Here is a 57,671-nt window from a genome sequence, read left to right as displayed (position 1 = left end):
TCCTGCTGGACAGCCGCCCCGACCCCAGCTGCAAAAAACAGAGCGGCGGTCCGGACCGGATGCTCCTCAATGTGGCCAACATCCTGGAATTCGCGGACACGGTGAAAATGGAGGATGTGGAGGAGCTCATCGGCCGCCAGATCGACTATAACACCGCCATCTCTGACGAGGGTCTCAAGGGCAACTACGGTGTGGAGACCGGCCGCATCCTTATGGAGAACGCGGGGAATGCCAGTGGGCTGAACCGTGTCCGCCTCCAGGCCCGGGCCGCCGCCGCCGCAGGCAGCGACGCCCGGATGAGCGGATGCTCCCTGCCGGTAGTCATCAACAGCGGCAGCGGCAACCAGGGCATCACTGTGACCATGCCCATCGTCATCTATGGGCGGGCCTGGCAGGCGGACCGGGAGCTGATCCTCCGCGCCCTGGTGCTGGCCAATCTGATCAGCGTGCATCAGAAGAAGTACATCGGCAGCCTCAGCGCCTACTGCGGCGCCACCAGCGCCGCCACCGGGGCCGCCTGCGGCGTGGCCTATATGATGCTCCGCCAGAAGGGGGAGCAGGAGCGGATCTATCAGATCCTCTGCGACACCATCACCAACAGCATCGAGACCCTGGGCGGCATGGTGTGCGACGGGGCCAAAGCCAGCTGTGCGGCCAAGATCGGCCTGGCGGTGGAGAACGCCCTGATGGCCCTGGAGCTGAGCCTGGCGGGCAACGTCTTCCAGCCCGGCGAGGGCATGACCATGGAGGACCCGGAGGACACCATCGCGGCAGTGGGCCGCATGGGCCGGGTGGGTATGAAGAGCACCGACGTAGAGATCCTGAACATCATGCTGGGGAACTGAAGCTGTCCCCAGACGATACGCGGCCGGACGGGAGCATCCTGTCCGGCCGCGGTCTTATTCTCCCCGCTTTCTCCCACCCCCACCTTAGCGGGGACTCTTTCAACAGCCTGAGGCCGGGCGGCTTTCGCCGTCCGGCCCTTTTCTCTCACCGGTACGATTTCTCTTGCCGGTGCGCCGGAAAATACCTATAATAGAACACAAACAAGACCACTCTATTGCTGGAGGAAGCCTATGAAACAGATTTCCTGGTACCGCAGCATCCGCTTCCGCATCCCTGCTGTCATCGCTCTCGTCCTTCTGGTCCCCATCGTGGTCTTCTGGCACTATTCCATGGAGCTGACCCGAAAAAATATGCTGAGTCAAACGTCAAATCTGATCTATACCAACCTCTATGGGGCCTCTCTCCTGATGGATGATGTGATGGAGCAGGTCAGTGATTTCAGCCGGGAGATCAGTCAGGACCCCGGCTTTCTCTCTCTGATCTCCCAATACCAGCAGGCCGATGCCGGTTCTGACCAGCGCCAAAAAGCACGCAGCCAGCTCTCCCTGGCTCTGAGCCAGTATGTGGGCCAGCTGCGCACCCTGGATTCCATCTATCTCATGTTTCCCGAGACAGAGACAGTGGTCACCATGCTGCCCGGGCAGAAGGAGCTCTCCTTTTCCCACCACTATGCTCAGCAGCTGTACCAGATGTACTACGATGTTTTTGAGTCCCCCATCGTCTGGCACCTGCTCCCCTCCGCCGGCGGAGGCAGCCGGATGCTCTCCCATATCCGGCCGGTCTCAGGTCCTGCCCAGCAAGAAAAGTGCATCCTGATCTGCAATCTGAAGGACTCCGCCTGGCAGACCGCTCTTTCCGCTCTGGAGCTGTACTCCGGTTCTGTCTGGATCAGCAATTATGCAGGACAGGTGCTCCTCTCCTATGGGAGCACGCTTTCCACGTCCCAGAACATTGGCCAAGACAGCCGCTTTTCCCAGGCTTTTGCGCAAAACCGCCAGTATGGGACTTACTCCTGCCAGGAGGATGGCACCGACTATCTGATCTCCTACTATAACGCCGTAGAGAGCGGATGGAAATATCTCTCCTGTGTCCCGGAAGATATCGTCCTCTCCGGCTCCGGCGGCGCTCGGGCCTTCTCTCTCCTTGCCCTGCTGTGCGGTGCCCTGGGCATCTCTCTGGGCAGTCTGATCCTGTACCGGTATGTGGTGAGGCCCATTTCCGCCCTTATGAGCCATCTGAGCGATATGGAGCAGGGCACACTCGCCCAGGCTCCAGTCCCGGTCCAGCGGGATGAGATCAGCCTGCTCTTCCACCGGTACAACCAAATGATCCAACGGCTGCAAAAGCTCATCGACGAGATCTATGTCCAGCAGCTGCTCCGAAAGCAGGCTGAGCTTTCGTTTCTCCAGTCCCAGATGGACGAGCACTTCCTGTACAATACTCTGAACACCATTTACAGCCAGGCCAGCCATGAACACGCGGACACCTCTGCCCGGATGATCCTGACCTTGTCCCGATATTTCCGGATCAGTCTCTCTCAGGGCAGCGACAAGCTCCCTCTGGACCAACTGGCCGACCTGCTCCGCAGCTATCTCCAGCTCCAGCAGATGCGCTTCGGCCGCTCGCTTGTCTTTCAGATCCAGCGTTTCCCGGAGATGGAGCAGTTTGTGGCACTCAAATATCTCTTTCAGCCCATTGTGGAAAATTCCATCGTCCACGGTTTTGAAAAACGCCCCGCGCAGCACCGGATCGAGATCACATTTCAAAAAGAAGGCGACATGCTTTTCTTTCAGGTGGCCGATGACGGCATCGGGATCTCGCCCCAGGATCTGGGGCCCCTGCTGCGTCAGATCAATGGTGAGGGGCCCATCCAGGGGCGGAGCTTCGCTCTGCGCAATATCCATGAGCAGCTCTGCATTGCCTATGGGCCCCGGGATATCCACATAGAGAGCCGCCCCGGTGCGGGCACACGTGTTTTCTTTCGCATTCCTCTGGAAAGGAGAGAGCCCCATGTCTAACTATTCTTTATTAGTCGCTGATGACGAGGAGATCCCCCGCCGGCACATCCTGGAAGATATCTCCTGGGACACGCTGAACATCCGTCCCCTCTATCAGGCCTCCACCGGCTGGGAGGCCCTGGCCCTGCTTTTGAAACATCAGCCCGATATTCTCATCTTAGATATCCGAATGCCCGGCCTCAGCGGGCTTCAGCTCCTGGACGAGCTGGTCCTCCGGCACAGCTCTACAAAGGTCATCACATTGAGCGGTTACAGTGACTTTGAAGCGGCCAGGAAAATGCTTTCCAGCGGGATGGTGGTGGAATACCTGCTCAAACCCGCCTCCGAAGACGAGCTCTTTGAAGCTGTTTTCAAATGCATCGAGCGCATCGATCAGACCCGCGGCCCTGACGACCCGGTCCCTCTGGAAGAGCCCGGACCGGAACCTCCTTCTTTTCACGAGAACGCCCAGCCCCGCGGGAGCAAGGTCCTGCTCATCCAGCAGGTCAAGGAGTATCTTCAGGAAAACTACACCCAGCGCATCACCCTGAATTCCGCTGCCGCCCTGGTGTATCTCACCCCCACCTATCTCTCCAAGCTGTTTGCCGAGGTGGAAGGGATGGGATTTTCCGAATATCTTTCCGCTCTCCGCATCCAGCATGCCAAGGAGGCCCTTCTGGACTACCACAGGCGCATCTATGAGATCGCCGCCCAGGTCGGATATCAGGATGTGAAGCATTTTATGAAGGTCTTTAAAAAGCAGGTGGGGATGACCCCGCGGGAATACCGGGAGAGCCATCTGTTCTGAGGGAAGGCATAAAATAACACACCAAAATGAAAGATTGCCCCATTTACCCTGAAAAAGTTTCTGATACAATGTTGGTAGAGAGAGAAAGCAAACTTTTAAAGGGGGCGAATGGCCATATTACCAGAAAGGACCTCTCTGCCATGAGACCGCTGACACCGCTTTTTCTCACCCTCGCTCTCCTGCTCTGCTCCTGCCGGACGTCCCTTCCCCCATCCTCCTCGCCCGCCTCTCAGGAGGCGGATCAGGGATCATACCGGATCGGCGTCAGTTTTCCCACCACCAGCCTGCTCTTCCGCAGCGCTATGTTTCAGCTTCTGGAGGAGTTCGATCTCTCCGAGGGATCTGTGGAGCTGATCCTGTGCGATGGGGAAAACAGCCAGGAGAAACAGAATCAGGACCTGGTAAATCTGATCGATGATCCTGTGGACGGGATCATCCTCATCCCCTATACCATGGAGGGCCCCCTTCCCGCGATCCAGTATGCCAACGACCGCGGCATCCCGGTCCTCACCTTGGACAACCGGGTAGAGTCCTCCTCCCTCTCCCGCACCATCGGATATGTGGGGGCTGAGCACGTCACCATGGGGGAACAGGCCGCCCGGCTGCTCATCTCCGCTCTGGAGGAGCATTTTCCTGACGCCGCCCAGTGGAACGTGATCTACCTCACCGGCATTCCCAACTCCTCCGGCGCCGTAGACCGGGACAAGGGGATCACCCAGGTGCTCTCTCAGGAGCCCCGCATCCGTCTCCTGGGCACCTATAACGGGGAGTTCTCCCGCCTCAACGCTGAGAGCATCCTGGATGACTGCCTCAATGTTTACCCTGATCTCCATGGGGTCATCTGCCAAAATGACCTCATGGCCGAGGGCTGCTACCAGGCTCTGGTCCGCCGGGGGCTGGCCGGAGAGGTGGCTCTGGTGGGCATCGACGGCCAGCGTTCTGTGGTGGAGGAGATCGCCGCTGGCGGCATAGACGGCACTGTCATTCAATATCCCGATATGGCGCTGGAGGCCGTAGAAGAGATCTGCCGCTACCTGGACGGCGAGCCTCTGTCCTTCTCCAATTATCAGCAAACCGATATCATCACGCGGGAAAACGCCCAGTGGTATCTGGACCAGGATCTTCCCTGGTAGAGCCATTTCAAGATGAAGTCCTTCCAGCGGGCCCCTGGAAGATTTCATATCACCTTCCGGACCAGATTGAAAGGAGAATTACGATGAAAAAACTGACTGCGATCCTTCTGACCGGCGCCATTGCGGCGTCCCTCTCCGCCTGTTCCACTCAAGCCGAAGAGCCAGCCTCCCTGGGCATGGACCTGAGCCAGTACACGGTGGTCGACATCTCTCATCTTCAAGAAGCCGATATGCCGGCGGACCCCTCTCTCCAGCTCCCCCAGTCTGACTTCTTCGGCCGTATCGGCGTAGACGGCGGACTGCACAACCTGGAGGTCCTCAGCTATTGCGTCCACACTGGCACCCACATGGATGCTCCCTATCATGTCATCGAGACTGGCGGTGGGATCGACACCGTGGACCCCCTCATTCTGATCGGCCCCGCTTGTGTAGTAAAGCTGGATGTGCCCGCCGGCTCCTACGGCATCACAGTAGACGATGTCAAAGCCTGGGAGGAGGAGAACGGAGAGATCCAGTCCGGTGAGGCTGTCCTCTTCCATACCGGCCATGACGCCCTCTGGGAGACTGATCCCGACGAGTATATCACCAACTACCCCTATCTTCTCCCCGAGACTGCCCAATATATGGTGGACAAGGGAGTGCGCTATATCGCCATGGAGTCTATCTCTCCCGACACCACCACCACCGAGAGCCACCAGATCCTCCTGGGCAACGGCGTCGGCGTGGTAGAGAACGTGTGCAACCTGGGGGACATCGAGGCCGACCGCTGCTATACCATCGGCACCTTCCCCAACTCCCAGGGTGCCACCGGCGTCTGGACCCGGATCTTGGCACTCTATCCGTAAAACTTTGCAGTACAAATGCCGAAGGGCCGCCCCAGATGGAGCGGCCCTTCGGCTGATATAGAGGATTGAAGACAGGTAGCAAACAGGATGTCCCGATCAGGCGTTGTGGGACTTGGAGTGGCTGGGGGCGACGTACTGGCCGTTCTCCTTCTTGACCAGCTTGCCCTCCTTGACCAGCTCGTTGGGGCTGTAAATGTCGTTGATGTTCCAGCAGCCGGGGGTGGGCACCACGATGTTCTCCATGGGGGCCTCCACCAGGAAGGGCTTGCCGGCCTTGTTGGCCTCGATGGCCTTCTCCAGGGCGGGCTTGAACTCGTCGGCGGAGGAGATGCAGATGGAGTCCACGCCGTAGGCCTTGGCCACGTCGGCCCAGCTGGGGGTGTAGCGCTCGCCGTTGGCGTCATAGAACACGGTGCCGAACTTGGTCTTGTAGTTGGCGTTCTCCAGGCCGGCGATGGTGCCGAAAGCGGCATTGTTCATGACCACCCAGGTGCAGGCGATGCCGTGCTCCACGGCGGCAGCCAGGCAGGAGGGGTTGATGCCGAAGCCGCCGTCGCCGGTGAGGTTCAGCACGATCTTATCGGGGGCAGCCAGCTTGCCGCCCAGGACGGCGGAGGGACCGAAGCCCATGGTGGCCAGGCCGGAGGAGTGGTGGATGGTGCCAGGCAGGGTGATATCGAACTCCTGGGCCACGCCGTTCTTGTTCCAGCCCACATCGGTGAAGATGATGGCGTCCTCGGGGATGACCTCCTTCACGTCCTTCAGGATGCGCTGGGGAGTCATGGGGAAGCGGCCGTCGCTGGAGATCGCCGCGTTGCTCTCCTTGAAGGCAGCCTTGGCCTTGGCGATCTGGGCCCGCAGCTCGGGGTTGCTCTTGCCCTTGGGGCAGATCTTCTTCACTTCCTCCAGGATCTGGGCCAGGCCGATCTTCAGGTCGCCGATGGCGCCGATCTCCACAGGGTAGTTGCGGCCGATCTCGTTGGGGTCGATGTCGATCTGCAGGAAGGTGGTCTTATCGGGATCGAAGGTGACGCCCTGATACCAGCTGGAGCTGTCGGCCTCGCCGAAGCGGGTGCCCAGGCCCAGGATCACGTCGGCATTGGCGGTCAGGGAGTGGGTGAACTCCAGGCCCCAGAAGCCGGTCTGGCCGATCATCAGGGGGTGCTGGTCGGACAGGCAGCCCTGGCCGGCCAGAGTGCGGGACACAGGGAGATCCAGGAACTCGGCCAGAGCGGCCAGCTCCTCGGAGGCCTGAGCCAGCAGGATGCCGCCGCCGGCGTGGAGGACGGGGTTCTTGGCCTCCACCAGCTTCTTGGCGATGGCCTTGGCGGCAGCGGGGTCCAGGGCGGGCTTCAGGGTCTCGTGGCTGTCCTTGTAGGTGCGGGCCCACAGCTCCTCGTCCATCTCACGGGAGAACATGTCCATGGGCACGTCCACCAGGACGGGGCCGGGACGGCCGGCCTCAGCCAGACGGAATGCCTTATCCAGGATGTAAGGCAGGGCCTCCACATCGTCCACGCGCCAGCTGCGCTTGCACACGGGCTTGAGCATGCTGTACTGGTCGCCGTCCTCATGCATCTGGACCTCCTGATGGGGGTGACGGCCGAAGTAATAGCTGGGCACATCGCCCACGATGACCACCATGGGGATGGAGTCCAGGGAGGCGTTGGCCACGCCGGTGATGACGTTGGTCAGGCCGGGGCCCAGGTGGCACATGACCACGGAGGCCTTGTGGGTGATGCGGGCGTAGCCGTCAGCCGCGGTGGAGGCAATGGCCTCATGCCGGGTGCCGATGTACTCGATCTTCTTGCTGCGGGAAAGGGCGTCCAGCATGCCGATGACGGTGTGGCCGCACAGTCCGAACAGCTTGGTGACGCCCCGGCGCTCCAGGTAGTCCACCAACAGGTCAGATACCAGTTTCTTGCTCATAGTTCGATTCCTCCGTTTTTTGATTGTCTCGGTCTTCCGAATTTCAGGGGGGATTTACTGCTTCTGCGCCGCGATCTCGTTGAGCTTGTCGGCGATGGCACCGTAGCCGGAGAAGAAGCTGCACAGCAGGGGGGTCTTCACGTCCTTCAGGTCGGGCAGCAGGGCGCGCATGGACACCTGGGCCATCACGATGGCGTCATAGCCCATTTTGTCCAGCTCCCGGATGCTCTCCATCAGGATGCGGTTGTGCTCCTCGGGGTGGCCGGCCTGAAGAGCATCCCAGGCAGGGTTCTGGAGGTACTGGGTGCACTCCATCTTCTTGCCCTGCTCCGCGCCCACCTTCTCGATCAGCCGCTGGCTGGGGCCCAGGGTGGTCTCCAGGGTGGCGATCAGGGCGATCTTGGTGCCCAGCCGAACGGCCTCCTGGGCCATGGGCAGGTCGATCTTCATCACGGGGACGTTGACCTCTTTGGCGTAGATGTCCGCCACCTCGCCCACAGTGGAGCAGGAGTTGACGATCAGGTCCGCACCGGAGATCTCCGCCGCCTTGGCGTACAGGGTCATCCGGTCGATGACCGCCTGGCTGGGGCCGCCATTGGCCCGGACATCAGTGAGCAGGGTGCTGTCGGTGATGAATTCCACCCGCACGCCGGGGACCTTCTCCTTCAGGAAGGCGACGGTGTCCTCCCGCTTGGCGAAGCTGGTCTGAAGAATACACACATGAGGTGCTGCCATAGTTGGGTTCATCCTTTCTCACATTTTTCTGCACTTCGGGCAGGGACAGCGCCCTGTCCGAAGTGCCTGTCTCTTTTAACCCTTCCGGGCCACCAGAGCCTTGGCCTTGGCCACGATGGAGTCCACGTCCATGCCGTGGTCCTTGTAGATCAGCTCCGGGTCGCCGGACTCACCAAAGCGGTCCTGGATGCCCACGATCTCCATGGGTACGGGGCAGTTGCCCACCACCACCTCAGCCACGGCGGAGCCCAGTCCGCCGAAGATGGAGTGGTCCTCGATGGTCATGATGGCCCCGGTCTCGCCGGCCGCCTTCAGCACGGCCTCCTTGTCCAGAGGCTTGATGGTGGCCATGTCCAGCACCCGGACGCCGATCCCCTGCTCCTTCAGGATGGCGGCCGCGTCCAGCGCCTTCTTCAGCAGGATGCCGGAGACGATCATAGTCATGTCGCTGCCGTTGTCCACCACGGTGTTGGCCTTGCCCCACTCGAACTTGTAGGTGGCGGGGTCATACAGGTCGGCAACCGGGTTGCGGTGCAGACGGACGTACAGGGGGCCGGTGAAATCCACCGCCGCATGGGCCAGGGCCCGGGCCGCCACGGCGTCGGCGGGCTGCACCACGGTCATATTGGGGAAGGAGCGCATGATGGACACGTCCTCAATGGCGGCGTGGGTGGCGCCGTCGCCGCCCACCTGGAGGCCGGCGTGGGTGCCGATGACGGTGACGTTCAGGTTGGGGTAGCAGACGAAGGTACGCACCTGCTCGCAGGCCCGCATGGAGGCGAACACCGCGAAGGTGGCCAGGAACACCTTGTTGCCGCAGGCGGCCATGCCGGCGGAGGCGGCCACCAGGTTCTGCTCGGCAATGCCGAAGGAGAACTCCCGCTCGGGGAAATACTTGCCGAACTTCTCCAGACCGCAGGTCTTGGTGTCGGCGTTACAAACCACAAAATTCTCGTTGGTCTTGGCGATCTCAATGATCTCCTGTCCAAAGGCCATACGGGTGGCAAGAGTCTTTGCCATTACACAACGCCCCCTTCCTTGATTTCCGCAATTGCTTTGACCATCTGCTCGTCGTCAGGCGCGGAGCCGTGCCAGACGGAGTCGTCCTCCATGAAGGAGACGCCCTTGCCCTTGACAGTGCGCATCAGGATGGCAGTGGGGTGGCGCATGGTCTTGGCGGTGTGCAGGGCGGTGAGCACGTCCTTCATGTTGTGGCCGTTGACCTCTACCACCTTCCAGCCGAAAGCGCGCCACTTGTCAGCCAGGGGTTCCACCGTCATGATGTCATTGACCCAGCCGTTGATCTGGACGCCGTTGCAGTCCACGATGGCCACCAGGTTCTTCAGGTCGTGGTGGCTGGCTGCCATGGCGGCCTCCCAGACCATGCCCTCCTGGATCTCACCGTCACCCAGCATGACGTAGGTCATGTAGTCCTGGTGATGCAGCTTGCCGGACAGGGCCATGCCCACGCCCACGGACAGGCCGTTGCCCAGGGAGCCGGCTGTCATGTCCACGCCGGGGGTCTTGTTCATGTCCGGATGGCCCTGGAGGATGGAGTGGTACTGACGCAGGGTGTTCAGCTCCTTGGGGTCGAAGTAGCCCCGGCGGGCCAGTGACGCATAGAGCACCGGGCAGGAGTGGCCTTTGGAGAGGATGAAGCGGTCCCGGTCAGCCCAGCGGGGGTTCTGGGGATCGATATTCAGCACGTGGAAGTACAGGGCGGTCACCATCTCCACCGCGGAGAGAGAGCCGCCGGGGTGTCCAGCCTTGGCGGCGTGGATCATGGAGATGATGTCCTGTCGGATCTGGACGGCCTGCTCTTCCAGCCGTTCCACATCCCGTTGGGTGAAGTAGTTGTGGTTCACCATCGTTCAATCCTTTCTACATCAGTTTTTGTTCTCCCTGGCTCCCAGCCTTTTGCCGGGGGCCTGTTTCCTTCTTCGCCCATAGACTACCTCCGCCGGCGAAAAAAGTCCAATTCTTGTTTGTGACAGCTGGTATCATTAAAAATGATATCGCAGCCCCAAACTTTCTTGACAAATCCGGGAAAATAGCGGATACTGAGCTTTGGCAGCCCTTCTCCACTCTGGAACGAGCCCCCGCTTTTCCTTTTGATTTGACATTTTGCACAAAACAGATGCTCTCTATTTTGTTGGTCTGAAAAAACGCTTTTGCCGCCCGCTCCGCCCGCCGCGGGGACTGGCGGCCATCCCATTGATCGGAGGCATGAAACCATATGGAACTTTACACGCTTCGCTATGTGCTTGCCGTGGCCGATTCGGGGAATTTTTCCCTGGCGGCCCAGGCCTGCCACGTGGGACAGCCCGCCCTGTCCCAGCAGATCGCCAAGCTGGAGAAGGAGCTGGGGGTGGCCCTCTTCGCCCGCAATCCTCGGGGTGCCACCCTGACGGAGGCGGGCAAGGATTTTGTTCTCCGGGCCAGGGAGATCCTTCAGCGTGCCCAGGCCCTTCAGGCTGAGATGTCCTTCTATGCCGGGCTGCGCAAGGGCTCCCTCAACCTGGGCATCATCACCAGCCTCCAGTGCATCAACTTCGGCGGCATGCTCTCCGCCTTCTGCGGCAGTTACCCCGACATCTCGGTGAACATCGTTCAGGAGGGGACCCACCGGCTGCTGGAGCTGCTGCTGGACCGGAAGGTGGACTTGGCCTTTCTCAACCGCCCCCTGTCCCAGCTGGCCTCCAGCCTGGAGTTCGTCAAGCTGGGGGAGGACCATTACTCCTTGGCGGTCCCCCGTGTCCACCCCCTGGCCGGTCGTGAGGAGGTCAGCCTGCGGGAGCTGCGGGGGGAGCACTTCATCTTCCACCAGACCGGCCAGGTGGCCGCGGAGCTGTGCCTCACCGCCTGCCGCCGGGCGGGCTTTGAGCCGGACATCGTCTGCCGCTCCAGCAGTCCCACCACCAGCCTCTACATGGTCCAGGGCGGGCTTGGGGTTGCCTTTCTGCCCTCGGAGGACTTCCGCTCCCATACCCTCTCCGGCGTCCGGGAGATCAAACTGGAGGAGCGGATCGTCAAGGAGGTGGGGGTGGCCTGGCGCCGGGACGCGGCCTCCCCCCTGGTGGACGCCGCAGTCCAGTTCGCCCGGGAGTGGGTCAAATGACCGCCCCCTTCTTTTCCTCTTTTCCCCCTGTCCCTCTTGTTGTATAATAGAGCCATTCCACTGAGGAGGTCTTTTCTATGATCACATTGGCACAGCGCATCGAAGCCCTGCGCACCGAACGGGGTCTCAGCCGCCCCGCCCTCTCCCAGGCCCTGGGCTTTCCCAAAAATGCGGCGGAAAAGTTCGAGACCGGCCGCCAGACCCCCACCCGGGAGCAGCAGGAGAAGATGGCCGCCTTTTTCGGGGTCTCCCTCTTCTATCTCCGGGGGGAGAGCAACGACCGCACCCGTCAGGAGACCTGGATGGACGGCGGCTTCCAGGATGAGGAGGAGCCCGCTCCCCCGCCCCGCCGCGCCGCCCGGCCCGTCCCCCAGAGCGGCCCCGCCGGCCAGGACCAGGGCACGGTGTTTGACGCCTTCCTCCACAGCAAGGCGTTTCAGGATATGATCCGCGCCGCGGTACAGGAGGCCCTGCGCTCCCCTGAGGGGCAGGATATCCTCACCCAGGCCGTCCGCAAGGAGCTGGCCCGGCAGCGGTGAGCACCGGACACAAAAATGTCCCGCGAGCAGAGCTCGCGGGACATTTTGTACGGCAGTTCAGGCCCAGAGGTCCTCATTTCCGTAATATGCATCCATTTCGCCGCTGAACCAGCGACCATTCAGGACAGTCCGGATCATCTCGGTCTTCTGGTCATCAGGAATGGAGTGGTCCGCCTCCATCCTCTCAATGATCTCGGCATAGGAGATGTGGTCGGTGGACATCTCGGCCCAAGCCCCATCGTCATTGGCGTCCACGATCAGCTGAGTGGTGCCGTCCAGACTGGTCCAGGCATCCCACTGGGGCAGTTCCCCACCATTTGGATTGCCGCTCCACAGGAAATTCTTATAATAAGTGTTGAGCATGGAGGAGACGGCCTGACAGCTGGGGGAGGCATAGAGCTCCGGATAGCTGGAAGAGGCATTGGTTAGCACATGGGTCATCAGCGGAGTGGTCATGCAATGATAAGATCCATAGATTGTAGCATACTCCTCTCCTACCACCGCCGGATCATCGCCCCAGCGGATGATACAGGTGTAGATTGGGGACTCATAGCCGCTGCCCAGCATCCGCTCGGCAGACTCCTCCCCGTTAAAGTATCCGTACATCAGGCTGCCGTACTTCTCGGCAAATCGATACTGGGGCAGCAGGACCTCATCTTTCATCAGCTCGGCCACGCTGGGGGTATTGAAGGGAGGAGAGCTCTTACAGAAGGTAGAGAATTCCCGGTCACCGTTGACCATGAGGACGGGCACGTCGTTGTAAACGGTGGTATCGAACCCCTCCTTAGGCAGCACCACGCCGTCGGCAAAGTGGTGGGGGAACGCGCTCATGCGGATGCCCGCGCCGCCGAAAGCGGCGGCCAGCTCCTCATCAGACAGACTGTACAGGAAGTCCCGCACTTCCTCTCCATCGGTGAGCAGCCACTGGGCGGCGGACTCCTCGTCAGACTGGACCCCCTTCTCCACCGCCAGCGGTGCCAGCGCTCTGGCCTCTACCCGCTGGCTGTCCTCCATATCGGCCACTGTCATGCCGCCGCTGTAAGAGATCGCCTTCTGGAATTTTCCCTCAAACACGGGGGAGATCAGCATGGCCATCACATTGCGGCCTCCCGCAGAGGAGCCGGTGACGGTGATGTTCCCGCTGTCTCCGCCGAAACTCTCAGCGTTCTCCGCCACCCAGTCCAGAGCGGCGGCCAGATCCAGCAGTCCAAAATTCCCCGAATTTTCTTCCTCCGTACCTGTCTGGATGGCGGGAAGCGCGTTGTACCCCAGCAGCCCCAGACGGTGGTTCACCGAGACTACCACACAGTTGACCTCCTGGGCGAATTGAGTCGCCGGGAAAGCCGCGCTTTTCCCAGTCTGGTTGTTGCCTCCATGGATATAAAAGAAGATGGGCAGGCCGGTCTCGTCCGTGTCCGGGCGGGTGATGTCCAGGGTGACCGCCCCCTCCTCACTGCCCAGCAGGGCGGTTGTGGCCTCCACTGTGCCGTTGCCCGCCTTGTCTTTGCTGGCCTGTACGCTTGCGGTCTGACTGGCGACCATGCTCTCAGTGGCGTCCAAAGTGCCCTCCCAGGGCTCCAGCGGCTGGGGCGCTTTCCACCGCAGTTCGTTCACCGGTGCCTGGGCATAGGGGACACCGAACCAGTGCAGCGCACCATCCTCAGAAAATCCTTCCAGAGTGCCATAGCGTGTGTTCTGCACCGTCCCCCGCTGATAGGCATAGCTGGGCGTCTCCGTCTGATGAGAGACTGAGGGGAGGGAGGAGGCAGGTGCAGAGGACGCGGCAGGTGCGGGGGCGGAGCTGCAGGCCAGCAGAGAGGCCGACAGTGCAGCCGCCATCAGCCCGCTGAGTACCTTGTGCTTGAGACTCATGTTCATTCATCCTTTCTTTCGTCAGCAGCGATCCTGCTGTTTCCCAAAGCATACCATACCTGTCCCTGCACATGTTCGCCTTCCCTCTTAAAATCCTATCATCGATCCGCTGTTTTCTCCCGTCTGTCTCCCCTCCTCCCGTTCCATTTGGAAAAATCCTATCATGTCGCAAATAATTCTGCCCTTTTTCTTGTATTTTCTCCGTCATATCCATTATAATTGGAACTCGTCAAAGGATGTGAGAGACCCATGTGGCTTTTTGAACGCACTTCTGAGGAACGAGATCCCCATCAGGGATTTCCTTTTTATCACGTCACACAGATCAGTTATCTCCCTGTTCCCGTTCCCTGGACTGTGTATCCGCATTTTCACGAGGCGGACTATGAGCTCGCCTTCATTACCAGGGGGCACTTCTCTTTAAACCTCCCCGGCTGTACTATCCCGCTGCAGGCCGGGAGCGTTGTCTCCATTCCGCCCAAGACTCCTCATTGTTTTCAGTGCGACGATGATAGGGACTCCACACATTATGCCATCCGGTTCACCGGTCCAGCGGAACGGCTGACCGCCTGGAACGACCTTCTGGCTCCGGGCCCCGCTTATTGCGCCCCCTTTGAAAAGATGTCCACAGTCCAGCGGCTTCTGGACATCATTCAGGAGCTGGCCGGTGAAAACGGCGGACAGATAGACCGCCCGGTCCAGGCCCTAGTCCTCTCTATTTTGGAGCTGGTCCTCCCGGAGCTCCGGGCCTCCGGTACGGTGGTCAGGACCTCTTTTCCGGAGTACGCCAACGATATCCTTACCTATCTTCAGACCCATATCCACGAAAAGGTGACCATGGAGACCCTCTCCCAGACCTTCCACCTCAGCGCCTCCCATATCTCCCGGGTGTTCTCCAACGCCTACCACACTTCCCCTATCAACTATCTGATCTACTGTCGGATGCGCACTGCCAGGACCTATCTTCTCCGGGATCATATGTCCACATCAGAGATCGCGAAACGGCTGGCCTACCACGATGTGTACCACTTTATCCGCTCCTTTGAGCAGTTCTTCGGCGTACACCCGGACCGCTATCTCCAAGCCCAATCCCCTCAGGACACTCTTATTCCTGTCCGCGCCCCCTTCTGACTGCAGATACAAAACGATCCATCTACAAAAGGAGTCTCTATGAACGAAAAGGAAATTTCCGAGATCCGCCGCCGGTTCCGGCCGGACAGGAGCGGCATCTCCCACATCCGCGGATGTTATGTCAACGAAAACCGGGAGATCGTCTCCCAGTTCGACCAGTCCCTGGGGCTGATGTCCCAGGAGGAGTCGGAAAAGCTGCTGGCCATCCTCCGGCGCACCCTGTCCGGCACCCTGGGCAAAAACCTGGCGGACATCACCTTCTCCACCCAGCAGGTGGTGGACAGCGAGGAGCACCGGCTCCTCATGGCCCTGCGGGGCTCCTCCCTGGCGGACGAAGAGGCCGTGCAGGCCCTGTTCCAGCGGGTCATCTCCTCCCTCACCCTGGAGGGGAACTATCTCATCCTCCTGGCCCACGACACCTATGACGTCCCCTACCGGGCCAAAGACGGGGAGCGGATGGACGACGCCTCCGACCAGGTGTTCTCCTACATCCTGTGCTCCATCTGCCCGGTAAAGCTGACCAAGCCCGCCCTGAGCTACTTTGTCTATGAAAATGCCTTCCACGACCTGAAGGCGGACTGGGTCGTCTCTCCGCCGGAGGCAGGCTTCCTCTTCCCCGCCTTTGACGAGCGCACCACCAACCTCTATAATGCCCTCTACTACTCCCGGGACATCGGGGAGAACCACCCGGAGCTCATTGACGCCCTGTTCCGCACCCCTCCTCCCATGCCTGCCGCCGTCCAGAAGGAGACCTTTGAGTCCCTCCTGGGGGAGACGCTGGCGGAGGATTGCAGCTATCATGTGGTCCAGGCCGTCCACAGCCAGCTGCGGGACATGATCGAAGAGCACAAGGCCAGCAAGGAGGAGCAGCCCCTCCTGCTCTCCAAGGGGGAGGTGCGGTCCGTCCTGTCCTCCTGCGGCGTGGCCGCCCCCCATGTGGATGCCTTTGAGGCCCAGTATGACCAGGCCTTCGGCCCGGAGGCCGGCCTGAGCCCCCGCAATCTGGTGGACCCCAAGCAGCTGGAGGTCCGCACTCCCGACGTCACCATCCACGTCAACCCGGAGCGCAGCGACCTGGTGGAGACCCGCATGATCGAGGGCACCCGGTACATCCTCATCCGGGCCAACGAGGGCGTGGAGGTCAACGGCGTCAGCATCCAGATCTCCTGAAACTGTCGAAAAAGGGAGAGCGGCCCCTCTGTTCCAGAGGGGCCGCTCCTTTTGCTTGTCCGTCTATTCGATATGCAGCTCCAGCACCTGCTCGGAGGAGAAGTCCTCGATCTGGAGGTAGTACTCCGCGCAGTCCAGCAGGGCCTTCATGGGGACAATGCCCACCACCTCGCTGCCCACCACCCGGACGCCATAGCGCCGGGCCTCCATCTTCACCATCTCAAAGACACTGTAAATGGAACTTTTGGTGTAGTCGGTCAGGTTCATGGTCACCTGAGCCAGGTTCCGCTCCTCCAGGGCGATGCCCATGGCCTTCACATAGTGCAGGCCGCCGCCGATGTTCCGCACCCGGCGGGCGATCTGCCGGGCGATCTCCACATTGGGGGTGTCCAGGTTGATGTTGAAGCAGATCAGAGGCATCCGGGCCCCGATGGCGGTGGCCCCGCCAGTGGGGTGGATGGTATCCGGCCCGAAGTCCGGCTTCCACAGGGGGTCCTTCATCTTCTCCGCCAGCCCCTCGAACTGTCCCTTGCGGATGTTGGCCAGGTCCACCCGGTGGGGGGCAGTGGCAGACTTCTCATAGAGGTAGAAGGGCTGTCCGTAGAGCAGAGCGGCTTCCTGTGCTATCTCCCGGGCCAGCTGGTCCGCCTCCTGGATGGTGCAGTCCCGCACCGGGATGAAGGGGATCACGTCCACGCAGCCGATGCGGGGGTGCTGCCCCTCGTGCCGGGTCATATCGATCAGCTCCACCGCCGTGCCGATGGCCTCCACCATGGCCCGCTTCAGGGGCTCCGGCTGGCCCAGCACCGTCACCACGCAGCGGTTGTGGTCCGGGTCTGTGGAGTAGTCCAGCAGCTTCACTCCCGGCTTGGCCCGGAAGGAGTCCACGATGCGCTCCACCTTCTTCAGGTCCCGCCCCTCGCTGAAATTGGGGACGGATTCGATCCATTTATCCAGCTTCATGTCTCTCTCCTCTCTCTGTCCTGGGCCCCGGGGACGCCCCCCTCTTTTACCTTTTTATATTATTATAGTGTTTTCCCCTCCCCCTGGCAAGGCAAAAACGCGCCCCCGGCAAATTTTTGCCCGGGAACAGTTGCACACCCGGCCCCAAATCCGATATACTGGACCCAGACCAAAGAGGGGGGCTTTCTGATGCTCAATGTGACCATGCTCCAGACCCCCAGCGTCACGCTGGACGGGGTCCCGGTCTCCTTTCCCTTCAAGCGGGCGGACGCCCTGCTGTACTACATGCTGGTGCGCCGCAGCGCCACCCGGCAGGAGCTCATCTCTCTGCTGTGGGAGAGCTGCGACGAGGCCACCGGCCTGAAAAATCTCCGCAACACCTTATATACGCTGAAAAAGACCCTGGGGGGCGACTTTCTCCTCTCCCCCCAGAAGTCCCTGGTGGTGGTGAACAGCGCCTGGGAGGTGGACTGCGACTACGACCGCTTCACCCAGCGGGGGGATTTCTCCGCCTACCGAGGCCCCTTCCTCCAGGGCTTCGCCGTCAAGCACGCCTTCTCCTTCGATGAGTGGCTGGACCGCACCCGGGAGAAGCTCCACGAGCAGTATCTGGGCCGGCTGGCCCAGCAGGCCCAGGCCGCCCTGGAGGCCGGCGACCCGGAGGAGGCTGCCCGCTTGGCCACCGAGTATCTGCGGGAGGACCCCTTTGACGAGTCCATGGCCGCCTTCCTCATGGAGCGCCTGCGGGCGGCCCGGAAGTACTCCCGGGCCGCCCAGGTGTACCAGCGGCTGAAGGAGCAGCTCTCCGAGGAGCTGGGTGTGGACCCCCTGGAGAGCACCACCATGCTCTATTACGAGATCATGAACCAGTGGAACGACACCACCCAGGCCCCCGGGGAGGCAGAGGCGCCCCAGGTCCCCGTGGGACGGGAGACCCTCTATGCCGCCCTGCGGGCGGCGGCGGGCTCCTTCGCCGAGGGGGCGGTGCGCCGCTGCTCCCAGCTGTTCATCGGGGAGGTGGGCTCCGGCAAGAGCGAGCTCATCAGCCACTTCCTCCGCTGGTCCGATCTGTCCGCCCTGCTAGTGCTGCGGTGCGGCTGCCTCCAGTCGGAGGAGGGCCTCCCTCTGGCCCCCTGGGACCGCATCCTGCTGTCCCTGCGGGAGTTCATCCAGGAGGAGCAGCTCTCCCTCCCGGTCCCGGTCCAGGTCCGATTAGGCCAGGCGTTCCCTCTCTTCCGCTCTGAGAACGCCTGGCCGGGCGGAGTCTCCGCCCGGGCGCTGCGCCAGTGGGACCAGGGGCTGGAGGACAGCCTCCTGCTCCTCTTCTCCGCTGTCACCCGCCGGAAAAAGGTGCTCCTGGTGCTGGAGGACCTGCAATGGGCTGACGAGGAGAGCCTGCGTCTGGGGGACGCCCTGCTCCGCCGCCTGGAGGGCAGGGGTCTGATGACCATCCTCACCGCCCGGGACGACCTCTCCCCCTCTGCCCTGGCCCGGCTGGAGTCGCTGGAGGCGGATGGCCTGCTCCGCCGCCATCGCCTGCCCCCTCTCACCCCGGAACAGACAGAGGAGCTGCTCCGCAGGGAGCTGGGCGGTGAGGCCGCCCGACGCATGGCTCCCCAGTTCCACCGGGAGACCGGAGGCAACCTCTATCTGCTCACCGAGCTGACCCAGGCCTACCGCCGCAGCGGCGATGTGGAGGCCACCCTCCAGACCCTGGGGGATATCCTGATGGACCGGCTCTCCGGCCTGTCCGGCGCGGCCCTCCAGGTGGCCGAGCTCATCTCCCTCTTCTCCGAGGAGGTGCCCAGCCGCCTGCTGCTGGAGCTGATGGACCAGAATGACCGCCTGCTCACCGCCGGTCTGGACGAGCTGCGGGGCCGGGGCATCATCCTGGAGCACCACACCGAGGGGGACCCCACCTACCGCTTTGCCCACCAGCGCATCCGGGAGCTGGTCTACGACCGGCTCTCCTACTCCCAGCGTCAGCCCCTCCACCTCCAGGCCGCNCCCTGCGGCGGGAGCTGAGGGCCCAGAAGGCCCGCCTGCTCACCGCCGGTCTGGACGAGCTGCGGGGCCGGGGCATCATCCTGGAGCACCACACCGAGGGGGACCCCACCTACCGCTTTGCCCACCAGCGCATCCGGGAGCTGGTCTACGACCGGCTCTCCTACTCCCAGCGTCAGCCCCTCCACCTCCAGGCCGCCGAGCTGCTCTCCCAGGGGGAGCAGCCCCAGGAGGGGGGCGCCTGCCGCCAGATCGCCCGCCACTTTCAGCTGGCCGGCAGCCGCCTGCGTGCTCTGGAGTACCGCATCCGGGCCTGTGATCTGGACAGCTCCCGGGCCTTCGAGCCCTTCTCCCCCCTGGGGGGAGACGCCCCTGCCCCCCGCTCCCCAGAGGAGCTGGAGGAGCAGACCCAGCAGTTCCTGCGGGAGCTGTCCGCCCTGCGCCGTGAGGGGGCGGACCCCGCAGTCCTGGGCCGTCTGGAGCTGGCCACCGCTCTAATCCAGGGGCGCATCGCCCTGTTCCAGGGGGACAGCGCCCGGGGCAGCGACATCCTGGGCGCCCTCAGCGGCGGCAGCATCCACCCCGACACGGGGGTGCTCATCCGGGCCTGCTACCTGCTGGCCTCCTCCGCCCTCTACCGCCAGGCCACTGAACAGGTGGAGCGCTACACCGCCACCGGCATGCGCCTGCTGGAGCGCACCCGGGACCCGGTCCAGCAGGCCCAGTTCCAGCGGCTTCGGGGCGGCCTGTTCTGTCTCCAGGGCGCCTATGACAAGAGCCGCTACTATCTGCTGGAGGCCATGGACGCTCTGCGGGGACAGCCCCGCTCCACCGCGGTCCGGCTCCAGCTGGCGGCCGTCTACTGTGACTACGGCCGGGTCTGCCGCCAGCGGCTGGAGTACGCCGACGCCTGCTCCTACTATAAGCGGGCCCTCTCCCTGCTGGAAGACCTGCCCTGGCCCGGCGGCGTCTGGGTCTATGTCCATTACGGGCGGGCCGCTTTCGCCCTGGAGGACCATCCCAGGGCCCGTGAGCTGTTTCAGCATGGGTATGACAACGCGAAAGTTTCCGGCGAGCTGTGGGGCCGGACAGCCGCCGCAGCCTACACCGCCTATTATCAGGCCATGGAGGGGGACTACGAGCGGGCGGCGGTCAGCTTGGCCGATGCCCAGTCCTGCCAGCAGCGGCTGAATTCCCCTCTGGAGGGGGTCATCCTCCACTTTGTCTCCATGCACATCCGCAGCCGGCTGGACCTGGAGCAGCGGACGGGCTCCCCCCTCGCCCCTCTGCTCACCTACTCCCCGGAGAGCTACGCCCGGCAGGGGGTCCGCCTGCTTTCCAGCGTCCCCAGCGTATTCGAGGCGGAGCAGCTCTCCCAGAGCCTGCGCAACGGCATCGCCACCCAGCAGCGGTACCGTGCCTCTGAGCTGTACAGCAAAAACAAGCATTTTATGGCGGAATGAGCTTCCGTCTCAACAGAGTTTCCTCCTATTTTTTAAAATTAGACGTTTCTTAGATGCTTCATGACTATAGTGGTACTTGTAATGTCCAATTCTGCTTTGGCGAAAGGAGGTCGGACGAGCCGGGGCAGTGTTTCGGTCCGTAAGGAGAGCGGTCCGAGGAAAAAAGAGAATCAATGGGAGGGTAACATTATGTCATTTGAAACTGTGGAAAACGTCCTCAACATTAACACCGACGCAATCATGACCCTGGCAATGGCTTCCATTCTTCTGCTGATCGGTTACGCGATCAAAAACAAGGTCAACTTCCTGGCCAAGTACTGTATCCCTGCTCCCGTCATTGGCGGCTTCATCTTTATGTTCATCACCTTCGCCGGCCACACCACCGGTACTTTTACCTTCAACTTCACCAACACCTTCCAGGACCCCTTCATGCTGGCCTTCTTCACCACCGTGGGTCTGGGCGCCAGCTTCTCCCTGCTGAAGAAGGGCGGCATCCTGCTGATCGTCTACTGGCTGTGCGCCGGTGTGGTCTCCATCTTCCAGAACATCATCGGCATCGCCGTGGGCACCGCGGTGGGCCTGGAGGCCCCCTACGCCCTGCTGTCCTCCGCCATCTCCATGGTCGGCGGCCACGGAGCAGCCGGCTCTTACGGCTCCACCTTTGAGAGCCTGGGCTACTCCGCCGCTATGGGCGTGGGCGCCGCCGCCGCCACCTTCGGCCTGATCTCCGGCGTGCTTGTGGGCGGACCTCTGGGCCGCCGCCTCATCGTCAAGTATGACCTGAAGCCCGAGGAGCATCAGGCCAACTACGATGATATCAAGAGCGTCAATGCCGCCGGCAAGGAGCCTCTCTCCGCTCTGGACGTCATCAAGAACGTGGTCGCTATCATCGTGTGCATGGCCCTGGGCACCATGGTGTCCGGATGGGTCAGCAAGCTGATCGGGATGTCCTTCCCCAACTATGTGGGCGCCATGTTCGTGGCTGTCATCGTCCGCAACCTCAACGACACCTTCCACTTCTACAAGTTCTCCTTCCCCCTGGTGGACGGCATCGGCGACGTGATGCTCAACCTGTACCTGGCTCTGGCCCTGATGACGCTGAAGCTGTGGGAGCTGGCCAGCCTGATGGGCGGCGTGCTTCTCATCGTCATCTGCCAGGTGGTGTTCATCGTTACGGTGTCCTACTTCGTGATCTTCCGCATCCTGGGCAAGAGCTATGACGCCGCCGTCATGTGCTCCGGCCTGTGCGGCCACGGCCTGGGTGCCACCCCCACCGCCATCGTTAACATGACCGCCGTCACTGAGCGGTACGGCATGTCCAGCCGGGCCTTCATGGTGGTCCCCATCGTAGGCGCCTTCCTGGTGGACATCATCTATCAGCCCCAGACCATCGCTTTCATCAAGTTCTTTGTCCCCGCCGCCTCTAATCTGGTGGGCTGATCCTTTCAAGCGCTACATCTCAAAACATTTTTGATACCGATATTTTAAGGAGGAATTTCTTATGTCCAAGCTTGTAGAATGCATCCCCAATTTCAGCTGCAGCAAGGAGAAGGACGAGGCCGCCTATAACGCCCTGGTGGAAGTGGCCAACAGCGTGCCCGGCTGCACCCTGTTCGACGCCCAGACCGACGGCAACCACAACCGCTGTGTGTTCACCATGATCGGCTCCCCCGAGGCCATCGAGGAGGTCGCCTTCCAGCTGACCAAGAAGGCTTCCGAGGTCATCGACATGACCAAGCATGTGGGCGAGCACTCCCGCATGGGCGCCACCGACGTCATCCCCTTCGTCCCCACCATGGGCGTCACCGTGGAGGAGTGCGTGGAGATGTCCAAGCGCCTGGGCCAGCGGATCTGGGACGAGCTGAAGATCCCCAGCTTCCTGTATGAGGACTCCGCCACCCGTCCCGAGCGCCGCAATCTGGCCACCTGCCGCAAGGGGCAGTTCGAGGGCATGCCCGAGAAGCTGCTCCAGCCCGAGTGGGCCCCCGACTTCGGCGAGCGGAAGATCCATCCCACCGCCGGCATCACCGCCATCGGCGCCCGCATGCCCCTGGTGGCCTTCAACGTGAACCTGGCCACCTCCGACGTGGAGATCGCCAAGAAGATCGCCAAGGTCATCCGCGGCTCCTCCGGCGGCTTCCGCAGCTGCAAGGCCATGGGCTTCATGCTGGAGGACCGGGGCATCGCTCAGGTCTCCATGAACATGGTCAACTATGAGGACACCCCTCTGTATGTGGTCTATGAGATGATCCGCTCCCTGGCCGAGCGCTACGGCACCTATATCGTGGACAGCGAGATCGTGGGCCTGACCCCCGCCAAGGCCATGATCGACTGCGCTGAGTTCTATCTGAAGGCCCGTGACTTCGACTGCCACAATCAGATCATGGAGTACCACCTGATCGGCATGGAATAAGCCGTTTTGACAAAAGGAGAATCGACTGTTATGAAGCTTGTGGAAATGAAGGTCAATGAGTTCGTGGACCTGATGGCCTCCGATGAACCCGCGCCCGGCGGCGGCTCCGCCGCCGCGCTGGAGGGCGCCCTGGGCGCCGCCCTCACCGCTATGGTGTGCGCCCTCACCGTGGGAAAGAAGAAGTACGCCGACGTGCAGGAGCTGGCCATCGAGTCCCAGAAGAAGGGGAACGAGCTCAAGGCTCAGTTCGTGGACGTGATCGACCGGGATACCGAGGCGTTCAACGCCGTCAGCGCCGTGTTCGCCATGCCCAAGGACACCGACGAGGAGAAGGCCGCCCGCAAGGCCGCCATGCAGGAGGCCCTGAAGGGCTGCACCAAGACCCCCTTTGAGATGATGGAGCTGGCCTGCCAGGCCCTGGAGCTGACCCGCTCCGTGGTGGGCAAGCTCAACGCCAGCGCCGCCAGCGACCTGGGCTGCGCCGCCCTGAGCCTCAAGGCCGCCATCCAGGGCGCCTGGCTCAACGTGCTCATCAACATCGGCGGTATCCAGGACCAGGCCTTTGCCGACGAGTACCGCCAGAAGGGCCAGGCCCTGCTGGACAAGGCCCTGCCTCTGGCCGACGCCATCTACCAGGAGGTCCTGGAGTCCCTGTGATCCCCCTCCCATGAGTCACCGACGGGACGCCCCCGCGGCGTGAACCGCCGCGGGGGCGTCCTCGTTCAGAAAGGAGTCCCCATGGCACCCCATATCACTCACCTCACCCAGGCAGACTACCAGATCAGTCAGTGGTCCGGCGGGACCACCACCCAGATCGCCATCGCCCCCCAGGGGGCCCTCTATGCGGACCGGGACTTCCTCTGGCGGCTGAGCTCCGCCACCGTGGACTTGGACGAGTCCGACTTCACCCCCCTCCCCGACTACCACCGGCTCATTGCCCCTCTCCGGGGAGAGATGGAACTGACCCACGACGGCGGCCCCCTCATCTCCCTGGCCCCCTATCAGGTCCACGCCTTCGACGGCGGGGCGGACACCCACTCCCGGGGCCGCTGCGTGGACTTCAACCTGATGCTGCGCAAGGACAGATGCGCCGGCAGTGTCTCCCCCCTGCGCACCAGCGGCGGCCCCGTCAGCTTCTCCGCCGAACCCGGCTCCTCCACCCTCATCCTCTACTGCGCGGAGGGGAGCGGCACCTTGACTTTCGCTGGGGAATCGAGTACCATTGCCTCAGGAGAAGCCGTTCTGATCCAGGACCCCGGCAGCGCTCCGCTGCACCTGGACTGCCCGGGCCCGGCCTCCTTTATGGCGGCCCAGGTCCGTTCCCTCCCTTAACTTCTAACTTCATAGACATCCACGATAAATCATAAAAGAAGGAGACTGATTCCCATGGAAATTAAGAGCGACATTGAAATTGCACAGAGCTGTGAAATGAAAAACATCCGGGAGATCGCGGCCACGGCGGGCGTGGACGAGAAGTACCTGGAGATGTACGGCAACTACAAGGCAAAGGTGGACTACAAGCTGCTCAACGAGACCCAGGCTCAGGACGGCAAGCTGATCCTGGTCACCGCCATCACCCCCACCCCTGCGGGCGAGGGCAAGACCACCACCTCCGTAGGGCTGGCGGACGGCCTGCGGAAGCTGGGCAAGAAGTCCGTGGTCGCCCTGCGTGAGCCCTCCCTGGGCCCTGTGTTCGGCGTCAAGGGCGGTGCGGCCGGCGGCGGCTGGGCCCAGGTGGTGCCCATGGAGGACATCAACCTCCACTTCACCGGCGACTTCCACGCCATCGGTGCGGCGAACAACCTGATGGCCGCCATGCTGGACAACCACATCCAGCAGGGCAATGCCCTGGGCATCGATGTCAAGCAGATCACCTGGAAGCGCGCGGTGGACATGAACGACCGCCAGCTGCGCCACATCGTGGACGGCCTGGGAGGCAAGGCCCAGGGCGTGCCCCGTGAGGACGGCTTTGAGATCACCGTGGCCAGCGAGATCATGGCCGTGCTGTGCCTGTCCACCAGCATCACCGACCTGAAGGAGAAGCTGGGCCGGATGATCGTGGCCTACACCTATGACGGCAAGCCCGTCACCGCCCATGACCTGAAGGCCGAGGGCGCCATGGCCGCCCTGCTGAAGGACGCTCTGAAGCCCAACCTGGTCCAGACCCTGGAGGGCACCCCTGCCTTCATCCACGGCGGCCCCTTCGCCAACATCGCTCACGGCTGCAACTCCATCATCGCTACCCGCATGGCCCTGAAGCTGGGGGACTACGCAGTCACGGAGGCCGGCTTCGCCGCCGACCTGGGCGCAGAGAAGTTCATCGACATCAAGTGCCGCAAGGCCGGCCTGAAGCCCTCCGCCGTGGTGATCGTGGCCACCGTGCGGGCGCTGAAGTACCACGGCGGCGTGCCCAAGCCCGAGCTGAACCAGGAGAACCTGGAGGCGCTGGAGAAGGGCCTGCCCAACCTGCTGCAGCACGTGGACAACGTGAAGAACGTGTACGGCCTGCCCTGCGTGGTGGCCATCAACGCCTTCCCCACCGACACCAAGGCCGAGCTGGACCTGGTGGAGAGGAAGTGCAATGAGCTGGGCGTCAATGTGGCCCTGTCCGAGGTGTGGGCCAAGGGCGGCGAGGGCGGCAAGGCCCTGGCCGAGGAGGTCATCCGTCTGTGCGAGCAGCCCAACCACTTCCAGTTCGTATATGATACCCAGGCCTCCATCCAGGAGAAGCTGGACACCATTGTGAAGAAGGTGTATCACGGCGAGCGGGTGGTGCTCACCGCCAACGCCAAGAAGCAGGCCCAGCAGCTCACTGACCTGGGCTTCGGCGACCTGCCCATCTGCATGGCCAAGACCCAGTACTCCTTCTCCGACGACCAGACCCTGCTGGGCGCGCCCAGCGGCTTCGAGGTCACGGTGCGCAATCTGAAGGTCTCCGCCGGCGCCGGCTTCATCGTGGCCCTCACCGGCGATATCATGACCATGCCCGGCCTGCCCAAAGTCCCCTCTGCCGAGAAGATCGACGTAGACGAGAACGGCAAGATCACCGGCCTGTTCTGAGCCGGGCATGGGCATTCGGGTGCGGCAGCACCCCGCCGCTCGTGCGGCGTAAATCCGAAGCACAGCGGAGGATTTCCGCAGGGCGAATTTATTTCGCCCGAGGATCTAAAAAAACAGGGCCCCCACCGAATCAAAATTCGGTGGGGAGCCATGCCCGGCCTGCCCAAAGTCTCCTCTGCCTAGAAGATCGACGTAGACGAGCACGGCAGGATCACCGGCCTGTTCTGAGCATATGACCACATGCAGGGGGAGGCGCACGCCGCCTCCCCCTGCCCGAATCACCAAAAGGAGGAGACCCATGGCAGTTTTGCTCAGCGGAAAACCGGTGGCGGAACACATGTGCCGGGACATCCGGCTCCGCTGTGAGAAGCTCTCCCGCCGCGGCGTCACTCCCACCCTGGGCATCGTCCGGGTGGGACGCCGGGAGGAGGACATCGCTTATGAGCGGGGGGCTATCCGCCGGGCGGAAAGCCTGAACATCGCCGTCCGGCGCTTCCTGCTGCCCGCGGACGCCTCACAGCAGGAGCTGATCCAGACCCTGCGGACAGTGAACGAGGACAGCTCCATCCACGGCTGCCTGCTATTCCGCCCCCTGCCGCCCCATCTGGACACCGAGGCGGTGACCAGCGTCCTGGCCCCGGAGAAAGACATCGACGCCATCACCACCGCCTCCATGGGCGGCCTGCTCACCAAGAGTGACATCGGCTTTCCCCCCTGCACCGCCACCGCCTGCCTGGAACTGCTCCACTACTATGATATCCCCTTGAAAGGCAAGAAGATCGCTATGATCGGCAAAAGCGCCACCGTGGGCCTGCCCACCGCCCTGCTGCTGATGAAGGAGGAGGCCACCGTCTCCGTCTGTCACATCTTCACAGACAAGGAGGACACCCGCAGCTTCTGCCAGGACGCCGACATCATCATCTCCGCCGCCGGCTGCCTGGACCTGATCCGGGCCGACTATGTGCGCCCGGGCCAGGTGGTGGTAGATGTGGGCGTCAATATCGGCCCGGACGGCGCCATGCATGGGGACGTGGCCTTTGACGAGGTGGAGCCTATCGTGTCTGCCATCACGCCGGTCCCCGGAGGCGTGGGCGCGGTGACCTCCACCGTGCTGGCCCTGCATGTGGCCCAGGCGGCCTGCCGGTCTCTGGAACAAAGGAGATCATGAACAACTACCTCTCCCCCGCAGAATTGCTCGCCTCGTACAGTGCGGCGGGCGTCAGGAAAATGGAGCGCTCCGCCGCCAGCCTGCTCCTGCTGGGAGCGCTGGCCGGGGCCATCATCGCCATCGCCGCGGCCGCCACCAACACGGCGGTCTACGGCATCTCAGACACCTGGACCGTCCGGACCATCTGCGGCCTGCTCTTCCCCTTCGGTCTGGGGCTGGTCGTCGTCACCGGTGCGGAGCTGTTCACCGGAAACTGCATGCTCCCCCTCACTCTGTTGGAGAAAAAGGGGGGATCGGCGGTCCTGATGGTGCGCAACTGGGCGCTGGTCTTTGCCGGGAACGCCCTGGGCTCGCTGCTGGTGGCCTGGCTGTGTGTCTCCTGCGGCCAGCTGGACTACTCCGCCGGGGCCCTGGCCGTGTACACCATCCGGGTCGGGGCCGCGAAATGCGCCCTTCCCTTCGGCAGCGCCTTGGGCCTGGGCGTGCTGTGCAACCTGCTGGTCTGTCTGGGGGTGCTGGCCGCCGCCTCCGCCCGGGAGACACCGGGCCGCCTGATGGGCGCCTTTCTTCCGGTCTGCTTTTTCGTCTTGTGCGGCTTTGAGCACTCCGTTGCCAACCTCTATTACATCGGCGCGGCCCTAATGGCCGCCGCTGTCCCCCAGTACGCCTCGCTGGCAGCAGCCGCGGGCGTCGATCTGGCCCCTCTCACCCTGACCGGGGCCGCCGCCAACCTGGTCCCCGTCACCCTGGGCAACATCCTGGGGGGTGCCGGGCTGGCCTTGCTCCTTTGGTATTGTCACTTAAAGCAGGGAGGGACTCCTTCATGACAGGACAGGAAGCCATTGAACTGATCCATCAGCGGGCCTGGACCGGCCGGAAGCCGGGCCTGGAGCGTACCCAGGCACTGCTGGCCAGCCTGGGCAATCCTGAGCGCCGCCTGCGCTTCGTCCACATCACCGGGACCAATGGCAAGGGGTCCACCGCGGCCATGACAGCCTCCATCCTGGCTCAGGCTGGGCTGCGCGCTGGCCTGTTCACCTCTCCCCACCTTTACCGCTTCCACGAGCGGATGCAGGTCAACGGGGCACCCATCCCGGATGAAGTCCTGGGCCGCCTCACCCAGCGGGTGCTGGAGGTGGCGGAGGGGATGTCCGATCCCCCCACCGAGTTCGAGCTGATGACCGCGGTGGGCATGGAGTTCTTTTTGGAGGAGCAGTGTGACATCGTGGTGCTGGAGGTGGGTCTGGGCGGCCGCCTGGACTCCACCAACGTGATCCCCGCCCCGGAGGCGGCGGTCATCACCAACATCGGCCTGGAGCACACCCAGGAGCTGGGCGGCACCCTCACTCTCATCGCCCGGGAGAAGTCCGGCATCCTCAAGCCGGGCTGCCGGGCCGTCCTCTACCGCCAGAGCGATGAGGTCACCCAGGTGATCCAGTCCGTCTGCCGCCAGCTGGACATCCCCCTGCGTCAGACCGACCCCCAGGAGCTGGAGGTCCTCTGCTCCGGTCTGGAGGGCCAGGACTTCCGCTACCGGGGCCGTGGCCCCTACCGCCTCTCCCTGCTGGGCAGCTACCAGCTCTCCAACGCCATCACCGCCCTGGAGGTGGTGCAGGCACTCCGGGATGCCGGCTGGACCATCCCGGAGGAGGCGGCAGCCCGGGGACTGGCCGCGGCCCAGTGGCCCGGCCGCCTGGAGCTGGCCCGCCGCTCCCCCGACTTCATCGTGGACGGCGGCCACAACCCCCAGTGCGTGGACGCCCTTGCCGCCGCCCTGGAGAGCCTCTACCCCGGCCGGAAGCTCATTTTCCTCTCCGGCGTCCTGGCCGATAAGGACTGGCATTCCATGTTCCGCCGTGTCCTCCCCCTGGCAAAGGCCTTTGTGGCGGTGACACCGGACAGCCCCCGGGCCCTCCCCGCCGCCGAGCTGGCGGCCTGGCTGGCCCAGTTCTCCATCCCAGTCTCCGTCCAGGAGACCCTGGACCAGGGGGTGGACACCGCCCTGGCCCTGGCCGGCCCGGAGGACGTGATCTGCGCCTGGGGCTCCCTCTACTCCGTAGGGGAGATCCGCCACCATCTGGGGCTGTGCTGACCCCTCCCCCGTTTTCCCAGCGACCATACACAGAATAGGAGTACCGCGTCAAGTGCCGGCGGATGGGAAGTGGCCGCCGGACGAAAAGGCAGCTGTCTTGCGGTGGTGCTCCGCTTCCGCTGTCGTATCAGGGTATCCTTTTACGGCAACTGAAGAGGAAACCGCTGAGAGGCTCTCTCAGCCCGTGAAAGGAAGAGATAAATGAAAGCTCAGAAAAACACCAAGATCATGGTCACCTGCGCCCTTCTGGTGGCCCTCCAGGTCATCCTGGCCCGGTTCCTCTCCATCAACACCACCTTCGTGGTGGTCAACTTCTCCTTCCTGGCCGTCGCCCTGTCCGGCATCCTTTTTGGCCCCCTGTGGGCTCTGGCCGTGGGCGCGGTAAGCGACTTGATCGGCGCCACCCTCTTCCCCTTCGGCGCCTTCTTCCCCGGCTTCACTGTCACCGCCGGACTGGTGGGACTGATCTACGGCCTGTTCCTCCACCAGAAGGGGGAGGGCTTCCATGGACGCGCTCTCTGGCTGCGGGTGGTGGGCGCCTCCCTGTGCGCCAGCCTGACCCGGCTCGTGCTCAACAGCGTCTGGCTCTACATCATGTACGGCAAAGGCCTGTTCGGCATGCTTCCCGCCCGCTTCACCGAGACTATCTGCATGGTGGCGGCCCAGATCCTGCTGATCCCGGTGCTGCTCTCCCTCTCCCGCCAGCTGACCCGCCGGGGCGCTTTCCCCGCCTGAGGGCCTTCCCCCTCTCTCCACCGCCAAAAGGGACCGGCGCGGAGCCTGTGGCTCCGCGCCGGTCCCTTTTACAGGAGGCATCACCGGTCCTCCGCTGTCAGGGCCGCCCTGCCGTCTCCCTCCCCAGATGTTGCCGCCGGGACGCTCCCCGGGACAAAGCAGGCGATCAGGCCCAGACACAGCAGCAACGCGGCCACGGTGGTCACCACGCGATAACGCACGAGTATCCCCCCTGTCCCTTGATGCTCTTCTGGGGCCAGTATAACAGGAGAAGCTGAAATTACTCTGAATTTTTCAGGGCATTTTCAGTTTTTTGTGGTATAGTGAGAAAAAACAGAGCCCAATTTGGAAAGGAGGCCCATTATGCGTATCCTGATCGTGGAGGACGAGGTCCGGCTGGCGGAGGCCCTGGCCCAGATCATGGCAGAGCAGAAATATCAGGTGGACCAGGTCCACAACGGTGCCGACGGCCTGGATTATGCGCTCACCGCCCAGTACGATGTCATCGTCCTGGATGTGATGCTGCCCAAGCTGGACGGGCTGGAGGTGGCCCGCCGCCTCCGCTCCGCCCACGTGTCCACTCCCATCCTCATGCTCACCGCCCGTGACGAGATCTCCGACAAAGTGAAGGGCCTGGACTGTGGGGCGGACGACTACATGACCAAGCCCTTTGACACCTCCGAGCTGCTGGCCCGGGTCCGGGCCCTCACCCGCCGCCAGGGGGAGGTGGTGTCCGAGGAGCTGGCCTTCGGAGACCTGTCCCTCCACCTCTCCTCCCACTGCCTGCGCCGGGGAGACAAGTCGGTGCGGCTGGGCTTCAAGGAGTTCGAGGTGCTGCGTCTGCTTCTCCAGAACGCCAAGCTGGTCACCCCCAAGGACGACATCATTGCCAAGGTGTGGGGGCTGGACTCGGAGGCGGAGGACAACAATGTGGAAGTGTACATCTCCTTCCTGCGGAAGAAGCTGTCCTTCCTGGCCTCCCAGGTCTCCATCGGCACCGTGCGGAAGGTGGGCTATTTCCTCACTACCTCGGATGAGCCCGGCAGCTTTGGCGGAGGGGGCATGCCATGATCCGTACCCTGCGGCGCAAATTCATTCTGGTAAACATGCTGCTGGTGTCCCTGGTCCTCCTTATGGTCTTTGGGGTCTTTATGGCAAGCAGTGCTCAACGCCTGAAGGGCCAGAGCCTGCTGGCCATGCGTGCCGCCCTGATGTGGGGAGAGGAAGGCAGTCCCCTCCGGCCGGAGATCGCTTTTCCCCTGGATGGGTCCCGCCGCCCCTCCAGCGGCCAGGGCGCTCAGCGCTCCCTGCTCCCGGTGTTCACCGTCACAGTGGAGGACGGCGTGGTCACCGCTATCAACGACGGAGACCAAGTGGATGTCTCTCTGGAAGTGGCCCAACAGGCCGCCCTGGCCGCTCTGGAGGACGGCCGCCGGGATGGCACCGTCTCCTCCCTCCGCTATCTCCGGGAGGATGCGGAGGGAGGTGCGGTCCGCTTGGCCTTTGCCGACCGGACCTGGGAGCGGGAAAATCTTCTGGCCCTGCTGCGGACGTGCCTGCTGGTGGGGCTGCTGGGGCTGGCCTGTTTCTTCGTCATCTCCCTGCTCCTCTCCACCCTGGCCTTACGCCCCGCCGAGCGGTCCTGGCAGCAGCAGAAGCAGTTCGTAGCCGACGCCTCCCACGAGTTGAAGACCCCCCTCACTGTCATCCTGGCCAACGCCGGCATCCTCCTGGCCCACTCCGGAGACATGGCTGATGGACAGCGCAAGTGGGTGGAGTACATCCAGGCAGAGGCTCAGCGGATGAAGTCACTGGTGGAGGACCTGCTCTTCCTGGCCCGCTCTGATGACCGGCGCTCTCCCCTCCGTCTCCAGACGGTGTCCTTCAGCGACCTGGCCTGGGAGGCCCTGCTCCCCTTTGAGTCGGTGGCCTTTGAGGCCGGCGTGGCCCTGGACAGCCAGATCACGCCTGATCTGGAGCTCCTGGGCGATCCGGAGCAGCTGCGCCGCCTGGTGGCCATTCTGGTGGACAACGCGGTCAAGTATGCCGGGCCCCGCGGCTCGGCCTCACTGATCCTCCGCCCCCAGGGAGACGAGGCAGTCCTCTCCGTCCACAACACCGGCGAGCCCATCCCTCCGGAGCATCTGCCCCGCCTGTTCGAGCGCTTCTACCGCACTGACAGCGACCGGGCCAGGAGCCAGGGGGGCTACGGTCTGGGGCTGTCCATCGCCAAGAGCATCGTAGACGGCCATCGGGGCCGGATCTCCGTCTCCAGCTCCGCCATCTCCGGCACCCTCTTCACCGTCAGACTGCCCCTGCCCGGCCGCGGCCTGGGTCACCTCCGGACCCGCTCCCTGGGGTGAATGGCCCGCCGTTTCTGCATGGTGAAAAAAGCGGAGATTTCTCTTGACAGCCCCAGGGGAAGATGATAAAATCCGTAAATACAAAGGGGAGTAGTCGGCGCGGTTCCCGCGCGGAAAGGCCAACAAGCATGGATGGAGCTTGTTCCATTCTGGTTTTTCCTGAAATGACCAGACCTGCGTTCCAATGGGAACGCAGGTCTTTTTTTGCGGGCTGTCTGCCGGGCGCGGGCCGATTTTTCTCCAAAAGGGTACACATACTATAAAGAAATGGAGGAAGAAAGCATGGAATTTCTTTGGGAGGGGCTTCTGTCTATCACATGGCAACAGCTGCTGATGTACGTCGTGGGCGGCCTTTTGATCTGGCTGGCCATCGAGAAGGGGTTTGAGCCCGCCCTGCTGCTGCCCATGGGCTTCGGCGCCATCCTGGTCAACCTGCCCCTGTCCGGCGTCATCAATCAGTTCAGCGAGGGCGTGGGTGAGACCCACGGCATCATCCAGTGGCTCTTTGAGGTTGGCATCGAGGCCAGTGAGGCCTTCCCCATCCTGCTCTTCATCGGCATCGGCGCTATGATCGACTTCGGTCCCCTGCTGGCCAACCCCAAGCTGTTCCTGTGCGGCGCCGCCGCCCAGGCCGGTATTTTCCTCACCATCCTCCTGGCTGCGGCCCTGGGCTTTGACCTGAAGGACGCCGCCTCCATCGGCATCATCGGCGCCGCAGACGGCCCCACCTCTATCCTGGTCTCCCAAATCCTCGACTCCCGCTATGTGGGGGCCATCGCAGTGGCTGCCTACTCCTATATGGCTCTGGTACCCATCATCCAGCCCTTTGCCATCAAGCTGGTCACCACCAAGAAGGAGCGGGCCATGCGCATGCCCTACCGGGCCCAGGGCGTATCCAAGCGCCTGCGCATCCTCTTCCCCATCGTGGTCTCCGTCATCGCCGGCCTGGTGGCTCCCTCCTCCGTGGCGCTGGTAGGCTTCCTCATGTTCGGCAACCTGATCCGGGAGTGCGGCGTGCTCACCTCCCTCTCCCAGACCGCCCAGAATGAGCTGGCCAACCTGATCACCCTGCTGCTGGGCATCACCATCGCCTTCTCTATGAAAGCGGATCAGTTCGTCCAGAAGGAGACCATCATGATCATGGGTCTGGGCCTGGTGGCCTTTGTGCTGGACTCCATGGTGGGCGTGCTCTTCGTCAAGGTACTCAACATCTTCACCCCCAAGAACAAGATCAACCCCATGGTAGGTGCGGCCGGCATCTCTGCCTTCCCCATGTCTTCCCGGGTCATCGAGAAGCTGGGTCAGGAGGCCGACTCCCAGAACCACCTGCTGATGCACGCGGTGGCGGCTAACGTCTCCGGCCAGATCGCCTCTGTGGTGGCCGGCGGTGTGGTGCTTCAGTATTTTGCCAACAATCCCATCCTGTGATGGAGTAAAAAGGAGGACATTCGAACATGGAAAATATTACGCATGCTTTGGAAATGATGGGGCAGGGAATGCTGGGCATCTTTGTGGTCCTGGGCGCCATCGCTCTGCTGGTGGCGCTGATGCAGCGCATCGACCACAGGGGAAAGAAAAAATAACAGCGTTTCTCTGAGAGGGAGGCGTGGGATATGCTGATCTGTGTCTCTGTCACAGCCAGTCCTGCACCACATCCTCCAGCACCGTAGGGCTGACCTGCTGCTCCACCAGTGTGGTCATCAGTTCGTCTATGCGCACCGCGCTGGTGGTGATGCCCCGGATCTGCGCGCAGTCTCCGTCCTCTTCCGCGATCTTCACTCCGTACTGTTCGCAGAAGAAGCTCCCCGCCTCCAGCTCGTCCACCAGCAGAAAATAGTGGAGGCGGCGCAGTTTCCCCGCCTCGTCCGTCAAGAATCTTGACGCGATCTTAAGTTCCATCATATTGTGCCCATTTCTCCTTTTTTAAAAATCTATCCACATTATATGGTATGTCTGTGTAGAAAAAAAGGGAAACCCACCGCAGATGCGGTTTCTGTGGAAAAAAGATGCCCGACCGGGAGCGTTTTTGCCCCGGCGGGCATCTTTTTTCCACAGGGGAACCCGCTCCGCGGTCCCGGCATAGGATGGTCCAGTAAACGGCGCACCATCACGCCGGAAGGAGGCTCCATATGGAGGAAGAGTTTGGGACTCTGCAGATCAGAGTCTATACCTCCCGGGCGCAGCTCCCCATCGAGGACGCCACTGTTGTGGTGACCCAGATCAGCCCGACCGGGAAATATCACCTGTTGTCTGTCCAGATCACCGACCGTGAGGGCCGGGTCCAGCCCCTCACCATCCCTGCGCCCCCCCGCTGGGAGAGCACCGGTCCCACCCAGGACATGGTCCCCTTCTCCGTCTGCCAGGTCTGGGCGGAACACCCAGGCTACACCGCCCTGCGGGTGGACGGCGTCCAGATCTTCTCCGGCGAAGAGACCGACCAGGACATGGAGCTCATCCCCTTGGCCGAGGGGCAGCACAGTCTTGTTGACAGCTCCATCCTGAACACCTCCCCTCAGAATCTGTGAGGTGTCCCTATGCCGGTCATCGTCCTTCCTTACATCCCCAGCACCATCACGGTGCATCTGGGCCTGCCCGACCAGTGGGCAGAAAATGTGACGGTCTCTTTCCCCGACTACGTCAAAAACGTAGCCTCCAGTGAGATCTATCCCACCTGGGAGCTCTCCGCGATCCGGGCCAATGTGCTGGCTATCATTTCCTTTGCCCTGAACCGGGTCTATACCGAGTTCTACCCCAGCCGGGGCTACAACTTCCAGATCACCAACACCACCGCCTATGACCAGAAGTTCATTCGGGGAAGGAGCTTCTTCCAGAGCATCAGCGCAGTGGTGGACGAGATCTTCAACGACTACATCCGCCGTCAGGGCTTTGTGGAGCCCCTCTCCGCCAAGTTCTGCAACGGGACCACCTCCACCTGTTACGGGCTCTCCCAGTGGGGCAGCCAGGAGATGGCCCAGACGGGCTACAACTCCATGGAGATCCTCCGCCACTATTACGGGGACGACATCGAGCTGGTGGTCAACGCCCCCATCCAGGACATCACCCAGTCCTATCCCGGCAGCCCCCTGCGGCTGGGCTCTGTGGGGGAGGAGGTGGCCGTGGTCCAGACCAGCCTGAACCGCATCTCCCAGAACTACCCCGCCATCCCCAAGATCCAGCCCGTCACCGGCATCTTCGGGGAAGACACCGAATACTCCGTGCGGCAGTTCCAGCGCATCTTCAACCTGGCGTCAGACGGCGTGGTGGGAAAGGCCACCTGGTATAAGCTGGTCTACCTCTATGTGGGCGTCACCCGGCTCTCTGAGCTGGTCAGCGAAGGGCAGACCTTCTATAAGGTCCAGTTCCAGTACCCTGGCGTCCTCCGAGAGGGGGACACCGGCACCGAGGTTCAGGTCCTCCAGTACATGCTGGCCGTACTGGCTGAATTTGATGAGGTCATCCCCCCGCTGACGGTGGACGGCGTATTCGGCCCCTCCACCGCCAATGCGGTCCAGTCCTTTCAGCGGCAGACTGACCTCCTCCCCGACGGCGTAGTGGGGGAAGCCACCTGGGACGCCCTGTACCGTGAGTTCGCCAGCCTGGAAGCCGTGCTCCAACAGGATGTGGCTCGCTTCCCCTTTCAGGCCTCCGAGCTCATCCCCTCGCTGGTGGACCTGACCCTGGCGGCGGTCAGCGGACACAGTGAGACGCCCCGCTTCGGGCAGCATCCAGGCACCGATCTGCGTTTGGGGCAGTCGGATCAACAGGAGGTGTCCTTGTCATGACCTTACAGCAGCTGGAACGCGAGATGGTGGCCCAGCCCATACGGAGTCTTCAGTATATGCTGAACCGCCTGTCTCTGCGCTATGACTTTCTGCCCGCTCTGGTCCCGGACGGTGTGTTCGGGGAGCGTACCCTGGAGGCGGTGATGCTCTTCCAGCGGGAGCTCCACCCCCCTGTCACCGGCGTGGTGGACCGTGAGACCTGGCAGGCCATTCTGGACGAGTGGCTGGATCTGGAGCGAGAGCTTGCCGATCCCAGACAGATACGTGCTTTTCCTCCCAGTGCTAAAGTTCAGGCCGGTTCCTCCCACAACTACCTTCTCCCGGTACAGGCCATGTTTCAGAGCCTCTCCCATGTCCTGGATGGGCTGGAGCCGGAGTCCATCGACGGCATCCACGATGCTGCTTCGGTCCGGAATACCCAGTGGCTCCAGGAGAAGGCTATGCTGCCCCAGACTGGTGAGCTGGACCGAGAGACCTGGGATATTCTGGCCCGCCTCTATGAGCTCTTTGTCATCAGCCACATCGATCTGCGCCGCTACCCGGAGAACCGCCTGGCAGGCTCCACCCCGTCCACCTGAATCCCGGCCTCTCCTTGGCCCGGGCGGGCCGATCCCTCTGCTCGCTCAAAAGTCCCTCTTTTCTCCGGCTCCCAGCGGAAAGCCCTCCGTTTGTCCCCGCTCTCGCGGGCGGGGACAAACAAAAGATCCAGGGGGGGCCAAAAAAGTGTTGACAGGCAGGCCCTTATATGGTATGATACCACTTGCGCTGAAGAGCGCAGTCCCCCATGCGCGAGTGGTGGAATTGGCAGACTCGCTAGATTCAGGTTCTAGTGTGCATTACGCACGTGCGGGTTCAAGTCCCGCCTCGCGCACCACGTCGGAGCAAGCTTTGTATCGCTTGCTCCGACTTATTTTATAAGTCAGAGCGCGCTCACGCCGCTGCTCCTCCTTTCCAACTGCGACCCGCTGTGCTGGGCTCGCAGTTGGTGGGCCGCCCTGCGGGCGGCATTTTTCGTTTCTGACAGAAATATCAGTCTTAACCGCCCTTCACAAAAAGAAAGACATCTGCTTGTGCAGATGTCTTTCCTCTTTTGCTTCCGCTCCTTTTTGCTCTCCCCCCTTTTCCGGCTCTAGGAGCCGGGACGGACTTTTGCCGGGGACAGCCGGAAGATCACAGCCCTGCCCTTGCGCTCTGTGCTTCCTTTAAAAATGCCGGATGAAAATATCGCTCTGCTCCAAAAATTCCTCCACCGTATCAAAGCCCAGCAGGCGGAGCAGCTTGAGGACATAGGGGTTGTCCAGCGGAGTGCTGAACTCCGCCTCGTCTCCGTAACGGTCTACATTCTCCCGCCCGGTCTCCCGGTCCAGCAGGACCTTCGGCCCGCCTACGCAGCCGCCGGTACAGCCCATCCCTTCAAAGAAATTCGCCTGGTGCTGGCCGGAGCGGATGTCCTCGATCATCGCCCTGCACGCCGGCACGCCGTCTGCCTGCCGGGTCCGGACCTGGATAGGCCGCTCCGGGTGCAGACGGGCCACCGTGGTCCGAACCGCCTCGCTGACTCCGCCGGTACGGGCGTAGATCCGCCCCGCTCGGGAGGAGTGGTCCCGCTCGCTCTCCTCCAGCAGCTCCGGGTGGATATCCGCCGCCTGGAAAATATCCTGCATCTCCTGGAAGGTAAGCACATAGTCCACCGCGCCGGCCAGGTCTGCCTCCCGGGCCTCCGCCTTTTTGGCAATGCAGGGCCCCACAAAGATGGTGACCGCATCTGGGTGCAGCTTTTTTACCGTCCGGCCGGCGGCGATCATAGGGGATACCGCCCCGGGAACGTGTGGCATCAGCTCATGATACAGCTTTCGGATCATGCCGATCCACATGGGGCAGCAGCAGCTTGTGAGCTGGAAATCCGTCTCTGTGTGAATGTTCCGGTCAAACTCCAGCGCCTCCTTCAACGTCAGCAGGTCCGCGAAGAGGGCCACCTCCACCATCCCGGTGAAGCCCAGCAGCTTGAAAGCCGAGCGCAGCCGGCCCGGCGTCACCACAGTGGAGAATTGGCCCAGGAAGGCAGGGGCGATCAGGGCGTAGACGGGCCCTTTGGCATGCTTGACTGCGTCCAGGGCAGGCAGCACGTCCCGGCTGGCAGTCAGGTTTCCAGACTGGCAGGCCTGGATACAGGCGCCGCATCCGGAGCAGCGGTCCGGGTCCACGGCAAGCGTACCGTCGTCCCTGCGCACGATGGCGTCAAACAGGCAGGCGGCGGCGCAGTGTGTCTCCTCTTTGGGACAGGTGCAGGGGTTGAGCGGCCAGACCAAGGGGTGGTCCTGAGGGTGGAGCAGGCAGTCCAGATGCCCGGCACTGGCCTCCAGATCATCTGCCTGGACGGAGCCCTCCTCAACAGCCTGCTTCAGCATAGTGCGGTAAAGTTCCTCAAAGGTCATGGTGGTCCTCCCCTTCTGTCGATACAGTGGTCAGTATGTCCGTTTTGGGAACAAGCAAACCCGTTTCCCTGTTGTTTCCCTATTATATCACAGAGGGACTCGGCCGTCATCCCTATTCCCCGGGAAACAGGGCAGAGAAAAAGGGAGAACCCTCTGGACAGAAGTCCCGGCAGGAGGTATGATAAAGAGGTAAGCACTGCGGGCCGCCTGGGGTCCGCGCACACTGAGATCAAGCATCTGCCCCGGGTCGGGCAGAGCAGCGAGGATTTGATATCATGTATCGGAGAGAAACTCCCTGGGACATCGTAAAACCGCTCCTGTTTTTCCTGGGCTCTATCCTCTGGCTGGAGGGGATCTACCGGGCTTTCTATGTCCGGCCCTTTTTTGATGTGGGGCTGGTCTATATCCTGCTTTTCTCCCTGCCGCTGGCCGGGATGTGTGCCCTTTTGACCTCTCTCTGGGGCAAGAAGGGGAACCGCAAGGCCGGCTTCGCCGTGCTTGGCGTGCTGACCCTGTGGTACATGATCCAGTCGGTGTACCACACGATCTTTGCCACCGTGCTGGTCACCAAGTCCTTCAACATGGCAGGTCAGGCCCTGGGCAGCTACTGGAAGGAGACCCTGCTGGGCATCTGGGAGGCCCTGCCCGCCCTGCTCCTGCTGGCCGTCCCTCTGGTGGTGTACTTCTTCCAGCCACGGTTCGCCCTCCTGAACCGCCCGGACGGCCGGGTGCTGCTGGGAGTGATCGGCGGCGTGATCATCGTGCAGGCCGCAGCAGTGCTGGCGATCGCCCTGCCCACCGGCGGGATCATGACGACCCGCCAGATCTATCGAGAGACCTTTGTCCCAGACCTGACGGTCTCCCACTTCGGCCTGGCCACCACCCTGCGGCTGGATATCGAGCAGACCCTCTTTGGCCTGGAGGAACCCAGCCGCCCCGACCCGGGTGAGGGCTCGGTCTCCACGCTGGCCCCGGGGAATGTCTCTGTCCAGCCGGAGGAGCCGGAGGAAGGGGAGACCCCCGCCGCCTCCGGTCCCAATGTCATGGACATCGACTTCGACGCCCTGATCGCCAACGAGACGGACAGCACCCTGAAGGACATGCACGAGTATTTCCGGGACCGGACGCCCACGGAGAAAAATCAGTACACCGGTATGTTCCAGGGCAAGAATCTGCTCCTTTTCACCGGCGAGGCTTTCTGGATCGGCGCAGTGAACGAGCAGTACACCCCCACCTTATACAAGCTGGCCCACTCCGGCTTTGTGTTTGAGAACTTCTACAACCCCCTGTGGTATTACTCCACGGTGGATGGGGAGTATGCCGCCACCACCGGCCTGATCCCCACCAACCAGGTCAATGCCTCCCAGCGGTATGCAGGAAAAAACGGGGTCTCCATGTACTTCTCCATGGGCAACCAGCTCCGGGCCCTGGGCTATCCCACCCTGGCCTACCACAACAATACAGCCAACTACTATGACCGCAACCTCTCCCACCCCAACCTGGGCTATGATTTCTACGCCTGTGACACCGGGCTGGATGTGGCCATGACCTGGCCCCAGTCCGACCTGGAGATGATGCAGCTGACCCTCCCCCAGGCTCTGGCCGGAGAGAAGCCCTTCCACAACTACTATATGACGGTGAGCGGCCACATGAATTACAGCTTCGCGGGCAACGCCATGTCCGCCAAGCACCGGGATGAGGTGGCGGATCTGGACATGAGCGAGGCCGCCCGGGCCTATCTGGCCTGCAACATGGAGTTGGACCAGGCTCTGGAGTACACCATCAAGACACTGGAGGAGGCCGGCGAGCTGGAGAACACCGTGATCGTCCTCTCCGGGGACCACTACCCCTATGGCCTGGACGGCACCGGCGCCATCGACGAGCTGGCGGGGGAAGGGACGGAGGCCGATCCCTTTGAGAAGTACCGCTCCACGCTGATCCTCTGGTCCGGTGACATGGAGGAGCCTGTGGTAGTAGACAAGCCCTGTTACAGCGTGGACATCATCCCCACCCTGTCCAATCTGTTCGGCCTGGAATATGACTCCCGCCTGCTGGCCGGCCGGGATATCCTCTCCGACGCCCCCGGCCTGGTCATCTTTAACGATTACAGCTATCTCACCGAACTGGGGCGTTACAATGCGGACACGGACACCTTCACCCCAAATGAGGGGGCGCAGGTGCCGGAAAACTACGCCCAGGACACCTACTGGGAGGCCCGGTATATCCGCAGCTATTCGGAGAAGATCCTATTCAATGACTACTACCGCAAAATCGGGCTGGAGCCCCCGGCCGGTCCGGAGGAGAACTGACCAGACGCAGAAAGGACGCGCCTCAATGCGAGGCGCGTCCTTTTAGAGATATGTATGGATCAGCAGATCAATAGTTCTCCGCCTTCAGCTGGAAGTAGTCCCGGGGATGAGCGCAGACGGGGCAGACCTCCGGCGCCTGCTTGCCCACATGGATATGGCCGCAGTTGGAACACTGCCAGATCATATCGCCGTCTCTGGAGAACACCAGGCCCCCCTCCACGTTGGCCAGCAGCTTGCGGTAACGCTCCTCATGCTCCTTCTCGATCTTGGCAACTTCGGAGAACAGGAATGCGATGTGGTCAAAGCCCTCCTCCTCGGCCTCCTTGGCCATGGTGGCGTACATATCGGTCCACTCGTAGTTCTCGCCCTCAGCAGCGGCGGCCAGGTTCTCCGCAGTGGAACCGATCCCGCCCAGCAGCTTGAACCAGATCTCAGCATGCTCCTTCTCATTGGCGGCGGTCTCCTCAAAGATCTTGGAGATCTGGACAAAACCGTCCTTCTTCGCTTTGGAGGCAAAATAGGTGTACTTGTTGCGGGCCTGGGACTCCCCAGCAAAGGCTGTCCACAGGTTCTGTTCTGTCTTGCTTCCCTTCAGTTCAGGCATGTTGATTTCCTCCTTTAGTTTCTTAATGAGAATAATTACTGTTTAAATTATACCATATCCTGCCCGCCTCGTCAACTCATTTTACAGATCTTTGGAACCATCCTGTGTCTTCGACCGGGCCCGCATCTATTATACTCTACTCCTCCAGTCCGGGCAAGCGGTCCGCCAAATTTTGCAGTCAAAAACATCGCCCGCAGGGCGGCCCCAACTGCAAGCTCAGCACAGCGGATTCGATTTGTAAAGGATGAGCAGCAAAATAAGCGCGCCCTGACTTATAAAATAAGTCGGAGCAAACGATAGACGTTTACTCCGACTTGGCAAGGGGTAACAATCCAAATCCTCTCAGGTCGTTTGCAATTTTTCTTGAGAAGCATCCAACCGGCCTTCTGGCCGGCGGCGCCTTTGCGCCGTACAAGCGTTTTGCCACAGGCAAAACCTTGGCGCAGGGCGAATTCACTTCGCCCGAGCATTTCAATCACCGAAGGGTGGAGCGACCAACGGGAGCGAAACCCAAAAGAAAATGCGACTTGTCGAAACAAGTCGCATTTTCTTTTGGAGCAGGTGAGGGGAATCGAACCCCCGTGTTCAGCTTGGGAAGCTGACATTCTGCCATTGAACTACACCTGCATGGGTTTCAGCCTGTATAATATACCACAACTTGGCGTGCAATGCAAGGGGAAAATCCAGACTCACAAAAGTTTTTTCAGACCAGCCGGACCAGCGCCCCCTCCTCCCCCGCCGCAGCTGGGGAGGAGGGGGCGCGCCGCTGGCCCCAGGCCGTGAAGAGAAGAGACATCGGGCGGACATCCGCCGAAGATCCGCACACCAGCGCTGCGGCCTGGTTGGTAAAGCGGAGGGACAAGCCCTTCCGAACCAGATCGATCATTATGGAGACCGCTCGACTGATGGCGGTAAAGACCGCCGGCCGGTCCGGAGACTGGAGTCCAGGTCTGTCTGCGCGGGCCCGGAGATGAGCCGGCCCAGGCAGTCGAACCGGGAGCCGTGGCAGGGGCAGTCCCAGGTCTTCTCGTCCGGGTCCCACTCCAGCTGGCAGCCCAGGTGGGGGCAGCGGATGTCCACGGGGTGGAGCGCCCCCGACTCGTCCCGGTAGACCCCGGCCTTTTTCCCGTTGAGGAACACGATCCCGCCGTGTCCGGCCGGGATATCTTTGGCCGCCTCTGCTGGGATCTGGAAGAATCGCTTGACCATACTCTTGACGGCCTGCCCGCCCTCCGTCAGGATGCCGGGCAGCGCCGCGGGGTCCAGACGGCTGGGAGAGAAAAGGCCGGCATAGGGGTTGTCCCTGCCCTGGATCATATCACACAGGAGGGTGGCGGCCGCCATGGAGGAGGTCATACCCCACTTCTGGAACCCAGTGGCCACATACCAGCCGGGATGGCCGGAGGAGTAGGGGCCGATATAGGGCACATGGTCAGGGGGCATGCAGTCCTGGGCAGACCAGTGGGCGGTCTCCTGGCTCTGGGGGAACCACTCCCGGGCCTTCCGCCGGAGCAGGTCATACTGGCCCCCCTCGGTGTTCTCGCCGGTGCGATGGCCTCCGCCGCCCAGCAGGAGCAATTCCCCATAGGTGCGGAGAGAGAAGGTGTCCCGTCCCACTCCCAGAAACATGCCGTCCACAGGCGGAGCGCCCTGCAGGGCCAGCACATAGGAGCGCTCCTGGTGCATCCGGGCGAAATACATCCCCGGAAAGTTGACAAAGGGAAAATGGCAGGCGAAAACGATGTGCTCCGCCTGGACCGAGCCCAGCTCTGTGGTCAGGAGGTCACCCTCCGCGGTGAGGACCCGGCTCTGCTCGTAGATGGTCAGCTGGTCCGCCAGCACTTTCAGGAATTTCAGGGGATGGAACTGTGCCTGCCCTTCAAAGCGGACCGCCCCATCGTGGGGGATGGGGATAGAGACCTCCCTGGTGAACGAGGCCGGCAGGCCCAGGCGCCGGGCGGCCTCCGCCTCCTCCTGTAAGACAGTGACGTCAGGGCCGTAGAGATAGGCACATCGCTCCTCCCAGTCGCAGGAAATGCCTTGGACGTCGATCAGGTCCTGATAGGCCCGGACCGCATCCTGGTTAGCTTTGGCATACCGCCTGGCGGTCTCCTCCCCAAAGGACTGGATCAGCCTGCTATAGATCAGGCCGTGCTGGGAGGTGATCTTGGCCGTGGTGTTTGGGGTCTGCCCGCCGGCGATCTGGTCGGCCTCCAGGACAACGACTGAAAGCCCGGCCTGCTGGAGGGCATAGGCCGTCAGCACCCCGGCCATCCCCGCCCCTACCACCGCTGCCTGAGTTTTCAAATGCCCCCGGAGGGGCGGCCTGCGCCCAATAGAGCAGGTCTGAGACCAGATAGATCCCATAAAAGCCTCCTTTGATCCTCTGCAGTGAATGTCTGCTTTATCCATGCCCAACGGAGCGGCTTTTATGTGAGAGAATCACTTATAGAAAAGGCGAAAAACATCGGCAAGGAGAATGAGCTGCGGACAGGACTTCCCGATGCGTCATTGTATTCGTCCCCTTTATATGCAGCGCACGATGCCCCCAGCGTGCCTCCGCCCTGGAGGGGCAGGCCGCTTTTTTGTCTCTGAGAAAGGGGCAAAAGACTTGCTGGTAACAGGATAGCAATTCACAGAGATATTCTGCCTAGCGTTCCATCTCAAATATCGTCGGCTCTTGTGGCAGGAACGCACAGCCTTGAAAAATCGCTTCCACAAATCCCCGCTCATCAGGCACGCCGGTATGAATTTCCGGTGCAGAGGGGGAGAAATAAAAAGCAGGGAACCGAAGTCTCCTGCTGGGGCGGGGGCATGTTCTGCTGTTGCTGCCCGCTGGCTGGACAGTGTATTCCGAGATGGAGGGCGGCACTTCGGGTACATTTGCCGCGCTTAGCTGGTTCACCCTCCCCGGGGCCTTTGTTCAATTTTTCATCGGCTATTCACCAACCTCCTTTTCGTGAAAGTTGCGCAATTTTACGGGATGAATCTCTGTAATGATTTCTCCACCTCCTTCCCGCCTATCCATGCAAAAAAGCCGCCCGATTTGAACGCCGGACGGCTTTTGTGTAATGTAATAAAGCAAATATTGCTCAATTTTGTAGATCAAAAAATCAACAACACGGAAAGTTGATATATAAAAATAGGATATTTGGAACTCTATATCTGTAATATATACCGTTTTTTTCGTACAGAACTTATGTTGTCCATTTTAAGTGAAAGCCCATATTTTTTAGCAAAACTTCCTCTGTTAGTTAAAATCGCAGTCTAGCTGTTTGAGTACTTCCATTTGGCTGTCTGCACACCAGCAAACGGGCTTTGAGACTCCGATTGGCGCTGTAGTATCTGTTCATAGCTCTACGGTACCATTCGGCCTCTTTTGATAACTTTTTTGACCAAATTGCTTCCAATGCGGTAGCAGATGTAGTCCAAATCCGGTGCGTCCCAAACCACAAGGTCGCCCAGTTTTCCGACTTCCACAGAGCCGATTTGGTCAGCCATCCCAATTGCGGCAGCACCATTAAGCGTGACAGCTGTTAGCACTTCTTCCGGCGTAAGCTTGTACTTCAGGCATCCCAGTCCAATAACAAACTGCATATTCAAGCATGGGCAAGAGCCAGGATTGAAATCTGATGCCATGGCAACCGGCACTCCAGCTTCCACCATCGAACGTGCAGGCGCAAAACCGGCCCCCAGGTAAAAGCTAGTAGCCGGCAGAAGGCAGGCTACTGTGCCCCCTTTTGCCATACTGGAGATTCCTTCAGGCGGACAGACAATTAAATGTTCCGCAGAGACTGCACCCAGCTCTCCGGCCAAGACAGATCCACCAATCGGATCGATTTCATCTGCATGTATTTTGGGAGTCAGGCCATATTTGCGGCCCGTTTCCAAAATCTTTCGGCTCTCTTGTGCATTAAATACGCCTGTTTCGCAGAACACATCACAGAACTTAGCGATTTTCTGTTCCGCAACTGCTGGGATCATTTCTTCGCACAAAAGACGGATATATGCGTCCCGGTTTCCTTTATACTCAGAAGGCAGTGCATGGGCCCCCATAAAGGTGGCCACTACGTCCACGGCATGCCCCTCCTGTAACTTTTGGATCGCGCGAAGCTGTTTTAGCTCCTCATCGGTCGTAAGGCCATATCCGCTCTTGGCCTCACAGGTGGTGGTGCCGAAGGACAGCATCTCACTTAACGCCAGGGACGCCTTCTCTGTCAGCTCCTCTTCGCTGGCCGACCGTGTGCTTTTGACGGTAGAAAGGATACCGCCGCCTTGGGCAAGGATATCGAGATAGGGGACACCATGGAGTTTCATACCAAGCTCATTCTGTCTCCAACCGCCAAAAATCAGGTGGGTATGTGCGTCCACAAGGCCCGGCGTGACCAGTCCTCCCTCTGCATCTATCCGTTCAGCATCTATGTCGGGAGGGGTGCCAGTCCCAACTTGAAAAATCCGTTCGCCTTCTAGCAGCACCCACGCATCTCTTTGGATTTGGATGGCGCCCTGAGCTGCCCCGCCTTTGGGTCCGTATCCCAGCGGAGTGGCAAGAACGCCGATGTTGAAGAGCAGCACTCGTTCCATATGATAGTTCGATCCTTTCTCAAGAGGGAGGAGACGCACATGCGCCTCCTCCCTAGCAAAATGGATGGTAACGCCTATTTGATGACGCTTTGATACAGTTGGATTCAGCCCTCTTTCTTTCCAGTTACCAGAGCGACCACAACGTAATCAATAAAGGAGGCACTCATACCAACGATAATAGCATCCACCGGGATGGGAAGAATACCAAATACGCACAGCAGTGAGACAACGCCACCTACAACGATGGAAGAAACTGCTGCCAAAGCGTTGCCCTTTTTCCAGAACAGGCCTAAGAGAACAGGGGCGACCAGACCGCTGGCATAGAAAGTATAAGCATAGTCCAGGATCTCAATGATGCCAGGGATGGCCAAGGCCACGAAAAGGGATGCGATACCGACCACTACGGTAGTCACCACAGACATCCGCAGAATCGTCTTGGAACTCTTTTCATCGCTGGCAGACTTACCCATAGCACCCAGGTAGATGTCGTTGACTACATGGGAAGTGCAAGCCAGCAGCAGAGAGTCAGCAGTGGACATGACGGCAGCACACAGAGCAGCGATCACAATGCCGGCAGCCACGGTGGGCAGCACCTCCACAGCCAGAGAGGCGATGGCGCTTACCTCAGTCAGGGTATCGCCCAGGAAGGCACGGGCCAGCATACCGTCTATAGCGCTGTTGACGCCCATTGCCATCAGAATACAGCCGGCAATGATACAGCCGGTCTTTGCGATTCGTTCATTCTTTGCAGAGAGCAGTCTCTGGTAGAAATCCTGACCGATGATTTCATAGGCGATCATCGGCAGCGCGATGGACGCCATTGCTGCAAGACCGATGCCGGTGGGACTCACGTAAGTATCAATGCCGCCCGGAACGTTCATGGTGGACAGTTTTTCAACCAGTCCGCTCCAACCACCAATTTTAATCAGGCCAATAAACGTAGTCAGGGGGACCCCGATGAAGATGACGATAAGCTGGATCACGTCGGTGAGGGCCACTCCCCACATGCCGGAAAAGGCTGTATAAAGAATGATCACACAGATAGCGATCACAGCTGCTACTGTAGTGTTGATTCCAAATACAGTCAGCACCTTGGAGATGGCACCGACCTGGGCGGCAAGGATACCGACCAGAGCCGCAAAGGAGAATACACTCGTGAGGACACGCGCAGTGTTGGACTGGTAGCGGTTATAAACGAAGTCGCTGATCGTACACAGTCCCATTTTACGCATGGGCTTTGCCATCAGCAGACCCAGCACCAGCATGGCGAGGCCGGTAGAAACGCCGAATGTCATGCCGGACAATCCCTGATTATAGCCATTTGTAGAGGTTCCGATGATGTTGCCGCCGCCCAGCTGGGTAGCACACAGAGTACCCACCAGGACAAACAGGCCCATGGACCGGCCAGCCAAAAGGAAGTCTTCAGAGCCTTTTACCCTGCGGGATGCATAAAGACCCACAGCAAGCACGACCGCCATATAGGCGATCAGGATTATCAGCATTGTGATTTGATTGGGTGTCATAGCGATTCTCTCCTTTTTTCAGTGCGTTTTTTACGCCAGGATCGTTATTTCGCCAGAGTCTCCGTCCATTTTCACTCTCTGCCCCTCGCAGAATTTGTCATAGGTCTGCTGATCCACCCGGATCAGCGGGATATCCATAATAATCGCATTAGACACCAGAACAGTACTTAGATCCAGCACAATGAATCCCGCAGGTTTGTTGTCAAACTTGGACATCTGATACAGGCCGTCCATCTGCACCACAGAGCTGCCCTTATCAATAGGAAACACGATGATTTTCTTTGCAATCACTTTGTCTGTCAGTGCATGATCCTGTTCAATGATGGTACCTTTCTCCGGGCTTACCATATAGAAATTGATCGGATCTTTTGACACCAGGATCTCGCCTTCAACAATGCCGCTGGCAATCGGCTCACCCTTCAGCAGTCTCTCATCCTTCATGATACGATCTCCCCCTTCAGCACAGATTGGATACAGGCGGGAATACTCTTGACAGTAAATGTCATGTTCCAGCGCTTAGTATAGTAGGCACATTTAGGCGATTCCGTCACGCCGCTCATCCCATACAGATGCGACCAGCATGGCTGATCCACACAACTGTTGATAACGATTTCTCCACCAGCTTTATGTATGATATCCAGGTAGCCCATCCGCTGCGCCAGCTCCTTGGTGGAGGTAGAGGTGAAGATATACAGCTGACCTGCCAGCTGCTGACCATCCAGCATCTTCGCGATGGAACCCACCTGGTTGATGGTCAAATGGGGGCAGCCCAAGATACAGAAGTCCGCTTTTCCAGTGCCGGCAGAGATCTCCGCTCTGGCCTGAGCCAAGTCTTCATTCGTGATGGTGACCACAGGGGGATCTTTCCGCCCTAAAAAGGCAGTGTGGACATCTGCCGCCTCCGGTGTTACGCCTACCACATGGAACATGGGGACGATCCCATGGATATTCAACTGAGTACCCAGGTCCATCAGTTGTTCCGACGTGGTCTGCTTGGACAAACCATTGAACACAGGGCAGTGGTATGCCTGGCCCATCTTTTTAGGCGTAATATAACCCAGCAGCTCATAATCGTATTCACTGTCCACATCGGCCTCTACCTGAATAAGGACATCGCCTGCCCGATTCTGCTCCAGCAGCAGTCCGTATTCGGGTGTGACACCGGTAATGGCCGCACACATAGCGCTCTGAGCAGCCTCACGATTTGTCCGGGCCCCCAGCACCGAGTTGACATATACTGCGCCGCCAGAAGCGGAGAAAGAACAGATTTCTCCAAAGCGGGGGACATTGTTTTCAAAAAACGGGGTGCAGTCAAAGGTGAGGATGGCGCCAAGCTTCCGATAAACATCGATCGTGCTCTTCAGTGTGCGCTCATTTTCCTCATCTAATTTCGAAATCGTCTTAAAATACTCATAGTCATAGGCGGGATTGACCGTGGGAGGCACCATACAATGTGCCTGCTCCTCCAACAGCTTCGAAACAAACCAGAGGTCACCCTCCTGGTTGCTTAGAGAGATATGCCCCCGGCTGATCGGTACCATACGCTCAGCGCCGAAAGCTTTCCCGATCCCTACCAGGACCCGCATTGCCCGGGCAAATCCTGGTCCCATTTCGCCATTCAGCATGGCTTGTTCCTTCTCTGTCAATCTCATTTCGTTCGATACCTCCTAAGTTTGATCTCAGATATCTTCCAGTGCTTTATGCACAATACTGTCATCTGCCAAGTAGGGCAGGGTGATATGGTCCTGACCCTCGTACAGTTTATTGTATTCAGCGATTGTTGACAGCGAATTGGGATTTCCGGCCCAGCCACGACGGGCAACCCCCACCATAACATCCCAAGGCATAGACATCTTTAAAATCTGGTCTACCCGCTCGGAGCCGTCCAGCACCATACCAAAGCCGCCGTTGATGGACTTGCTCACACCAACACCGCCGCCGTTGTGCAGGGCAATCAGACTCATGCCGCGGGCAGCATTTCCAGCGTAGCACTGGGTGGCCATATCGGCCATGATATTGGAGCCATCCTTAATATTGGAAGTCTCACGGAAGGGAGAGTCGGTACCACCGGTATCATGATGGTCGCGGCCCAGCATAACGGGCCCGATCTCGCCCTTGCGGACCATCTCATTGAACTTCAGGGCAATGTTCATACGGCCCATGGCGTCGGAGTACAGTATCCGGCATTGCGTGCCTACTACCATCTTGTTCTTTTTCGCATCACGCAGCCATATGTAGTTGTCGTGATCCTGATAGCGGCGGTTGTGTGCCCTGATGTACTCGGCGGCAGCCATATCGGTCTTATCCAGATCTTCTTCCTTCCGGGACAGACAGCACCAGCGGAAAGGACCATAGCCATAGTCAAACAGGAAGGGGCCGAGGATATCTTCCACATAGGAGGGGAATACGAAGCCGTCCAAGTCATTCTCGCCGTTCTTGCAAATCTTCTCGGCAGGCACGCCGGCGTCGTACACCGACTTCAGGAATGCATTGCCATAGTCGAAGAAATAGGTTCCCTTCTCGTGAAATTTGCAGATCATCTCATAGTGATGCTTCAGGGACTTGTCAACCAGCTTGGCGAAGCCTTCGGGGTCCTTGTCCAGCATCTCAGTACGCTGTTCGAAGGTCAATCCCTGCGGGCAGTATCCGCCGTCGTACGCCATGTGGCAGGAGGTCTGGTCGCTCATTAGATCCACATGGATATTCTTCTCATACAGGTACTCCAACAGGTCCACCACGTTGCCGTGATAGGCGATGGCGTAGGGTTCCTTGGCAGCCAGCTTCTGCTGAGTCATTTTCAGGACCTCATCCAAGTTGTCGGACTTCGCACTCACCCAGCCCTGGTTGTAACGGGTCATGATCCGGGACAGGTCCACCTCAGCAATGATGGAAACGGCACCTGCGATCTCCGCAGCCTTGCCCTGGGCACCGCTCATACCGCCCAGACCGGCGGACACGAACAGGCGGCCGGCCAGGTTCCCGTCCTCGGGGATACCCAATTTGGTGCGCCCCGCACCCAGCAGGGTGTTAAAGGTGCCATGCACGATGCCCTGGGGACCGATGTACATCCAGCCTCCGGCGGTCATCTGGCCGTAGTTGGCAACCCCGATGGCTGCCGCACGGTTGAAGTTTTTCTGGTCATCATACATGCCGATCATCAGGCCGTTGCTGATAATACAGCGGGGAGCCAGCTTATGGCTGTGGAACAGGCCCAGAGGATGGCCGGACATCACAACCAAAGTCTGCTCGTCCGTCATGATCTCCAGGTACTTCTTGATCAGACGGTACTGCATCCAGTTCTGGCACACCTGTCCGGACTCGCCGTAGGTCACCAGTTCATAGGGGTACAGCGCCACCTCGAAGTCCAGGTTGTTGTCGATCATCACCTGGAACGCTTTGCCCTCGATGCAGTTGCCTTTATATTCGTCGATGGGCTTGCCGTACAGCTTTCCCTCTGGCCGGAAACGGTATCCATAGATACGGCCGTGTTCCTCCAGTTCCTGGGCAAACTCCTTTGCCATCTGCTCATGATGATCAGGATGGATATAGCGCAGGGCGTTCTTAATGGCCAGTATCTTGTCGGCCTCAGTCAGATGGGATTCACGGCGGGGGGCACGGCGGTAGCCCTCTTCAAAAGCGGGATATTCAGGCAGTTCATAGTCCAAGTGAATGGTCATGCACTTGTCCATGTCAAGATGTGCTGGGGTCATAATGGTTCTCCTTTCTTCTTCAAATATGTGTCAGCAAGATGTCCAGTTTTTAATCCTTTTTCTCGCCTTGATATATTGAATTCTAACAGATAAGTGTTATAATAAAAAGTACTTAATTCGTATATTTGTTATATAAAGAAGGTATGCCACTATGAACTTCAGGCAATTGGAGTATTTTACTACTGCGGCAAGGTTAAAAAGTATCTCGAAGGCCGCTCAGGAGCTCCATGTGGCCCAGCCACCTGTGAGCCGCCAAATCGCACTTTTAGAGGACGAACTGGGAGTATGCCTTTTCCTGCGTACAAACAAGGGAATAGAACTGACCGAAGCAGGGCAGAGCCTCTATGTCCAAAGCAAGCATATCTTCCAAAGCATGCACACCATGATCGACAGTGTGCGGGACATTGACCAGGGGCTGCGGGGCTGCTTGAAACTTGGATCAATCTATTCCACTATTTCTTTCACCTTGGATTTTCTAAAGAAATATCATGCGGAATACCCCAATGTAGAGTACTACATCCGCATGGGAACTCCCGGGGATCTTTTGAAAGATCTGAGCAATGGCGATCTTCACGTGATATTTCTCCGGGGGACTACAAGTGAAATCTCCGGCTCATGGGAACGCATACTCGGTGAAGAAACACTGGAAGTCATTTTGACAGAGAGCCTAGATCCTGCACCCGGACTGGATTATATTCCTATCGAGCGTCTTCGAGATGTCCCAATGTGCCTGCTGCGCAGCGATGACCTTTGGAGCTACAACAATTATCTTATTAATGAGTGTCAGCGCAATGGTTTCTCTCCCAATGTCGTCTGCCAGTGTTATGATACCCCCATGGCTCTTCAGATGGTACAGTCTGGATTTGGAATTAGTTTTTTGCCTCCGGCACTTGTGAATATAATCGGCTCACATGAGCTTTACTCGAAGCCGATCCGGGGCATAACCGCAAAATCATATCCTACTATGATGTGGAACAGCAGTGTCATGTACTCTGGCTGTGTCAAACGCTTTATTGACATGTTCGGACAATAGGACCTCAGTGACTGACTAATAGAACTGTTCATATCCAATGGTCTCCTGAGTCGACTTTAAACCAACCAAGTGAGTCAGATATTTATTCACTTTTCACTGGGGTACCTCAAGTTTCAAATAAGAATGGGGCGGCCGCAAAACACGGCCGCCCCATTCTTATTTGAAACTATGTCAGTATATATATTTTTGATATTACCCATCCCAATTTCTGCACCCTTGTTTTATACATAGAGCTGATATTTCTTCTGATCTTATGAGATAAATCGTAGCATACCAAAATTTTTATACCTTCCCCAGCAAAAAATAAGGGAGCCGGACCAACGCCGACTCCCTATATCGTTTGATTATTTTAGGGCAAACATCCCCTATTAGACCGCATTTGCGATCATCCCCCAATATAACACTTGGGTGCCTTCGCCAGCCTAATCAGTCAGCTCTCTCATCACACGCCCCCACATCCCGTGTGGTATTTTCGGCAAGTGTGGTAATACTGTGGCAACACAGAAAATCATGTCATTTTAGTACAATTTAGCACCGGCAGGAATCGCATCATCTAACATGAGCAAATTCAACCCTTCGTGTCCGTCATACTCGTACACAGCAGAGATCAGCATTCCCTCAGACGGAATTCCCATCATCATTCTAGTGGGCAAATTCGTGATTGCAACGCAGGTTTTACCCACCAATTCTTCAGGAGTATAATAAGTGTGAATGCCACTTAAAATAGTCCGTTTGCGCTCAGTTCCGTCATTTAATGTGAACTTCAGCAACTTTTTAGACTTTTCGACCGCTTCACAGGATTCGATTTTCACCACACGAAAATCGGATTTTGCAAAAGTTTCAAAATCCACAAACTCCTCAAACAAAGGTTCAATCTTCACCTTTGAAAGATCAATACGTGCGCTATTTGTGGACACATTACGAGTTACAACAGCTTGATTTTCCCCTTCACTCTTCGTGTTCGCACCATCATTTTTTTCCAGGGGCTTCATCGTGGGGAATAGAATTTCCGGCTTCTGCAAAGTGTTATAAGTTTCTGTATTCCGCATTTTGAGGTGTCCTCTCGAACTTTTGGATTTATAACTTGGTATAAGTTTCTACCGTTTCATCACCAATGGGGGTAAAAATGGGGGTAAATCAACTGATTCGGATTTTGCCCTCCAGATTCGCAAAACTTGCTACTTTCTTTTCCTTGGTTGCCTCATTATAAACATTCATCGTCGTCGTGATATCTGCATGTCCCATAATCTCCTGTATAACTTTCAGGTCACGTTCATTTTCACAGAATCTGGTGCAGAAAGTGTGTCTTAAATTGTGGCAAGAAAAATGTGGTAGCAGTTCTGGACACCGTTTTTCCATTTTGGCTTTTTGCTTTTCCTCGGCATTATAATCCCTGCAGATACGCTCAATCGCTCGGTTAACACAATGTGGGTTAAGTACATCTCCATAGCGTGTCGAGAAAATAAAGCCCGAATAGCCGTCAATGACACAATCATTGAAGCCCTCTTCCATCTGGCGCAACCGTTCCTGCAGGAGCGCGTGCTTTACTTCTGCGAGCATCGGGATTATCCTGATTCCCGCCCTCGTTTTCGGTGTGTTCACATGAAATCCAACTTTTCCGGTGCTTTCCCGTTTGCGGTACACAAGATTGTGGTTAATGGATATAATTCCCTGCGAAAAGTCACAATCCTGCCAGCGCAGCCCCACCACTTCGCCGATCCTGCAGCCTGTCCCCAGCAACACTGTAAATACCGACAGCCAATGCCTGTAAGTCGGCGATGAAGAAACATAACTAATAAAAGCAGATTGTTGCGCTTCTGTCAAGGCTTTTCTTTTCGGCTTCTCCCAGTTATGGGTCCTTTTGATTTCGTTCATTACGCCATCGGTCGGATTCAACCGAATGATGCCGTCTCGAACTGCTGTAGAAAAAACCGGATGAAGAATTGTGTGTATGACTTCCATACTGTTTGGTTTGAATCCCTTGTCGTGAATCAAGGACAAATAAAACTTCTTGATATCACTGTATTTGATATTCGACAACTTCATCTGTCCGATTTCTTCCCGTACATACTTATCATACATGTATTTATAGTTTTCTCTGGTAGACTCCTTGATCTCAATCTTCTGCGCAATATATCTATCATAATGGTAATTCAGCGTCGTCCGGTCTGCTTCGTGTGTTTTGATTCCATCTTCCAGATCTCTTCGGATTCGCTTTTCCATTGAACGCAGTGATTCAGCGTCTCGTTTCCCAGGCGGGATCCTATCTGTGTCGACCAGTCTCCAACTATATACGCTGTGCCTACCTCCTTTTTCATCATAGTACCTATACTCGTATTTGCCATCCTCTCGTTGTCGTTCCCCTTGTTTCAGGAGACGCCCTTTGGAATCGCGTCTTTTGTCGGACACAATATCCTCCTTCCAAGAGAATGCCCACACATATATATAATAATATGAACATCCCATGTTTTCAATAAGTTTTCTGTAATTTCCCTGCTGTAAAGCCGGGATACAGCATCCGCTGCATCCCGGCTTCCATCCGAAATTGGTTACACTGTATCCACGTCTTCCAAGTATCTCTCGAATTTTTTTCGTTTGATCAACCGCTTAGCCCCGACCCGAATCACAAACTCGCAATCTGGGTTGCTGGTTATCTCCCGCAATTTGTTGGTTCCGATCCCGAAGTAGGCAGCCGCTTCATCTATCGTCAAATTTGCCTTTTCCCAAATGGGAACCTCTTGTTTTTCCATATTTCATCTCCCTTTCTGTCTGAATCTAAAAAAGCAACGGGCGGCGGCTGGCTAAGCCGCTCCGCGAGACTTACTCCCCGAGCTATTGGCACTTCCCGTAACCTGCGGCGGATTGGTTACCGCTCGGATCACAGCCGAAGTGGTGTATCATGATCAACGAATATGGGTCATGGCCTCCAAGCCGCCACAGCTTGTCTGCACACAACATCCGGCTCCCCCCTGCCTCCTTTCCAAATTTGGGATCACGGCCCAGTCTGCTTGTACGGCTCTCCATATTCGCAATGTACCCGTTGCCGCATATGAGGCGCATACCGCCTATTTGTCAAGGTGCAGCAGGATGCCTTCCCTGAAGATCTTGGTGTCTTCTCCTCATTCCCCGTTTCAGAGAAAGAAATTTGCCATAGAAAAAGCCGCCACCAACCTATTTCAAGGTGTGGTGGCGACTCCTATATTTCTCCAGAATGTGCGCAGGCACGATTTCAGTAAACACCGGAACAGAAAGGAAGCCGGTACAGAAGGCCCCCGCACCTGCTTAATCCTCTTTAGAAACAATCACTATAATGCCGATGTCAGTAAAGTTGACTCCGACATTCTGTTCGAAACCTGAAGCATCATTTTTATATCATCGCTTCTGACCAAGAAAAAACGGGGGATCTGGAGCGTATTCGCTTCACATCCCCCGTCTTCTGGTTGATTGAGATACTGTACTAATCAGGATATAGCCGCCATCTCGTTGCTTGGCAGCACAAGGAACGGGAACGCCTTAAAGGAACCTTCCCGTGAGACTTTTACTTGTCCGTCCAACGAGTCCAGATACTGGGCGCCGCCTTTGGACTTGGAAATGTAGAGGGCGTACTTCATCCGCACAAAGTCAGATGCAGCGCACTGCTCTTCATAGCAAATCGCCAAGACTGGGGTAGCCATCATCTGCATCGCCTTCTTCCGTACCAGAGAGACAAACATCCGTTTGATAACAGCGGTTTCCGAGCAATTCGCATTCTTGAAGTAGGGACGCTCCAAGAACAGGGTCAGCTGATCTGCAGGCCGCTCATCCTCATATCGTTTCTCGGGTGGCTTAGTCAGATCGGCGAACTCCAAGGTCGGAGCATCGACTCCCCCGTCTTCTGGTTGATTGAGATACTGTACTAATCAGGATATAGCCGCCATCTCGTTGCTTGGCAGCACAAGGAACGGGAACGCCTTAAAGGAACCTTCCCGTGAGACTTTTACTTGTCCGTCCAACGAGTCCAGATACTGGGCGCCGCCTTTGGACTTGGAAATGTAGAGGGCGTACTTCATCCGCACAAAGTCAGATGCAGCGCACTGCTCTTCATAGCAAATCGCCAAGACTGGGGTAGCCATCATCTGCATCGCCTTCTTCCGTACCAGAGAGACAAACATCCGTTTGATAACAGCGGTTTCCGAGCAATTCGCATTCTTGAAGTAGGGACGCTCCAAGAACAGGGTCAGCTGATCTGCAGGCCGCTCATCCTCATATCGTTTCTCGGGTGGCTTAGTCAGATCGGCGAACTCCAAGGTCGGAGCATCGACATCATCTCGCAGATAATCCCGGCCCTTGGTCAGCCGGATCACAGCCCGCCCTATGACCTTACCATTCTTCTTGGCTAGTAGGATTTTCTTATTTGAGTCAAAACTGGAGAGCAGGCATTCCCGGTACTGACCATCCACATAAGATAAGCATGTGGAATATGGCAGCCTCCCCAGACGCAGGGTAGAGTAGTAATCGTCCACTTCCTCCACCAGAATGCCGTAGGTCTCCATAGCGGTGTTCGTCTGCCAAAGCAACTGTTGCTGTTTTGTGGTTGGGAAACTGATTTCCCTATTCAGGTCATTGGGATAGTATTTGAGTGTTTTAAATTCGCCCATCAGTTCTGCCAGGATGATACGGCGGAATGCCTCCTTATTCTCAGTGTACTCATAATAGAGCCGGGTCATCTCCGCCCCCTCCCCCATAATGAAGCGGACGATGTGTTGCTCATTGTCTTGAAGGAATTTCTCGTCAAGTTCCAATTCTTTCGCCAATGCAACCCAGTCTTGATCCACATAAATGAGATCGTTGCGCATCTGAGTCCAGCTTTGATAGCCTCGCATCCGATCTGCGTTCCGGCTGGCAAAGAGTGCATCTTCCCAGGTGAGTAGTTCAGGGATCAATAACTTGATCTTGTCATAGACCAGCAGGACGCGCACAGCGTCAGTGGCGGACAGGCCGGCAATATGGCCCAACTCTTTCTGGCGCCACACACTCAGCGGTTTCTGGGACAGAAGCGCGGCCAGGCCACGCAGGTCCTCATCAGCAATCTGCATGTTCAACAGGTCTCCCTTGAGCAGTTCCCGCATAACAATGAGTTTCCGATCCACGCCGATATCCGCCAGCATCCCATAGAACTGGATGTAGACCGGCTTGGCATAGCACAGCAATTTGAGTTCCTGAAAAGTGTACTCCCGCTGTTCCAGCAGATCAAGGTTGTTCCTCTGTCCGGCCTCGCCAGCGCACGCGAGGAAATCCTTGCCGTTCAGCGCGTTCAAATTGCAGCGGGTG

Annotated in this window: 51 protein-coding genes, 2 tRNA genes and 1 riboswitch (2 of these 54 running past the window's edge); of the genes, 30 read left to right on the top strand and 23 right to left on the bottom strand. The window is 59.3% G+C overall.

The window, feature by feature from the left end; translation table 11 throughout:
- The 5 genes from BN1969_RS11900 to BN1969_RS11880 form a co-directional block, all read left to right on the top strand.
- Nucleotides 1–845: the 3' portion of an L-cysteine desulfidase family protein gene (locus BN1969_RS11900; RefSeq protein ID WP_050624490.1), read on the top strand. It extends 469 nt beyond the left edge of the window; only the last 845 of its 1,314 coding nucleotides appear in the window; its start codon lies off the left edge, out of view; its stop codon occupies nt 843–845.
- A gap of 231 nt (nt 846–1,076) precedes the next feature.
- Nucleotides 1,077–2,864, top strand: coding sequence for a sensor histidine kinase (locus tag BN1969_RS11895; RefSeq protein WP_050624489.1), 1,788 nt, complete (start codon nt 1,077–1,079; stop codon nt 2,862–2,864).
- Nucleotides 2,857–3,651: a response regulator transcription factor gene (locus BN1969_RS11890; RefSeq protein WP_050624488.1), complete on the top strand. Its 795-nt coding sequence runs from the start codon at nt 2,857–2,859 to the stop codon at nt 3,649–3,651. The genes BN1969_RS11895 and BN1969_RS11890 overlap by 8 nt, the downstream gene beginning before the upstream one ends.
- Nucleotides 3,652–3,791: 140 nt before the next feature.
- Nucleotides 3,792–4,784, top strand: coding sequence for a sugar ABC transporter substrate-binding protein (locus BN1969_RS11885; RefSeq protein ID WP_050624487.1), 993 nt, complete (start codon nt 3,792–3,794; stop codon nt 4,782–4,784).
- An 83-nt stretch (nt 4,785–4,867) separates the two neighbouring features.
- The gene (locus BN1969_RS11880) at nt 4,868–5,629 is read left to right on the top strand and encodes a cyclase family protein (protein ID WP_242850335.1); all 762 of its coding nucleotides are present in this window, start codon (nt 4,868–4,870) and stop codon (nt 5,627–5,629) included.
- 96 nt (nt 5,630–5,725) lie between these two features.
- Here BN1969_RS11880 and BN1969_RS11875 read toward each other — a convergent pair whose 3' ends face one another.
- From BN1969_RS11875 to BN1969_RS11860, 4 genes are all read right to left on the bottom strand, one after another.
- Nucleotides 5,726–7,558, bottom strand: coding sequence for a thiamine pyrophosphate-binding protein (locus BN1969_RS11875; RefSeq protein WP_050624486.1), 1,833 nt, complete (start codon nt 7,556–7,558; stop codon nt 5,726–5,728).
- Nucleotides 7,559–7,612: 54 nt separating this feature from the next.
- Complete coding sequence (locus BN1969_RS11870) at nt 7,613–8,293, bottom strand: aspartate/glutamate racemase family protein (protein WP_050624485.1); 681 nt, start codon at nt 8,291–8,293, stop codon at nt 7,613–7,615.
- A gap of 75 nt (nt 8,294–8,368) precedes the next feature.
- Nucleotides 8,369–9,313, bottom strand: coding sequence for a transketolase family protein (locus BN1969_RS11865; protein WP_050624484.1), 945 nt, complete (start codon nt 9,311–9,313; stop codon nt 8,369–8,371).
- Complete coding sequence (locus BN1969_RS11860) at nt 9,313–10,161, bottom strand: transketolase (RefSeq protein ID WP_050624483.1); 849 nt, start codon at nt 10,159–10,161, stop codon at nt 9,313–9,315. Before BN1969_RS11860 ends, BN1969_RS11865 begins: the two co-directional genes overlap by 1 nt.
- A 368-nt stretch (nt 10,162–10,529) precedes the next feature.
- Between BN1969_RS11860 and BN1969_RS11855 the strand changes: the two genes are divergently transcribed.
- Both BN1969_RS11855 and BN1969_RS11850 read left to right on the top strand, forming a co-directional pair.
- Nucleotides 10,530–11,411 carry a LysR family transcriptional regulator gene (locus BN1969_RS11855; RefSeq protein WP_050624482.1) on the top strand — a complete coding sequence of 294 codons (882 nt, stop codon included), beginning with the start codon at nt 10,530–10,532 and terminating at the stop codon, nt 11,409–11,411.
- 77 nt (nt 11,412–11,488) lie between these two features.
- On the top strand, nt 11,489–11,950 hold the full coding sequence (locus tag BN1969_RS11850) for a helix-turn-helix domain-containing protein (RefSeq protein ID WP_050624481.1): 462 nt from the start codon (nt 11,489–11,491) through the stop codon (nt 11,948–11,950).
- A 57-nt stretch (nt 11,951–12,007) separates the two neighbouring features.
- Here the strand turns inward: BN1969_RS11850 and BN1969_RS11845 are convergent, their stop codons facing one another.
- A complete protein-coding gene (locus tag BN1969_RS11845) occupies nt 12,008–13,822 on the bottom strand; it encodes a carboxylesterase family protein (RefSeq protein ID WP_050624480.1) in 1,815 nt (604 codons plus the stop codon).
- Between the two features lie 249 nt (nt 13,823–14,071).
- On the opposite strand from BN1969_RS11845, the gene BN1969_RS11840 reads away from it, so the two are divergent.
- Entirely contained in the window at nt 14,072–14,950 is an 879-nt protein-coding gene (locus BN1969_RS11840; protein ID WP_050624479.1) for a helix-turn-helix transcriptional regulator, read from the top strand.
- 39 nt (nt 14,951–14,989) lie between these two features.
- Complete coding sequence (locus BN1969_RS11835; protein WP_050624478.1) at nt 14,990–16,120, top strand: DUF4317 domain-containing protein; 1,131 nt, start codon at nt 14,990–14,992, stop codon at nt 16,118–16,120.
- 63 nt (nt 16,121–16,183) lie between these two features.
- Here BN1969_RS11835 and ftcD (BN1969_RS11830) read toward each other — a convergent pair whose 3' ends face one another.
- A complete protein-coding gene (gene ftcD, locus BN1969_RS11830; RefSeq protein WP_050624477.1) occupies nt 16,184–17,083 on the bottom strand; it encodes a glutamate formimidoyltransferase in 900 nt (299 codons plus the stop codon).
- 189 nt (nt 17,084–17,272) lie between these two features.
- Between ftcD (BN1969_RS11830) and BN1969_RS11825 the strand changes: the two genes are divergently transcribed.
- From BN1969_RS11825 to BN1969_RS11770, 11 genes are all read left to right on the top strand, one after another.
- On the top strand, nt 17,273–19,108 hold the full coding sequence (locus BN1969_RS11825) for an ATP-binding protein (protein ID WP_050624476.1): 1,836 nt from the start codon (nt 17,273–17,275) through the stop codon (nt 19,106–19,108).
- Between the two features lie 572 nt (nt 19,109–19,680).
- Entirely contained in the window at nt 19,681–20,550 is an 870-nt protein-coding gene (locus tag BN1969_RS11815; RefSeq protein WP_050624474.1) for a tetratricopeptide repeat protein, read from the top strand.
- 189 nt (nt 20,551–20,739) lie between these two features.
- Nucleotides 20,740–21,990, top strand: coding sequence for a sodium/glutamate symporter (gltS, locus tag BN1969_RS11810; RefSeq protein WP_050624473.1), 1,251 nt, complete (start codon nt 20,740–20,742; stop codon nt 21,988–21,990).
- A gap of 61 nt (nt 21,991–22,051) precedes the next feature.
- Nucleotides 22,052–22,963, top strand: coding sequence for a glutamate formimidoyltransferase (gene ftcD / locus BN1969_RS11805; RefSeq protein WP_050624472.1), 912 nt, complete (start codon nt 22,052–22,054; stop codon nt 22,961–22,963).
- Nucleotides 22,964–22,993: 30 nt separating this feature from the next.
- Complete coding sequence (locus BN1969_RS11800; RefSeq protein WP_050624471.1) at nt 22,994–23,620, top strand: cyclodeaminase/cyclohydrolase family protein; 627 nt, start codon at nt 22,994–22,996, stop codon at nt 23,618–23,620.
- An 81-nt stretch (nt 23,621–23,701) separates the two neighbouring features.
- Nucleotides 23,702–24,295, top strand: a complete 594-nt coding sequence (locus BN1969_RS11795; RefSeq protein ID WP_050624470.1) for a HutD/Ves family protein — start codon at nt 23,702–23,704, stop codon at nt 24,293–24,295.
- A 54-nt stretch (nt 24,296–24,349) separates the two neighbouring features.
- A complete protein-coding gene (locus BN1969_RS11790; RefSeq protein WP_187120348.1) occupies nt 24,350–26,023 on the top strand; it encodes a formate--tetrahydrofolate ligase in 1,674 nt (557 codons plus the stop codon).
- A gap of 298 nt (nt 26,024–26,321) precedes the next feature.
- The gene (locus tag BN1969_RS11785) at nt 26,322–27,191 is read left to right on the top strand and encodes a bifunctional 5,10-methylenetetrahydrofolate dehydrogenase/5,10-methenyltetrahydrofolate cyclohydrolase (protein WP_050624469.1); all 870 of its coding nucleotides are present in this window, start codon (nt 26,322–26,324) and stop codon (nt 27,189–27,191) included.
- Nucleotides 27,188–28,018, top strand: coding sequence for a formate/nitrite transporter family protein (locus tag BN1969_RS11780; RefSeq protein ID WP_050624468.1), 831 nt, complete (start codon nt 27,188–27,190; stop codon nt 28,016–28,018). The genes BN1969_RS11785 and BN1969_RS11780 overlap by 4 nt, the downstream gene beginning before the upstream one ends.
- Nucleotides 28,015–29,283, top strand: a complete 1,269-nt coding sequence (locus BN1969_RS11775; protein WP_050624467.1) for a bifunctional folylpolyglutamate synthase/dihydrofolate synthase — start codon at nt 28,015–28,017, stop codon at nt 29,281–29,283. The genes BN1969_RS11780 and BN1969_RS11775 overlap by 4 nt, the downstream gene beginning before the upstream one ends.
- A gap of 28 nt (nt 29,284–29,311) precedes the next feature.
- A riboswitch (THF riboswitch) is annotated at nt 29,312–29,407 on the top strand.
- Nucleotides 29,408–29,484: 77 nt separating this feature from the next.
- The gene (locus BN1969_RS11770) at nt 29,485–30,018 is read left to right on the top strand and encodes a folate family ECF transporter S component (protein WP_050624466.1); all 534 of its coding nucleotides are present in this window, start codon (nt 29,485–29,487) and stop codon (nt 30,016–30,018) included.
- 80 nt (nt 30,019–30,098) lie between these two features.
- Here the strand turns inward: BN1969_RS11770 and BN1969_RS18015 are convergent, their stop codons facing one another.
- Nucleotides 30,099–30,239 (bottom strand): hypothetical protein, encoded by a 141-nt coding sequence (locus BN1969_RS18015; protein WP_154669735.1) that lies wholly within the window; start codon nt 30,237–30,239, stop codon nt 30,099–30,101.
- Between the two features lie 142 nt (nt 30,240–30,381).
- Between BN1969_RS18015 and BN1969_RS11765 the strand changes: the two genes are divergently transcribed.
- The 4 genes from BN1969_RS11765 (at nt 30,382) to BN1969_RS18010 (ending at nt 33,964) form a co-directional block, all read left to right on the top strand.
- The gene (locus BN1969_RS11765; protein WP_050624465.1) at nt 30,382–31,089 is read left to right on the top strand and encodes a response regulator transcription factor; all 708 of its coding nucleotides are present in this window, start codon (nt 30,382–30,384) and stop codon (nt 31,087–31,089) included.
- Entirely contained in the window at nt 31,086–32,381 is a 1,296-nt protein-coding gene (locus BN1969_RS11760; RefSeq protein ID WP_050624464.1) for a sensor histidine kinase, read from the top strand. Before BN1969_RS11765 ends, BN1969_RS11760 begins: the two co-directional genes overlap by 4 nt.
- 282 nt (nt 32,382–32,663) lie before the next feature.
- Nucleotides 32,664–33,809 carry a sodium ion-translocating decarboxylase subunit beta gene (locus BN1969_RS11755; protein ID WP_050624463.1) on the top strand — a complete coding sequence of 382 codons (1,146 nt, stop codon included), beginning with the start codon at nt 32,664–32,666 and terminating at the stop codon, nt 33,807–33,809.
- 26 nt (nt 33,810–33,835) lie between these two features.
- Entirely contained in the window at nt 33,836–33,964 is a 129-nt protein-coding gene (locus BN1969_RS18010) for a sodium pump decarboxylase gamma subunit (RefSeq protein WP_108981459.1), read from the top strand.
- A gap of 49 nt (nt 33,965–34,013) precedes the next feature.
- On the opposite strand, the gene BN1969_RS11750 is transcribed toward BN1969_RS18010, so the two are convergent.
- Nucleotides 34,014–34,283, bottom strand: coding sequence for a DUF6514 family protein (locus BN1969_RS11750; protein WP_050624462.1), 270 nt, complete (start codon nt 34,281–34,283; stop codon nt 34,014–34,016).
- Between the two features lie 227 nt (nt 34,284–34,510).
- Between BN1969_RS11750 and BN1969_RS11745 the strand changes: the two genes are divergently transcribed.
- From BN1969_RS11745 to BN1969_RS11730, 4 genes are all read left to right on the top strand, one after another.
- Nucleotides 34,511–34,906 (top strand): hypothetical protein, encoded by a 396-nt coding sequence (locus BN1969_RS11745; RefSeq protein WP_050624461.1) that lies wholly within the window; start codon nt 34,511–34,513, stop codon nt 34,904–34,906.
- Nucleotides 34,907–34,915: 9 nt separating this feature from the next.
- A complete protein-coding gene (locus tag BN1969_RS11740; protein ID WP_050624460.1) occupies nt 34,916–36,163 on the top strand; it encodes a peptidoglycan-binding domain-containing protein in 1,248 nt (415 codons plus the stop codon).
- The gene (locus BN1969_RS11735) at nt 36,160–36,741 is read left to right on the top strand and encodes a peptidoglycan-binding domain-containing protein (protein ID WP_050624459.1); all 582 of its coding nucleotides are present in this window, start codon (nt 36,160–36,162) and stop codon (nt 36,739–36,741) included. The genes BN1969_RS11740 and BN1969_RS11735 overlap by 4 nt, the downstream gene beginning before the upstream one ends.
- A 208-nt stretch (nt 36,742–36,949) precedes the next feature.
- Nucleotides 36,950–37,037: transfer RNA gene (locus tag BN1969_RS11730), tRNA-Leu, on the top strand.
- A gap of 328 nt (nt 37,038–37,365) precedes the next feature.
- Here the strand turns inward: BN1969_RS11730 and BN1969_RS11725 are convergent.
- Nucleotides 37,366–38,598: a [Fe-Fe] hydrogenase large subunit C-terminal domain-containing protein gene (locus BN1969_RS11725; protein ID WP_050624458.1), complete on the bottom strand. Its 1,233-nt coding sequence runs from the start codon at nt 38,596–38,598 to the stop codon at nt 37,366–37,368.
- A gap of 275 nt (nt 38,599–38,873) precedes the next feature.
- Between BN1969_RS11725 and BN1969_RS11720 the strand changes: the two genes are divergently transcribed.
- Entirely contained in the window at nt 38,874–40,907 is a 2,034-nt protein-coding gene (locus BN1969_RS11720; RefSeq protein ID WP_050624457.1) for an LTA synthase family protein, read from the top strand.
- 67 nt (nt 40,908–40,974) lie between these two features.
- Here BN1969_RS11720 and rbr read toward each other — a convergent pair whose 3' ends face one another.
- The 9 genes from rbr to BN1969_RS11675 form a co-directional block, all read right to left on the bottom strand.
- Nucleotides 40,975–41,511: a rubrerythrin gene (rbr, locus tag BN1969_RS11715; protein WP_050624456.1), complete on the bottom strand. Its 537-nt coding sequence runs from the start codon at nt 41,509–41,511 to the stop codon at nt 40,975–40,977.
- A gap of 553 nt (nt 41,512–42,064) precedes the next feature.
- Nucleotides 42,065–42,138, bottom strand: a tRNA-Gly gene (locus BN1969_RS11710).
- A 76-nt stretch (nt 42,139–42,214) separates the two neighbouring features.
- Complete coding sequence (locus tag BN1969_RS11705) at nt 42,215–42,397, bottom strand: hypothetical protein (RefSeq protein WP_050624455.1); 183 nt, start codon at nt 42,395–42,397, stop codon at nt 42,215–42,217.
- Nucleotides 42,397–43,878, bottom strand: a complete 1,482-nt coding sequence (locus BN1969_RS11700; RefSeq protein WP_050624454.1) for an FAD-dependent oxidoreductase — start codon at nt 43,876–43,878, stop codon at nt 42,397–42,399. Before BN1969_RS11700 ends, BN1969_RS11705 begins: the two co-directional genes overlap by 1 nt.
- A 990-nt stretch (nt 43,879–44,868) precedes the next feature.
- A complete protein-coding gene (hutI, locus tag BN1969_RS11695) occupies nt 44,869–46,095 on the bottom strand; it encodes an imidazolonepropionase (protein WP_050625472.1) in 1,227 nt (408 codons plus the stop codon).
- 104 nt (nt 46,096–46,199) lie between these two features.
- Nucleotides 46,200–47,618 (bottom strand): sodium:solute symporter family protein, encoded by a 1,419-nt coding sequence (locus BN1969_RS11690; protein ID WP_082203569.1) that lies wholly within the window; start codon nt 47,616–47,618, stop codon nt 46,200–46,202.
- Nucleotides 47,619–47,648: 30 nt separating this feature from the next.
- The gene (locus BN1969_RS11685; protein WP_050624452.1) at nt 47,649–48,059 is read right to left on the bottom strand and encodes an aconitase X swivel domain-containing protein; all 411 of its coding nucleotides are present in this window, start codon (nt 48,057–48,059) and stop codon (nt 47,649–47,651) included.
- Nucleotides 48,056–49,270: an aconitase X catalytic domain-containing protein gene (locus BN1969_RS11680; protein ID WP_050624451.1), complete on the bottom strand. Its 1,215-nt coding sequence runs from the start codon at nt 49,268–49,270 to the stop codon at nt 48,056–48,058. The genes BN1969_RS11685 and BN1969_RS11680 overlap by 4 nt, the downstream gene beginning before the upstream one ends.
- Before the next feature lie 27 nt (nt 49,271–49,297).
- The gene (locus BN1969_RS11675) at nt 49,298–51,328 is read right to left on the bottom strand and encodes a urocanate hydratase (protein ID WP_050624450.1); all 2,031 of its coding nucleotides are present in this window, start codon (nt 51,326–51,328) and stop codon (nt 49,298–49,300) included.
- Between the two features lie 151 nt (nt 51,329–51,479).
- On the opposite strand from BN1969_RS11675, the gene BN1969_RS11670 reads away from it, so the two are divergent.
- Nucleotides 51,480–52,361, top strand: coding sequence for a LysR family transcriptional regulator (locus BN1969_RS11670; protein ID WP_050624449.1), 882 nt, complete (start codon nt 51,480–51,482; stop codon nt 52,359–52,361).
- Between the two features lie 518 nt (nt 52,362–52,879).
- Here the strand turns inward: BN1969_RS11670 and BN1969_RS11665 are convergent.
- The 5 genes from BN1969_RS11665 to BN1969_RS11640 all read right to left on the bottom strand — a co-directional run.
- Nucleotides 52,880–53,410 carry a methionine--tRNA ligase gene (locus tag BN1969_RS11665; protein ID WP_050624448.1) on the bottom strand — a complete coding sequence of 177 codons (531 nt, stop codon included), beginning with the start codon at nt 53,408–53,410 and terminating at the stop codon, nt 52,880–52,882.
- A gap of 88 nt (nt 53,411–53,498) precedes the next feature.
- Nucleotides 53,499–54,770: a tyrosine-type recombinase/integrase gene (locus tag BN1969_RS11660; RefSeq protein WP_050624447.1), complete on the bottom strand. Its 1,272-nt coding sequence runs from the start codon at nt 54,768–54,770 to the stop codon at nt 53,499–53,501.
- Between the two features lie 140 nt (nt 54,771–54,910).
- The gene (locus BN1969_RS11655) at nt 54,911–55,111 is read right to left on the bottom strand and encodes an excisionase (protein ID WP_050624446.1); all 201 of its coding nucleotides are present in this window, start codon (nt 55,109–55,111) and stop codon (nt 54,911–54,913) included.
- Nucleotides 55,112–55,822: 711 nt separating this feature from the next.
- Nucleotides 55,823–56,038, bottom strand: a complete 216-nt coding sequence (locus tag BN1969_RS18005) for a hypothetical protein (protein ID WP_147577086.1) — start codon at nt 56,036–56,038, stop codon at nt 55,823–55,825.
- Nucleotides 56,039–56,260: 222 nt separating this feature from the next.
- Nucleotides 56,261–57,671, bottom strand: partial view of a hypothetical protein gene (locus BN1969_RS11640; protein WP_050624443.1) — the 3' portion only. It continues 1,040 nt past the right edge of the window; the window shows 1,411 of its 2,451 coding nt (coding positions 1,041–2,451); its start codon lies beyond the right edge, outside the window; the stop codon is at nt 56,261–56,263.

Source organism: Clostridium phoceensis (assembly GCF_001244495.1).
Taxonomy (GTDB): Bacteria; Bacillota; Clostridia; order Oscillospirales; family Oscillospiraceae; genus Lawsonibacter; species Lawsonibacter asaccharolyticus.
This window is presented reverse-complemented; position numbering and strand designations above follow the sequence as displayed.

Bases quoted from the DNA above. Each gene is read 5' to 3' on its own strand.
- BN1969_RS11780 (WP_050624468.1), top strand. From the start codon at position 27,188: ATGAACAACTACCTCTCCCCCGCAGAATTGCTCGCCTCGTACAGTGCG.
- BN1969_RS11735 (WP_050624459.1), top strand. From the start codon at position 36,160: ATGACCTTACAGCAGCTGGAACGCGAGATGGTGGCCCAGCCCATACGG.
- BN1969_RS11740 (WP_050624460.1), top strand. From the start codon at position 34,916: ATGCCGGTCATCGTCCTTCCTTACATCCCCAGCACCATCACGGTGCAT.
- BN1969_RS11750 (WP_050624462.1), bottom strand. From the start codon at position 34,283: ATGATGGAACTTAAGATCGCGTCAAGATTCTTGACGGACGAGGCGGGG.
- ftcD (WP_050624477.1), bottom strand. From the start codon at position 17,083: ATGAAGCTGGATAAATGGATCGAATCCGTCCCCAATTTCAGCGAGGGG.
- BN1969_RS11860 (WP_050624483.1), bottom strand. From the start codon at position 10,161: ATGGTGAACCACAACTACTTCACCCAACGGGATGTGGAACGGCTGGAA.
- BN1969_RS11680 (WP_050624451.1), bottom strand. From the start codon at position 49,270: ATGAGATTGACAGAGAAGGAACAAGCCATGCTGAATGGCGAAATGGGA.
- BN1969_RS11850 (WP_050624481.1), top strand. From the start codon at position 11,489: ATGATCACATTGGCACAGCGCATCGAAGCCCTGCGCACCGAACGGGGT.
- BN1969_RS11755 (WP_050624463.1), top strand. From the start codon at position 32,664: ATGGAATTTCTTTGGGAGGGGCTTCTGTCTATCACATGGCAACAGCTG.
- BN1969_RS11885 (WP_050624487.1), top strand. From the start codon at position 3,792: ATGAGACCGCTGACACCGCTTTTTCTCACCCTCGCTCTCCTGCTCTGC.
- gltS (WP_050624473.1), top strand. From the start codon at position 20,740: ATGTCATTTGAAACTGTGGAAAACGTCCTCAACATTAACACCGACGCA.
- BN1969_RS18010 (WP_108981459.1), top strand. From the start codon at position 33,836: ATGGAAAATATTACGCATGCTTTGGAAATGATGGGGCAGGGAATGCTG.
- BN1969_RS11685 (WP_050624452.1), bottom strand. From the start codon at position 48,059: ATGAAGGATGAGAGACTGCTGAAGGGTGAGCCGATTGCCAGCGGCATT.
- BN1969_RS11690 (WP_082203569.1), bottom strand. From the start codon at position 47,618: ATGACACCCAATCAAATCACAATGCTGATAATCCTGATCGCCTATATG.
- BN1969_RS11655 (WP_050624446.1), bottom strand. From the start codon at position 55,111: ATGGAAAAACAAGAGGTTCCCATTTGGGAAAAGGCAAATTTGACGATA.
- BN1969_RS11855 (WP_050624482.1), top strand. From the start codon at position 10,530: ATGGAACTTTACACGCTTCGCTATGTGCTTGCCGTGGCCGATTCGGGG.
- BN1969_RS11865 (WP_050624484.1), bottom strand. From the start codon at position 9,313: ATGGCAAAGACTCTTGCCACCCGTATGGCCTTTGGACAGGAGATCATT.
- BN1969_RS11745 (WP_050624461.1), top strand. From the start codon at position 34,511: ATGGAGGAAGAGTTTGGGACTCTGCAGATCAGAGTCTATACCTCCCGG.
- BN1969_RS11800 (WP_050624471.1), top strand. From the start codon at position 22,994: ATGAAGCTTGTGGAAATGAAGGTCAATGAGTTCGTGGACCTGATGGCC.
- BN1969_RS11665 (WP_050624448.1), bottom strand. From the start codon at position 53,410: ATGCGGAATACAGAAACTTATAACACTTTGCAGAAGCCGGAAATTCTA.
- BN1969_RS11835 (WP_050624478.1), top strand. From the start codon at position 14,990: ATGAACGAAAAGGAAATTTCCGAGATCCGCCGCCGGTTCCGGCCGGAC.
- ftcD (WP_050624472.1), top strand. From the start codon at position 22,052: ATGTCCAAGCTTGTAGAATGCATCCCCAATTTCAGCTGCAGCAAGGAG.
- BN1969_RS11795 (WP_050624470.1), top strand. From the start codon at position 23,702: ATGGCACCCCATATCACTCACCTCACCCAGGCAGACTACCAGATCAGT.
- BN1969_RS11875 (WP_050624486.1), bottom strand. From the start codon at position 7,558: ATGAGCAAGAAACTGGTATCTGACCTGTTGGTGGACTACCTGGAGCGC.
- BN1969_RS11670 (WP_050624449.1), top strand. From the start codon at position 51,480: ATGAACTTCAGGCAATTGGAGTATTTTACTACTGCGGCAAGGTTAAAA.
- BN1969_RS11720 (WP_050624457.1), top strand. From the start codon at position 38,874: ATGTATCGGAGAGAAACTCCCTGGGACATCGTAAAACCGCTCCTGTTT.
- BN1969_RS11870 (WP_050624485.1), bottom strand. From the start codon at position 8,293: ATGGCAGCACCTCATGTGTGTATTCTTCAGACCAGCTTCGCCAAGCGG.
- BN1969_RS11760 (WP_050624464.1), top strand. From the start codon at position 31,086: ATGATCCGTACCCTGCGGCGCAAATTCATTCTGGTAAACATGCTGCTG.
- BN1969_RS11705 (WP_050624455.1), bottom strand. From the start codon at position 42,397: ATGATCGATCTGGTTCGGAAGGGCTTGTCCCTCCGCTTTACCAACCAG.
- BN1969_RS11840 (WP_050624479.1), top strand. From the start codon at position 14,072: ATGTGGCTTTTTGAACGCACTTCTGAGGAACGAGATCCCCATCAGGGA.
- BN1969_RS11765 (WP_050624465.1), top strand. From the start codon at position 30,382: ATGCGTATCCTGATCGTGGAGGACGAGGTCCGGCTGGCGGAGGCCCTG.
- BN1969_RS11845 (WP_050624480.1), bottom strand. From the start codon at position 13,822: ATGAGTCTCAAGCACAAGGTACTCAGCGGGCTGATGGCGGCTGCACTG.
- BN1969_RS11700 (WP_050624454.1), bottom strand. From the start codon at position 43,878: ATGGGATCTATCTGGTCTCAGACCTGCTCTATTGGGCGCAGGCCGCCC.
- BN1969_RS11790 (WP_187120348.1), top strand. From the start codon at position 24,350: ATGGAAATTAAGAGCGACATTGAAATTGCACAGAGCTGTGAAATGAAA.
- BN1969_RS18005 (WP_147577086.1), bottom strand. From the start codon at position 56,038: ATGATGGCTACCCCAGTCTTGGCGATTTGCTATGAAGAGCAGTGCGCT.
- BN1969_RS11895 (WP_050624489.1), top strand. From the start codon at position 1,077: ATGAAACAGATTTCCTGGTACCGCAGCATCCGCTTCCGCATCCCTGCT.
- rbr (WP_050624456.1), bottom strand. From the start codon at position 41,511: ATGCCTGAACTGAAGGGAAGCAAGACAGAACAGAACCTGTGGACAGCC.
- BN1969_RS11785 (WP_050624469.1), top strand. From the start codon at position 26,322: ATGGCAGTTTTGCTCAGCGGAAAACCGGTGGCGGAACACATGTGCCGG.
- BN1969_RS11770 (WP_050624466.1), top strand. From the start codon at position 29,485: ATGAAAGCTCAGAAAAACACCAAGATCATGGTCACCTGCGCCCTTCTG.
- BN1969_RS11675 (WP_050624450.1), bottom strand. From the start codon at position 51,328: ATGACCCCAGCACATCTTGACATGGACAAGTGCATGACCATTCACTTG.
- hutI (WP_050625472.1), bottom strand. From the start codon at position 46,095: ATGGAACGAGTGCTGCTCTTCAACATCGGCGTTCTTGCCACTCCGCTG.
- BN1969_RS11775 (WP_050624467.1), top strand. From the start codon at position 28,015: ATGACAGGACAGGAAGCCATTGAACTGATCCATCAGCGGGCCTGGACC.
- BN1969_RS11890 (WP_050624488.1), top strand. From the start codon at position 2,857: ATGTCTAACTATTCTTTATTAGTCGCTGATGACGAGGAGATCCCCCGC.
- BN1969_RS11725 (WP_050624458.1), bottom strand. From the start codon at position 38,598: ATGACCTTTGAGGAACTTTACCGCACTATGCTGAAGCAGGCTGTTGAG.
- BN1969_RS11880 (WP_242850335.1), top strand. From the start codon at position 4,868: ATGAAAAAACTGACTGCGATCCTTCTGACCGGCGCCATTGCGGCGTCC.